Consider the following 56787-nt stretch of genomic DNA (forward strand, 5'->3'; position numbering starts at 1 on the left):
GCGGCTGATCAACACCGACTTCGCAAAGGTCGACGACCCGGAGGGCAAACCGGTGGGCGAACCGATTCTGGCGCTGATCGGCAAGCAGGATGAGGGCGAGTACGAGTACCGCTGGAAAAATCCGGTGACCGGCAAGGTCGAGAACAAGCATGCCTACCTGAAAAAGGTCGGGAACATGCTGGTGGCGGTCGGTTATTACAGTGCTTGATTGCTGAAAGCTCCCACGCGGCGCGTGGAAGCGATCGGCATCAATCAGCGGGCGCCGTGCTCACGGCCCCGCAGCAACCGGTTCGGCATCGCAATCGCCGCCGCCAGCCCGAGCAGCGACACCGCCGCACTGGCCATCAGCAAATGCCGGAACGTCACCAGCAATTCGGCACGCAAGGCGTTCTGCGCATCGCCGGGCGCCGCGTTCAGGCCGTCGAGCAGCACGTTGCCGGAATGCCCTTCGCTCATCAGCGAGCTGCCGGCCAGGTGGGCGAAACTGGAGTCCTGCAACAACGCCAGCAACAGCGCCGACATCAACGCCACGCCCACCGCGCCGCCCAGAGAGCGGAACAGGTTGGTGGTACTGGTGGCGACGCCAATGTCCTTTTGCTCGACCGAGTTCTGCGTACCGACCAGCGAAGTCGGGAACTGCATGCCGCCGGCGATCCCGCTGAGCAGCATGAACAGGCTGCTGAGCAGCGTGGCATCGGGCGGGCTGAAGGCCATGCCAAGGATCGAGATCGGCATCAGCAGCGCGCCGCTCAGAATCTGCGGTTTGTAGCGTCCGGTGATCGAAGTGCGGCGTCCGGCGAAATACGCGCCGATCGGTAATCCCATCGCCAGCGGCAGCAAGTGCAATGCAGCGCTGTCCGCCCCGGCGCCGGTCACGCTCTGGAAGCGCAGCGGCATCAGCACGATCAGGGAAATCGCCTGGAAGCTGCAAAAGAAAATCGTGCACCAGCACAGCAGGGCGCTGCGGTTGGTGAACAGGTGCATCGGCAACAACGGCTCCCGGGCGCGCCGCTCGTGCCAGACGAACACCGCCAGCACCGCTACCGCGCAAGCGAACAGACCGAGCACTTCGCTGCTGCGCCACGCATGGCCTTGGCCGACCTGAGTGATCGCCAGCAACAGAGCGGTCAGGCCGATGATCATCAACAGTGTGCCGAGATAATCGATGACCGGTTTGCGCTGGGGAATCGGCAGGCCGATCAGGTTGCGTCGCGCGACCCAGTACGCGCCAAGGCCCAGCGGCAGGTTGATCAGGAACACCCAGCGCCATGACAGGTACTCGGTCATGTAACCGCCGAGCACCGGGCCGGCCACACTGGCCACCGCGTACATGCTGGAGAAGTAGCCCTGATAGCGCCCGCGTTCGCGGGGCGGGACGATGTCGCCGATGATCGCCTGACTTACCGAAATCATCCCGCCGGCGCCGATGCCCTGGAAAATCCGCGCCAGCACCAGTTGCTCCATGCTCTGGGCCATGCCGCAGAACAGCGAGGCGAGGGTGAACAGGCCCATGCCGAACAGCATCAGTTTGCGCCGCCCGTACAGGTCACCGAGCTTGCCGTAGATCGGCACCGCCACGGTCATCGCCACCATGTAGCCGGAAATCACCCAGGCCAGCAGGCTGACGTCCTTGAATTGGGCGGAGATGGCCGGCATGGAAACGGCGACGATGGTCTGGTCCAGCGCACCGAGAAAGATCGCCATCATCAGCGCGACCAGCACGCTGCGAATGGCCGGTTTGGGCGTTTCGGGATGGTTGAGATTGGTCACGGGCGAACCTGCGGGCAGTGATTGACCCGCAGTTCCAGGGCGAGCGGGTGAGTGCTCGCCAGTGTAAGTCGGTAGCAGGCTATTCGATAGCCTCATAAGGAAGCCCGACGTAATTTTCTGCAATGGTTTTTTGACCGGCCTCCGAGCTGACAAAGTAGTCGAGTTCCGAAGCGCAGATCCGCTGGCTGAAATCATCATGCTCGTCGAAGCGGTGCAGCATCGAAGTCATCCACCAGGAAAACCGTTCGGCTTTCCACACCCGACGCAGGCAGATCTCCGAGTATTTCTCCAGCAACTCGGTGCGACCTTCGCGATAGACCTTCAGCAGAATCCTGAACAAGGTGCTGACGTCGCTGGCCGCCAGATTCAGCCCCTTGGCGCCGGTTGGCGGAACAATGTGCGCCGCGTCCCCGACCAGAAACATCCGCCCGTATTGCATCGGCTCGACCACAAAGCTGCGCAGCGGCGCGATGCTCTTTTCAATCGACGGACCGGTCACCAGTTTCTGCGCCAGATCCTCCGGCAGTCGCTTGCGCAGTTCATCCCAGAAACGCTGATCCGACCAGTCGTCGACGTTTTCCTCGGCCGGCACTTGCAGGTAATAGCGGGTGCGAGTCGCCGAGCGCATGCTGCACAGGGCGAAGCCGCGCTCGTGGCGGGCGTAGACCAGTTCCTCGTGAATCGGTGGCGTGTCGGCGAGAATCCCCAGCCAGCCAAACGGATAAACCCGTTCGAAGACTTTCAGGCAATCCTCGGGAATCGACTGCCGGGCCACGCCGTGGAAACCGTCGCAACCGGCGATGTAGTCACAATCGACGCGCCAGGTTTCGCCGTCCTTTTCGAAGGTCACGTAGGCTTCGTCGCTTTTCATGTCACAGGGAACGACATGGCTGGCTTCGTAAATTGTCTGCCCTCCGGTCTCCCGACGAGCGGCCATCAGGTCGCGGGTGACCTCGGTCTGGCCGTAGACCATCACGGTTTTTCCACCGGTCAGCGCTTGCAGGTCGATGTGGATCCGGCGCCCGTCGAGGGCCAGTTCGAACCCGCCGTGCACCAGCCCTTCGGCGTCCATCCGCTGACCCACGCCAGCCTCGCGCAACAGCTCTACCATGCCTTGTTCAAGCACGCCGGCGCGGATTCGGCCGAGCACGTATTCAGGTGTCTGGCGCTCCAGAATCAGGGTGTCGATGCCGGCGTTGTGCAGCAGTTGGCCGAGCAGTAATCCGGACGGACCGGCGCCGATGATGGCGACTTGGGTTTTCAGCGTTTTCATTGTTTTTATGACTCGCAAGCTTCACGCGGCAACGGCCGGTGAATGAGTTTGAGGATTCGAGTGCTTGCATTTTTCCCTTGCGGGTCTGTCAATTGAAGGTGAAAACTGAGCCGATACCTGTACATTCTGCCAATCGGTGCGATTATCGCCCGCAAACCTCGAGGCCTGGATTGAAGTGATGAACAAGCCTGACCTGCCTTCGATTCCGGTGTTCAAGCTCTACGGTGAAAGCCTGGACTGGCCGACCCCTGACTTGCTGCACTGTGAAACCATTTCCAAACGCAGCCGCGAACACCAATGGGAAATCAAACCCCACCGCCACGCCGATTTGTGCCAGTTGCTCTTCGTATTCAAAGGTCAGGCAGAGCTTGAAATCGAAGGCCAACGCACGCAACTGAACGAAACCGCGATCCAGATCCTGCCGCCGTTATCGGTGCATGGATTCCGTTTTTCCGAGGACGTCGAGGGGTTTGTCGTCACCCTCGCCACTCCGTTGATCAACCATTTGCAGGCGCAACTGGGCAGCGCGGTGCAGGCCCTGGCCCAGGCCGAAAGCTATCCGGCGGGCAAGGACGCGGAGTACCTCAACAGTCTGTTTGCCGCGTTGCAGGCCGAGTACAACGGCCATCAACCGGCGCGGGAAATGCTCATGCATTCGCTGGTCAGCGTAATCATGGTCTGGGTCAGCCGTCAGGCGATCCGCCGTCACAACGCCACGCAACGCCCGCAGCGTCAGCGCGAATACCTCAACGGGTTCATTCAACTGGTGGAAGAAACCTACCGCCAGCACGTCAAGGTCGAAGACCTGGCCCATCGGCTGGGGATTTCCGTCTCGCACCTCAACGGCACCTGCCGTGAACTGGCGGGGCAGCCGGCGTTGCAGATCATGCACGAGCGTCAGTTGCTGGAAGCCAAGCGTCTGCTGACGTACACCAGCATGACCATTTACGAGATGTCCGAGGTGTTGGGGTTTTCCGATCCGACCAACTTCACGCGCTTGTTCCGGCGCCGGGTGGGGATCTCGCCAAAGGCGTTCCGCGACCGCTTGAAGGCCGAGCAGAACGACGACGCCTGAACCTGGGATCAGCGCAGGGCGTTGAGGGTGGCGTTGTGAGGGATGCAGCGCTCGAAGTTGCAGCTCGCGTACTCACGGGGCAGTTGCCGCAACTGCTCCACGCGCCATGCCGCGGTGCCATACAGCGCCAGCGTGGCCGCGCAGGTGATGAAAATCGCGAGGTATCTTCTTGTTCTGGTGTTCATGGCGTTGACCTCTGAACGAATACCCTTGGGTACTACTTTCAGCATAGGTCAGCGCCGTGGAGTTGCCAGCGGCTCTGTGAACGGCTTTACAGTCCGATATCCCACTGCGGGTTTTCGGGAAAACGCTGCACCAGAAAGTCCAGCATGCAGCGCAACGCTGCCGGCATGTGCTTGCGCGAGGCGTACACGGCGTAGATGTTCATCTGCCGGGGCTCGGCGTGGGGCAGCAGGCGAACCAGTTCGCCGCTGTGCACATGCACCCCGGCCTGATAGGTCGGCAGCATCGCCACGCCGGCGCCGGCCAGGGTCGCGCGCAGCAGGGTGCTGGCCTCGTTGGCGCTGATGTTGCCCTGCACCGGCACCGAGACCGGTTCGCCATCCTCCTCGAAATGCCACAGGCTCTTGCCGAAATAGGAATGGGTCAGGCAGTTGTGCCGGCTCAGATCTTCAACCCGCTGCGGCTGCGGATGTTCCCGCAGATAGGCGGGTGCGGCGCAGACCACCGAACGGCAGACCGTCAGGCGCCGGGCGATCAGGTTGGGGTCGAGGTCATTGCTGGTGCGGATCGCCAGGTCGATGCGTTCGTCCACCAGGTTCACGGTGCGATCGAGCATTTGCAGGTCGATGCTCACTCCCGGATACGCTTTGACGAACGCCGCCATGGCATCGGCCAGTTGCGCCTGGCCGAACGAGGTGCTGACACTGATCCGCAACAAACCCCGTGGCGCATCGGCGGGTTCGCTGACGGCGGCCTGCATGTCACCGGACAGCTCCAGCATTTGCCGGCAACGCGGCAGGATTTCGTTGCCGGCGGCGGTCAGGCTCAGTTTGCGCGTGGTGCGGTGCATCAGGCGCGCGCCGACCCAATCTTCCAGTTCTGCCAGATATCGCGACACCACCGGCCGCGACAGATCCAGGTGATCGGCCGCCGCCGACTGGCTGCCCAGATCCACCACCGTGACAAACACCCGCATTGCTTGGAGACGATCCATGATTTGCCCGCTTTCAGAAACAAACTATGTTCAAGCATCGCATTTTTTGTAACGAGTCTGGCAACTAAGCTCTGTCCCCATAGCCAAGCACGGCATTCGAACAGCGGAGCAACCCATGATCGGCTTCACCACCCTCAAGCGCGTTTTACTGGCCACCGCCACCCTCGGCTTTGCTGCCCACGCAGCGGCCGCGAATCTGACCCTCGATGTCTACAACCCGGGCACCCACGCGATCTTTCCGGTGACTTCGGTACTGGTCAGCGGCGAGAAGGACGCGATTCTGGTGGACGCGCAGTTCGGCAAATCCCAGGCCGAGCAAGTGGTGGAAAAGATCCGCGCCAGCGGCAAGCAATTGACCACCATCTACATCAGTCACGGTGACCCGGATTACTACTTCGGTCTCGACACCCTGACCAAAGCCTTCCCGAATGCCAAGGTGCTGGCCTCGCAACCGACCGTTGATCACATCAAAAAAACCGTCGACGGCAAACTCGCCTTCTGGGGCCCGAAAATGGGCGCCGACATGCCGGGCAAAACCATCGTGCCGGGCGTGCTCAAGGGCGACAGTCTGATGCTCGAAGGGCAGAAACTGCAGGTGATCGGCCTTGACGGCAAACAGCCGGATCGCAGCTTCGTGTGGATTCCTTCGTTGAAAGCGGTGGTCGGCGGTGTGGTCGTCGCCGAGAACATCCACGTGTGGATGGCCGACACCCAGACCGCGCAATCCCATGCCGACTGGCTGCAAACCCTGCACTCGATCGAAACCCTGAAACCGAAAACCGTGGTGCCCGGTCACTACCTGGGTGACAGCGCCCGGTCGCTGGCGGCCGTGAAATTCACCGCCGACTACATTAAGGCGTTCGATGCCGAAACTACCAAGGCCAAGGACTCTGCCGCGCTGATCGCCGCGATGAAAAAACGCTACCCGACACTGGGCGAAGAAAGCTCGCTGGAGCTGAGCGCCAAAGTCGCCAAGGGCGAAATGCAGTGGTAATCCGATTCTGAAAAACGCAGCACTCTCAAGCCAACTGGAGAATGTCATGAGCAAGATCGCAATCATTGGTGCCACCGGCCGTGCCGGCAGCCAATTGCTGGAAGAAGCCCTGCGTCGCGGCCACAGCGTCACCGCTATCGCCCGGGATACCTCGAAGATCGGCGCTCGTGCCGGTGTGGTCAGCAAGAATGTCGACGTGCTGGACGCCGCCGCGTTGCAGGACGCCGTCGCCGGTCACGATGTGGTGATCAGCGCCGCGCATTTCGCCACGGTGCCGGCCAGCGCGCTGATCGGTCCGGTGAAACAGGCCGGGGTGAAACGTCTGCTGGTGGTCGGCGGTGCCGGCTCGCTGTTGCTGCCGGACGGCACCCGCGTGATCGACAGCGCCGGATTCCCGGCCGAGTACAAGGCTGAGGCCAGCGCCGGTGCGGCGTTCCTTGATGCACTGCGTCAGGAGAAGGAACTGGACTGGACATTCCTGTCGCCGTCGGCGCTGTTTGTCGAAGGCGAGCGCACCGGTAAGTTCCGCGTGGGCAAGGATGACTTGCTGGTGAGTGCTGAAGGTCAGAGCTCGATCAGCTTTGCCGATTACGCGATTGCGCTGATCGACGAAGTGGAAACGCCGAAGCATTCGCGGCAGCGGTTTACGGTCGGATATTAAGTACTGGATCGTTCCCACGCGGAGCGTGGGAACGATCACCGGTTCGGCGTAAGAAAGATCATCCTCGATTAGCGGGTATGAGCCTGCTCCACCAACCACCCCATCAATTCCTGCAATTTCGCCGACGGCTCCGACGCCGGCGCGACGATGTAATAGCCCAATCCCGTCTTCACCTTCAGATCGAACGGCATCACCAGTCGGCCGGCGTTCAAGTCGTCGCCGATCAGTGACCAGTCGCCGATCGCCACCCCTGTCCCGTGGGACGCCATCGACATCGCCTGATCGAGCGTTTCGAAATGCTGACCGCTGGCGATATTGCTCAGGTGCAGTTCGGCGGCTTCAAGCCAGAGTGTCCAGTCGTCATCGGTGTGAGTCGGGTGCAGCAGCAGATGCTGTTGCAGATCTGCCGGTGTGTGCAGGGCCGGCCCGCCGTTGAGCAGCGTCGGTGAGCAGACTGGCGTCAGTTGTTCATCGAACAGATGCAGGGTCGCAGGAGAGTCGTGGGGCGCGGTGCCGTAGATCACCGCCGCGTCGAACTGCTCGCGATGAAAATCCACCCCGTGCTGCAACGACGCCGTGAGTTTCACCGGCACGTCCGGGCGCTCGCGCTGCCATTGCAGCAGACGCGGCAACAGCCAGCGCATCACGCAGCTCGGCGCTTTGAGTTGCAGGGTTTCGCGCTTGGCGCCGATCTGCTCCACCGAGTCGCCGATCAGGCTGAACACTTGCTGCACCCGTGGCAGCCATTCGCGACCTTCGGCCGTCAGCTCCAGGCCCCGGGCCAGACGAATGAACAGCTCATAACCCAGATGTTCCTCCAGCCCAGCGATCTGCCGGCTCACCGCACCCTGGGTGATGTGCAACTGCTCGGCAGCCCGGGTGAAGTTGCAGCACTGCGCGGTGATCAGAAACGTGTGCAGAGCGGGCAGGGGAGGCAGTCGTTTCATGTGGATCCAAGGTATGACGTGAGGACATGGCTAGTATGAGCTTTTATCGATTGTTGCGGCTACGGGTCGCCCGTTTCAATGAGGCCAATCACCGGTTCCTTAAAGCCCGGTGCCTCAATGAACAAGAAGGGCAAAGACATGGCGACGTGTGGCGAAGTACTGGTCAAGTTACTCGAAGATTATGGGGTCGAGCAGGTGTTCGGCATTCCCGGTGTGCATACCGTGGAGCTGTATCGCGGGCTGGCCCGTTCGAGCATCAACCACGTCACCCCGCGCCACGAGCAGGGCGCCGGCTTCATGGCCGACGGCTACGCCCGCACCAGTGGCAAACCAGGTGTGTGCTTCATCATCACAGGTCCAGGCATGACCAACATCACCACCGCCATGGGCCAGGCTTACGCCGATTCGATCCCGATGCTGGTGATCTCCAGCGTGCAGTCGCGCAGTCAACTGGGCGGCGGACGCGGCAAGCTGCATGAACTGCCGAACCAGAGCGCACTGGTCGGCGGCGTGGCGGCGTTCTCCCACACCCTGATGTCGGCGTCCGAATTGCCGGGCGTGCTGGCCCGTGCTTTCGCGCTGTTCCAGGCCGGGCGTCCGCGTCCGGTGCACATTGAGATTCCACTGGACGTGCTGGTCGAAGAAGCCGACGAACTGCTGACCAGCGTGCCGGTCAACATCGACCGCGCCGGTGCTGCGCCGGCCGCCGTGAGCCGCATGACTGAACTGCTGGCCGGCGCCCAGCGTCCGCTGATCCTCGCCGGTGGCGGCGCCATCGAAGCCGCTGCCGAACTCACCGAACTGGCCGAGTTGCTCGATGCGCCGGTGGCCTTGACCATCAACGCCAAAGGCATGCTGCCGTCCAGCCATCCGCTGCTGATCGGTTCGACCCAGAGCCTGGTGGCGACCCGTGCTTTGGTGGCCGATGCCGACGTGGTCCTGGCGATCGGCACCGAACTGGCGGAAACCGACTACGACGTGACCTTCGCCGGCGGTTTCGAAATCCCCGGCAAGTTGCTGCGCGTCGATATCGATCCGGACCAGACCGTGCGCAATTACCCGCCGCACGTGGCGCTGGTGGCCGACTCGCGCAACGCTGCACAAGCGCTGCTCAGTGCGCTGTCGCACAAACCGCTGGCCGAGCGCCGCAACGATTGGGGCCAGGTACGCGCCGCCCGTCTGCGTGAAGACCTGGCCGCAACCTGGGATGCCCCGATGCTGGCCCAGACCCGTTTCCTCGAAACCGTGCTGCACGAATTGCCGAACGCGGTGTTCGTCGGCGACTCCACGCAACCGGTGTACACCGGCAACCTCACCTTCAACCCGGAGCGCCCGCGCCGCTGGTTCAACTCGTCCACCGGTTACGGCACTCTCGGTTACGCCTTGCCGGCGGCGATTGGCGCATGGCTCGGCGGTAACCTCGAACACGGCGCGCGTCCGCCGGTGGTGTGCCTGATCGGCGATGGCGGTCTGCAATTCACCCTGCCGGAACTGGCCAGCGCCGTGGAAGCGCGCACGCCGGTGATCATCCTGCTGTGGAATAACCAGGGTTACGAAGAGATCAAGAAATACATGGTCAACCGTGCCATCGAGCCGGTGGGCGTGGACATCTACACCCCGGACTTCATCGGTGTGGCCAAGGCCCTGGGCTGCGCGGCGCAAGCGATCAGCTCGGCCGAACACCTGCGCAGTGCACTGCGCGCCGCCACCGATCGTCAGGGCCCGACCCTGATTGAAATCGACCAGACCCAATGGATGAAGGCGGTGGCCCAATGATGAATTTCCCGACCACACTCGACGGCCTGTACATCAACGGCCAATGGTCCGCCGGGCGCGAACACCTGCGCGTGATCAACCCGGCCACCGAAGCACTGCTGACCACGGTCAACGGCGGTGACGAAAGCGCCGTCAATCAAGCGGTAACGGCGGCGACCGAAGCCTTCAAGGGCTGGTCGAAAACCACCGGTGCCGAGCGCGGCGCGATCCTGCGCAACATCGCCAATGGCGTGCGCAACGGCCGCGAACATCTGATGAAGTTGCAGTCGAGCAACAACGGCAAACCGCAGTTCGAAGCGGGCATCGATGTCGATGACGTGATCGCCACCTTCGAGTACTACGCCGAACTCGCCGAAGGCCTCGATGCGAAACAGGACAGCAAAGTGCCGCTGCCCAGCGACGACTTCAGCGCACGTCTGCGCCGCGAGCCGTGCGGTGTCGTCGGGCTGATCGTGCCGTGGAATTTCCCGATGGTCACCACCGCGTGGAAACTCGCCCCGGCCCTGGCCGCCGGTTGCTGCGTGGTGCTCAAACCGTCGGAAGTCACGCCGCTGCCGGAGCTGGAACTGGCGACCATCATCGCCGAATCCGGTCTGCCCAAAGGCGTGTTCAACCTGGTGTGCGGCACCGGTCTGGTGGTTGGTGCGCCGCTGTCGGCGGACCCGCGCATCGCCAAGGTTTCCTTCACCGGCAGTAACGCCGTCGGTGTGCAAGTAATGCAGCGTGCCGCTGAAACCGTGAAGGGCGTGAGTCTGGAACTGGGCGGTAAATCCTCGCTGCTGATTCTCGAAGATGCCGACCTTGATCTGGCGGTGGAGCTGGCTTGCGGTGGTGGTTTCTTCAACGCCGGGCAGATGTGCTCGGCCACCAGCCGGGTGCTGGTCGCCGATGAACTGGCCGACGAATTCCTGATTCGTCTGAAAGCCCGCGCGGAAAAAATCCGTGTCGCCGATCCGTTCGATCCTGAAGTCGAGATGGGCGCACTGGTCAATCAGGCGCAATACCAGCGAGTGCTCGGTCATATTGACCGTGGCCTCAGCGCTGGGGCCAAGCTGATCTGTGGCGGCAATCGTCCCGCCGATCTGCCGCGCGGCTATTTCTTACAGCCGACAATCTTCACCGAAGTGCCCCTCGACAGTGCGCTGTGGTGTGAAGAGATTTTCGGCCCGGTGATCTGCGTGCGCAGTTTCGCTACGGAAGCCGAGGCGATTGCCTTGGCCAACGACAGCCAGTTCGGTCTGGTGGCCAGCGTGGTCACGCGCAATGCCGAGACCGCGGATCGGGTCGCCAACGCCTTGCAGGCGGGGCTGGTGTGGCTCAACGCGCCGCAGGTGATCTTCCCGCAGACCGCGTGGGGCGGCTACAAACAGAGCAGCCTCGGCCGCGAATTGGGGCCGTGGGGCCTGGCGACATTTCAGGAAATCAAGCACGTGATCCGCGCGCTCTGAATGCCCGAAAAAGGTCAGCGCATGCCTCGCAACGAGGCATGCGCCGGCGTCATGGCTCCAATGAGTTTTTATCGATAGTCAGGTGTTTTGCACGACCTCAGGATGAACCCGCAGACCACGCTCAAGCCCTTTGAAACCGGGCGCTTGAGCAATATCGGTCAAGCAGATGCAAGGGTTGCGATCAATCTCATACTTACAAGAATAATGGGAGTCCCAAATGGGCGAGCATGATCTGAACAGGCGTCAATTCATCAAAACCGTCGGCGTGGCTTCGGTGGCTGCGGCGGCCATGAGCATGCCCTTCATCCGGGCCAGTGCCAGCGACACCCGCTTCGCCGGCAAGACCCTGCGGCTGCTGACCTGGTCCGATGACACGGGCCTCGCCGCGCTGCGCAACATCGCTGCAACGTTCGAAGCCAAGACTGGCGCCAAAGTGATTGCCGACCGCACCGGCAGCACCTCGGAAATGGTCGCCAAACTCAAGGCCGGCGGTGACCGTCCGCAGTACGACATCATCACTCTGGCTGGCGTCGGTGCCGAAGGTCTGGCCGCTGCCGGGCTGCTGGAAAAACCCGATCTCAACCGCATTCCCAACCTGGTCGACGTCCCGGAAAAATACCGCACCGGGGCCAACGGTCACGGCATTGGTTACCTGCTGTGGTGCAACAGTCTGGTCTACAGCACTCGTACCCAGAGCACCGCGCCGGACAGCTACGCCGCGCTGTGGGACGCCGATCTGGCGCCGAACATTTTCCTGCCGCCGCCGAACTGGACCGAGGCGATGGACCTGATCATCATCGCCGCGAAACTGGCCGGTGGCGACGAGCACAACATCGAACCGGGCTTCAAGAAACTCGCCGAGCTGAAAGACCGCGTGGTGACCCTGGGCGAAAACCCCAACCAGATTGCCGAGCTGTTCCGCACCGGTTCCCTGGACATGGGCGGCCTCTACGCCCCGGCGTTTTTCCCCAAGCAGATCCGCGACCCGAACTACGGCCTGGGCGCCACGTTCGGCATGAAGGAAGGTTTCTACACCGACCTGATGCTTTCGGTGATGCCGAAGAACCGTCCGGGCGACACCGACCTGGCCTACGCCTTCATCGATCACTCCCTCGACCCGCTGGTGCAGGGCAAGATGGCCGAAGACATCTTCAACGGCCCGGTCAACGCCAAGGCGATCATCTCCGCCGAAGCGCGCAAGAGCCCCTTCATCCTCACGCCGGAGCAGATCGCGGAGAAGGCGATCATGCACGACAACGCCTTCCTGGCGACCGTGCATGACCAGTGGATTCGTCGCTACACGGAAATCTTTTCTTCCTGACGCCGTACTTCCAGACACCACAGAAACCTTGTGGGAGCGGGCTTGCTCGCGAATGCAATCTGTCAGCTACCACAGGTGTTGACTGACCCGCCGCTTTCGCGAGCAAGTCGAAGCGTCGAACCGCCGCTCCCACAGGGGAGAGTGGTGTTTGGGAGATTCGTTCTCCATTGACGAGATCATTGCTATGGAACATCAATCCCTGACCCAACCGGTCGGTACGGGTGACGTGCGCACGGCGCGCGGTGTTTCGCCGACCGCGCGGGCGTGGTTTTTCCTCACGCCGTCGATGCTGTTTCTCGGCGTGCTGATTGCCGCCAGCCTGCTGGTGCTGCGCATGAGCGTCGGCACCAAGGGCGCGGAGTGGTCGGGCTTCAGCCTGGCCAGTTACGCGCAGTTGCTCGAACCCTACTACCTCAAATCGTTGCTGCTGACCTTGCGTCTGGCGCTGATCAGCGCGGTGATCGCGGTGGTGCTGGCGATCCCGGTGGCGTACACCATGTCGCGTCTGACCTCGCCGTTCGTGCGGCGGATCTTTCTGGCGGCGGTGCTGTTGCCGCTGCTGGTCAACCTGTTGCTGCAAAGCTACGGCTGGCTGGTGATCCTCGGTCCCGGCGGCATGCTCAACCAGACCTTGATGGGCCTCGGTCTGATCAAGCGGCCGATCATGTTGCTGTACAACCAGAACGGCGTGTTGATGGGCCTGGTGCAGACCGCGTTTCCGCTGGCCGTGCTGCCGATTGCCAGCGCCATGCGCGGCGTCGCCCGCAGCTACGAAGAGGCTGCCGCGACGCTGGGCGCCAGTCGTTTTCAGGTATTCCGTCAGGTGGTGCTGCCGATGAGTCTGCCGGGGATCATCACCGGCGCGACCCTGGTGTTCGCCTACAACGCCAGCAGCTTTGTGGTGCCGCTGTTGCTCGGCGGTCGGCGCGTGCCAATGCTCGCGGTGATGGTGCATGACCAGATCGCCCCGCTGATGAACTGGCCTGCCGCGTCCGCCGCCGGGGTGGTGCTGATCGTCACCACGCTCGCCATCATGACCTTGTCGGAATACATCACCGGCCGCCGTCGCCGTCTGTTGGAGGCTTCGCAATGAGTGCCCTGTTCAAGAAGCGTCAGTCGCTGTTGCCGGGCGACACCGGCAAGTTTGCCGGCATCCTCTCCGGGATCATTCTGCTGCTGGCCGTGTTGCCGATCCTGACCATGATCGTGATGTCGTTCAGCGGTGCGTCGAACCTCGACTTCCCGCCGAGCAGCTACAGCCTGCAGTGGTACAAGGCGGCGTGGCACACCTTCGTCTCGCCCGATGCCAGCGATGTTTCGAGCCTCGGCCAGGCCATGGGCACCAGTTTGCTGGTGGCGTGCCTGACGATGATTTTCGCCACGCTGATCGCGGTGCCGGCGGCCTACGCGCTGACCCGTTGCGAGTTCCGTGGCAAGGGCGTGGCGCTGCAACTGATGTCGCTGCCGCTGGTGTTCCCGATGGTGGTGCTGGGGTTGGCCTTGCTGCTGGTATTCGACAGCCTGCCGTTCCACATGACCACCTCGCGGCTGGTGATTGCCCACGTGATTCTGGCGCTGCCGTTCGTGGTGAAGAACTGCACGGCGGCCATGCTTTCCATCGGCAGCGAAGTTGAAGAAGCCGCGCAGATGCTCGGTGCCTCGCCACTGCGCGCCATCGTCGATGTGGTGGTGCCGTTGATGAAGTCGGGGATTCTGGCGGGGATGCTGCTGGCGTTCATCGTCTCGTTCAACGAATTCACCGTGACCTATTTCCTCTACACCATCGACGTCATGACCGTGCCGATCTGGATGTACAGCCGCACCGTGTCATCGCTCGACCCTACCGTGTTCTCGTTTGCCGTGCTGATCGTGCTGATCGACTTCGTCCTGATCTGGGCGCTGGAGAAGCTGGTCGGTGAGGGCGGCGTTTCCTTTTGATTTCTTGAGGTGATTTTATGTCTGGTCTGATTCTGGAAAACGTCGAGAAACACTACGGCTCAGCCTGCGCGGTAAAAGACGTCAACCTGCATTTGCCCGAGGGCAAACTGGTGTGCTTCCTCGGCCCGTCGGGTTGCGGCAAGACCACGTTGCTGCGGATGATCGCCGGGCTGGAAACCCTCACCGGCGGCGAGATCCGCCTGGACGGCGAGGATATCGGCCACACCCCGGCGCACCTGCGCAACTTCGGCATGGTGTTTCAGTCGCTGGCGCTGTTCCCGCACATGACCGTGGGCGAAAACATCGCCTATCCGCTGAAACTGCGCGGCGTCAGCAAGGCCGATCAACAGGCGCGAGTGGTGGAGTTGCTGGAGTTGATCCAGCTGCAACCGATGATCGATCGCCCGGTGGCCAAGCTCTCCGGTGGCCAGCGTCAGCGGGTGGCGATTGCCCGGGCGATTGCCTCGCACCCGAAAATCCTGTTGCTCGACGAACCGCTGTCGGCGCTCGACGCCAAGTTGCGCGAGTCGATGCAGGTGGAAATCCGTCAGCTGCAACAACGCCTGAACATCACCACCATCATGGTCACTCACGATCAGCGCGAGGCCATGACCATGGCCGATATCGTGGTGGTGTTGGGTGAGCATCGGGTGCAGCAGGTGGGTACGCCGATTGAAATCTACCGGCATCCGGCCAACGAATTCGTCGCGGACTTTATCGGCTCGGGGAATATTTTCCCGGCCACCGCGCTGGGCGATGGCAAGGTCGTGCTGCCGGGCGGCGATGCCCTGCAAGTGCCGATCTGCAGCAGCATCGTGATCGGGCAGAAAGTGAAAATGCTGATCCGCCCTGAAGACCTGCAACTGTCGGCGCCCCAAGCCACTGCGGGCAATCGCTTGCTGGGCAAGGTGACGTTTGTGCGGGATATCGGCGCGACCATCGAGACTACGGTGGAATGTTCCGGGGTGACCTTCACGGCGCTGAGTACGCCGTGTCAGGGGATTGGGTTGGGGATCGGGCATCCGGTGTCGGTGACGTTGCCGAGTGAGGCGTGTCGGGTGCTCGGCGCCTGATCCAGAATTGATGCTGGCTCTGCCGACCTCTTCGCGGGCAAGCCCGCTCCCACAGTGGCTGGTGTCGACTGCAAAACCTGTGTACGACACAGAACATGTGGGAGCGGGCTTGGTCCGGACGGCGATCCGACGAAGAGGCCAGTAGCCGCGACGCAATAATCCAGATCAGACCGTCAGCCGCAACCGCGCCAGATCCCTTAGCGGCGGCGCCCCAAACAGCCGGCTGTACTCGCGACTGAACTGCGAAGGGCTTTCATACCCCACCCGATACCCGGCCGCCGACGCCTCCAGCCCCTCAGCCAGCATCAGGCGCCGCGCCTCTTGCAGGCGCAGCTGCTTCTGATACTGCAACGGGCTCATCGCCGTCATCGCCTTGAAGCGATGATGCAGGGTCGAGACGCTGAGGTTCACTTCCTTCGCCAGGTCATCAATGCGCAGCGGCTGTTCGAAGTTGCCGTTGAGCCATTTGATCGCCTGGCTGATGCGGTGGCTCTGGCTGTTGGCAATGGCGATTTCGTACAGCCGATGCCCCTGCGGGCTGCGCAGCAGGCGATAGAGAATTTCCCGGCGGATCAGCGGCGCGAGCATTGCGATGTCTTTCGGTGCGTCAAGCAGACGCGCCAGACGCAGCACCGCATCAAGCATCGCGCTGTCGATTTTCTCCACATACAGACCACGCCCGGTCGGCCGGGTCGGTACGCCCATCGGGCCGGCGTCGGCGATCAGCGCGGTGATTTCCGCAGGATCAATGTCCAGGCGCACGGCGAGGATCGGCTCCTCCGGCGAGACATTCACCACCCGTCCACTCAACGGCATCGAGACCGACACCACCAGATAATTGAGCGGGTCGTAATTGAAGAACTCATCCGCCAGCCGTACCTCTTTGCGCCCCTGGGCCATGATGCACAGCGCCGGTTGCGCAAGCACCGGGGCGAAGTCATGGGACTGGGTGTGGCGCGACATGAACAGCGAACCGACGGCAGTGGCATAACTGCCATCTTCGGACGTGTTGCGGCGGATGATCGCCGCCAGTTCCGCGCGCTGCTTTTCCATGTCGGCATCGGGCGGCGCTTGAAAACGATCGAATGACGTCACGTGCGGCATCCTCGGCAAAGTCGGTGGGAATGGAGCAGAGCATAAGTTTGTGCAAGCCAGGGCGGTAGACACATCCTGCGAAATGCTTGCCTGATCCTGCATTGGGTTGTTGGCCCATCCAGCCATAGCAGGACGCAGGTGGTCAGAGTTGCCCGAAACCGGTGTGACAGGACGGTGACAGGAATTTACGACTTGTTACAGGTCTGCAAGACAGTCTCGCAGGATTGTGCAACGCGACGGCAGGAATCGACTAACGGCGAACGGGGGGCGGCCCTTAACCTTGAATCCTGTCGCAGCCCGTCCCCGGCTGCCACGCGACTCCCTGGGAGGGTTGAACATGTCCAAGCAGATTCCCGTCAGTCATATGGCCTTCGTTCGAGCGCGTGCCGGACGCTCGGCGGAACTCGGCATGCGCCTGAGCGCCCTGATCGAACCGTCCCGCGCCGCCCCCGGCTGCCTGAGCTTTGCCTTGCAGCATTCGCAGTGTGATCCCGAGTTGTGGCTGGTCTCCGGTTTCTGGAGCAACCAGCAGTCGATGACCGCGTACTTCAGCAGCCCGTCGATGGAAGTCTTTGCCGAGCTGGTGCAGGACCTGGTGGTCAACAGCCTGGATTTCCACACGTTCAAGGAAGTCTCGGCCGCACAGGCCGTAGGGCAATGCACTGCGCCGGTACACAAACTTGCCGGTTGAATGTTTAATGTCCGGCTTATCCGACTGAGCCAGGACCTGCGATATGGCACGTAAAGAGTTCGAACACTTCGAAGCGGTTTCCGCTGTAGTCCCCGTCGAGTTGGGCGGCAACAAGGGTTATCACGCGGCGATCGCCGTCAAGGCCCTGGTCGACGGCGGCGCGCCGCGCTTTCACAAACTGCTGAACGATCAGGTTTTCCCCGGCGCCATCGCGGCCGATGAAGCCGCGATCAATGAACTGGACAAGCTCAAGGGCGTCACCGACGACGCCGAGCTGATCTGGTAAACGCTTACTTCGTCGCCCCCGGGCGCCACATCTTGAACAATGCCTCCGGCCCCAGCTGGAAGTAGTCCGCCGGCCCGCCGCCCCGCAGTATCGGTTCGGCGGCGGCGGTGTCGTAGATCCCGTCCTTCAACAGCCACTTGGCAATGTGCACGGCGACCACTTCGCCGAGCACCAGCCAGCTCGGCACGGTCTCGCCGTCGGCGCGCTGCAGCTGAATGATCTGGGTGACCTTGCATTCGAAGGACACCGGGCTTTCGCCTACGCGTGGCACGGCAATCACCTTCGACGCCACCGGTGTCAGCCCCGCCAGTTCGAACTCATTGACCTGCGGCCCGACCATCGCGCAGCTCTGGTTCATCTGCTCGGCCAGCGGGCGGGTGGCGAGGTTCCAGACGAATTCGCCGGTCTGCTCGATGTTGTTCAGGCTGTCTTTGCGCCCGACGCTGGAGAACCCGATGATCGGCGGAATGTAGTTGAACGCGTTGAAAAAACTGTAGGGCGCCAGGTTCAGCCGGCCTTCGGCATCCTGCGAAGAAATCCAGCCGATGGGCCGCGGGCCGACGATGGCGTTGAACGGATCGTGGGGCAGGCCGTGGCCGTTGGCCGGTTCGTAGAAATGGATGTCATCGGGCATGGCGGGTGGTCCTGGAAACGGCTGTCAGAGAGCGGCCATAGTGCAAGGACGGGCGGCTGATTTCCAGCCCTCCAGACATGACTAAGCCCGGCCGAAGCCGGGCTGTGGTGTGTGTATTTGATGATCAGCTGATGGCTGCGGCAGTGCCGGTTTTTTCGAAACCGTCTGCGGCGATAGCGTTGGCAGTGCCGGTCTTGTCGAAACCATCCGCAGCAACGGCTTTGCCGACGTTGGTCTTGTCGAAGCCGTCAGCAGCGTAGGTGCCGGTGTGGCTGGTTTCGATGGCGGCGCTGGCGCCGGAAATGAAGTCGGCGGATTTGGTTTTGTCCGAGCCATCGGCGGCGAAGGTGTTGGCGGCCAGTACGGACAGGGTCAGGGCGAGGATCAGTTTGGTTTTCATGGTCGTTGTCTCCGGGTTCGTTGGCGATGTGTTTCGCATGGGGTTCATGCTATGCCAACTAAATTGATTAAAAAGCGCAAAATAATGCTAAAAATAATCGATTAAATTGATATTAAGGGCGACGCATTCAATTCGCTTCCGTCGTCGGAGCGAGCGTCGCGCAGTTAATCGATCAGGTAGGTGCAGGATGCGGCGGGGGCATTAACCGGTGATTAATCGCCGCTTTTCGTTTGCGTGACAGATTTTTCATGGATTCCCGACCGGTTTTTCACCCGCGCAACGCCAGTCTGCCCACGGCCATAAAGCCAAAAACCGGCCGTCACACACTGGAGCGTTGCCTGCGATGAACAAACTGCCTCAAATCACCCTGGCCTTCTGGGTCATGAAAATCTGCGCGACGACCCTGGGGGAAACTGCGGGAGATTTGCTGTCGATGACCCTCAATGTCGGTTACGCCATCAGCTCGCTGATCCTGATCAGCGTGTTTGTCCTGACGCTGATCGCGCAACTGATGTCCAAGACCTACAAACCGCTGCTGTACTGGATCGTGATCCTGTCGACCAGCACCGCCGGCACCACTATGTCGGACTTCATGGACCGTACGCTGGAACTGGGTTACGCCACAGGTTCCATGATCCTGATCGCGATCCTGCTGGCGATTTTCGCGGTGTGGCGCCTGAGTGGCGACTCGCTCAACGTCACCAAGGTGCAGAGCTTTCGCGGCGAGATGTTCTACTGGATGGCGATTCTGTTCTCCAACACCCTGGGCACCGCGCTCGGCGATTACCTGGCGGACGACTCGGGTCTGGGCTTTGCCGGTGGCGCGCTGTTGATCGGCTCGGCGATTGGCGTAGTCGTGCTGCTCAAGTACTTCACGAAGATTTCGACGGTGGCGCTGTTCTGGGTGGCGTTCGTGCTGACCCGGCCCTTCGGCGCGACCTTGGGCGACTTGATGACCAAGTCCCATGAGAAGGGTGGGCTGGACTTTGGCACCATCGGTTCGTCGGCGGTGCTGGCGGGGATTCTGCTGGTGATGATTGTCGGCGCGTCTTTTGCGCAGAAACGTTATGGAAAACCGGCGATTGCCGAGTCAGCATGAGACCGAGGTGACTCCAATCGCGAGCAGGCCAGAACAGCCACCATTGCAGTGGCTGCATAAACCCGATCAGTCAGTGACGATGCGCGAGTGTTTCTGGGTGTCTTTCATGGTGATGTACACCAGCAGGGACACCGCGATGCACGCGGTCACGTACCAGTAGTAACCGGTTTCCATGCCGATGCTCTTGAACCACAGCGCGATGTATTCGGCGGTGCCGCCGAAGATCGACACGGTCAGCGCGTACGGCAGGCCGACGCCCAGGGCGCGGATTTCGGTCGGGAACAGCTCGGCTTTCACCACGGCGTTGATCGAGGTGTAGCCGCTGACGATGATCAGCGCCGCCATGATCAGGAAGAACGCGCCCCACCAGGTCTGGATGGTGTGCAGGGTCATCAGGATCGGCACGGTGAAGATCGTCCCGAGCACGCCGAAGGCGATCAGGATCGGGCGACGACCGATTTTATCGGACAGGCCGCCGATGATCGGTTGCAGGCACATGAACAGGAACAGCGTGGCCGCCGAAATGGTGGTGGAGTCGGAGATGCTCATGCCGACGGTATTCACCAGGTATTTCTGCATGTAGGTGGTGTAGGTGTAGAACGCCAGCGTACCGCCCATGGTCAGGCCGACCACGGTGAGCAGTTCCTTCGGATGACGCAGCAAGGTGCGCATGGCGCTTTCCTTGGACTTCTCCTTCTTGGTGAACGACTCGGTTTCTTCCATGCCGCGACGCAGGTACAGCGCGACGATTGCACACAGCGCGCCGATGGCGAACGGAATACGCCAGCCCCAGGCGTACAGCTCTTCGGTGGTCAGGAACTGTTGCAGCACGATCAGCACGCCCAGCGCGATGAGCTGGCCGGAAATCAAAGTCACGTACTGGAAGCTGGAGAAGAAGCCGCGACGATCCCTGGTCGCCATCTCCGACAGGTAGGTCGCCGAGGTGCCGTATTCGCCACCGACCGACAGGCCTTGCAGCAGGCGGGCGAACACCAGCAGGATCGGCGCGCCGACACCGATGGTTTCATAGCCCGGGCTCAGGGCGATGATCAGCGAGCCGAAGCACATCAGGTAAACCGAGGCCATCAGGGCTTTTTTGCGTCCGACCTTGTCGGCGTACAGGCCCATCAGCCAGCCACCGATCGGGCGCATCAGGAAGCCCACGGCGAAGATCGCGGCGGTGTTGAGCAGTTGGGCGGTGGTGTCGCCTTTGGGGAAGAAGGCTTTGGCGAAGTACAGCGAGAAGGCGGCATAGACGTACCAGTCGTACCACTCGACCATGTTGCCGACGGAACCGCTGAAGATCGACTTGATGCGACTGGCGGTGGTTCGTTCTTTGGCCGGCACGGCAGCCGACCCAAGGGGCAGGGCGTTGGAGTTATCCATTGAAGGATCCTTCATTTAATTGTTGTTGTGGAGCGCGTTGGAACGCGGCCTGCGAGGGCTATAGCAGGAGCTGTGCCAACGGGGGGAGGGCCGGTTTAGAAGGGTTGGGGAAATGGGTTGAGCGGGATTTTGCCGATGATCCGGAATGAATGAGCGGATTTCCGCTCATTCAGCGTGATCGTTCCCACGCTCTGCGTGGGAATGCAGCCGGGGACGCTCTGCGTCCCAAAGCGGACGCAGAGCGTCCATTGAGGTATTCCCACGCGGAGCGTGGGAACGATCAATCATCAAACGATCAGTCGGGTACGAACATTTCCCGGGTCAAACCATGCCGTTGCATCTTTTCATTAAACGTGCGACGCGGCAGTTGCAGCTCTTCAAGTACGCCTTTCACATCGCCCTTGTGCCGTGTCAGCGCCGCCCGCAAACACTGCGCCTCAAACGCCTCCTGCTGCGCCGCCAGCGACTGGCCGGGATCGATACCCTGCACCGGTTCATCCAGCCCCAACACCTGCCGTTCGGCCACGTTCGCCAACTCGCGAACATTACCCGGCCAGTCATGGCTGAGCAGGTGGCTCAACTGCGCGCCACTGAGCGGCGGAAAAGTCCGGCCCAAACGCTGGGCGGCGCTCTGGGCGAAGGATTCGAACAACAGCGGGATGTCTTCACGACGATCACGCAATGGCGGCAGGCGCAATTCGGCGACGTTCAGGCGATACGCCAGATCCTCGCGAAAACGCCCGGCCCGCGCTTCGTCGAGCAAATCGGGTTTGGTCGCGGCGACGATCCGCAAGTCCACGCGAATGCTCTGGTTTGACCCCAGCCGTTCCAGTTTCTGTTCCTGCAACACCCGCAGCAGTTTCACCTGCTGGGCCAGCGGCATGCTTTCGATTTCATCGAGAAACAGCGTGCCGCCATCGGCGTATTCCAGCTTGCCGATACGCTTGCCGGAGGCGCCGGTGAACGCGCCGCTCTCATGCCCGAACAACTCGGCTTCGAACAGTTGCTCGGGGATCGCCGCGCAGTTCAGCGCCACAAACGGCTTGTCGGCACGCGGGCCGAAGTCGTGCAGGCAACGGGCAACCAGTTCCTTGCCGCTGCCGGTCTCGCCACGGATCAGCACGTTGACCGGCAGCGTCGCCAGGTCCAGCACCTGTCGGCGCAAGGTCTGCAAACCACGGGACACGCCCAATAGCGTTGCATCGAGTTTGGCGCGGTTGTCGGCCTGCTCGTGCAGGGCGCGGTTTTCCAGCACCAGCCGACGCTTGTCCAGCGCCCGGCGCAGGCTGCCGAGCAGGGTCTCGGGGCTGAAGGGTTTTTCCAGGAAATCGTAAGCGCCGTCGCGCATGGCTTCGACCGCCATCGGCACATCGCCGTGGCCGGTCAGCAGAATCACCGGCAGATCGGGATCCCGGCGCTGCACTTCGGCCAGCAGCTCAAGACCGCTGAGGCCCGGCATGCGCACATCGCTGAGGATCACCCCGGCAAAGTGCCTGGGCAGCGCCGCCAGACATTCCTCGGCACGGCTGAACAGCTGCACCTCGAACCCGGACAGGCTCAGCCATTGTTCGACGGCATTGCGAATGCTGCTTTCGTCATCGACCACCATCACCGCGTTGAGCATCAGATGTGCGCCTCCAGATCGATTGGCAAAGTCAGGCTGAACACCGCGCCGTTGTCGCCATTCTCGGCGCACAGGCGCCCGCCGGATTCATGGACGATGGCGAACGATACTGCCAGCCCCAAACCCAGCCCGTCACCCACAGGTTTAGTGGTGAAGAACGGATCGAACACCTGACCCAGATGTTCTTCGGCGATGCCGCCGCCGTTGTCGATGACGCTCAGGCGCCACAGTTGCTCGTCGGTTTCCAGGCGGATTTCCAGACGCTTGCAGGGCTTGCCCTGCATGGCATCGAGAGCATTGCGCAACAGGTTGATCAGCACCTGCTCCAGACGGATCGCATCGCCGCGCACCCAGGCCGGACGGGTCAGGTGCAGCACCAGACTGACCTGTTCATCGCGCAGGCGCGCATCGAGCAATTGCAGGGCCTGATCGACCACCGTCGCCAGATCCAACCGTTCGCGCAAGCCGCTGGGGCTCTTGCGGGCGAAGGTTTTCAGGTGGCCGGTGAGGGCGGCCATGCGCGTGAGCATTTCATCCACCGGTTTGAGCGCCTTGTAGGCGTCATCGACCCGACCGTGATCGAGCAGCAGTCTCAGAGTTGCAAGCTGCATGCGCTGGGCGGTCAGCGGCTGATTGATTTCGTGGGCCAGCGCGGCGGACATCTGCCCCAGTGCGGCGAGTTTTGCCGACTGCACCAGACCGTCCTGGGCGGTGCGCAAGTCGCGGGTGCGTTCCTCGACCAGTTGCTCAAGCTCCTCGCGGCTGCGCTGGCGCATCTTCGCCAGACGCCAGCGCTGGTTGAGGAACAGCAGCAGGAACACCAGCGCCAGCCACACTCCGGCAGCGGCGAGCCCGGCATTGCGCTGGTCTTCAAAGGACAATTGCGGGCGGCGCAGCAGATGCAGGGTCCAGCCTTCGGCGGTCAGCGGCAGTGATTCCCACAGGTAATCCGCCGTGCCCTGCGGTCCTTCGACGCGGCGCAGGTCACTGTTGTCGTCGAAACTGCGCAGCGCCAGGTGAGTCAGTGGCACCAGCGACTGTTTGTCGTATTGGCGGGTGGCCTTGATCTCGCGGTAATCGGCCGGGCTCAGCGGGTGCAGCAGGCGATAGCGCCAGCCGGGCTGGTTGGCGATGAAGATGATCCCGCGCGCATCGCTGACCAGCAGGGTGTCACTGCCCTGGCTCCATTCGCGTTCGAGTTCGGGGAATTCGAGCTTGACCACCATCGCCCCGAGGAACTCGTCGTTATCGCCGAGCACCGCGCTGGACAGGAAGTAACCGGGAATCCCGCTGGTCACGCCGACCGCGTAGAAACGCCCGGTGCCCTGGGTGCGGGTCTGGCTGAAATAGGGGCGAAAGCCATAGTTGTGACCGACGTAACTGCTGGGCAGGCGCCAGTTGCTGGCGGCCACCGCGAGGCCGGTGCGGTCGAGCAGTTCAAGGGTCGAGGACTGTGCGGCGCCGTTGATCTTTTCCAGCTTCAGATTGAGTGCCGTTTGCTGTTCGGCGCTCACGGGACCGGCCAGCGCCGCACGCAGCTGCGGGTCCAGTGCAAGCACGGCGGGCAGGGCGCGATAGCGGTCGATCAGGGTATGCAACGAGTTGGCGTACAGCGCCAGTTGCTGATTGGCCCGAGCCGCGTCTTCTTCCAGCGCCTGGCGCTCGGCGTGGCGGATCGCAAGCGTCGCGGCGAAGGCGGCGCCAGCGATGATCAGCAGGGTATACAACGACAGACGCAGGGTACGGGAAGTCGGCAGCATGCTGGGTCAAAGGGGTGGCAGGACGGGCGGGCACGATAGCATGTGCCCGCCCGGTACGGCGTATTGTCGAAGCGACTCAGACGTACGTTTCGCTCATCCTGCGTTGCACTTGCGGCTGCATTTTTGTCCTGGGTTTGGGGATCGGCTTTTTCAGTGGCTGATGACTGACTTGCTGTGCCGATTGGGCAAGTTCGGCCAGGCGTGCCGTTACCCCGTCTGCTTCGCTCGGGGAGTCGACAAGCTGGTGCGCGGTACTCAATACCTGATCAATGGCGTCAAACGGATCGAGCCCGGTTTTGAGCAGTTTCATGACTTCGCGTTGTTGATCGCCCATCAGGTCATCCAGCTGACGATAGAACATTTCCTGAAGCCGTTGCGGATAAGAACCGAGATTGTCAGCTGCAGCCTTGATCCTCTGCTGGAGTTCACCTGCACCGTTGATCAGGTTCTTCGTCCCTTCCACAACATTGGCTGCGGTATCGGCGACAGCTGTCACTCCCGCGGCGATTTCCCGTGTGCGCAGGGTTTCCACGGCCTTCAGGCTTTTTTTGAAAAAGTGGTAACGCAACAGCGGAAAAGCGATGGCCCCGACGAGCATGCCCACGGCTGTGCCGATCAGGTTGCCAATACCCGGTGCAGCGGTGCCCAGAAGCCCGCCGACACCTGCACCTTTTATCGCGCCGTAGAGGGCAGATTTGATCCCGTGCCGGGACTTCATGAATGTGCCAAAAGTGATGCTTTCGCGCAGTTCATTGATGTCGGCGTCTTCGGGAACAAGGCCGTCGAATTCTCTCGCAAGGTTGTCCAACTGACTTGCTGCGGTTGCCGCTTTGTCGAGCACGCCGATAAAGCCTTTCGCCACGTCAAACAACGCCTTCGCATTGCCCGTTTTGTCGACATGGATAATCGGATTGTTCCCCACGAACGCATAGAGATTCAGTCCGTCGACAGTGCCCGCCGGATCGGCACTGACCCAGCGCCCCAGCCAGTCGGCGTAGTAGCGGGAGCCGTAGTAATACAGCCGGGTGACATCCATTTCCTTGCCCGAGTAACGGACGGTCTTGTAATCGACCTCCACGGCGGATTGCCGGATATAAACAGCGGTGCCGCCGAAGGGCAGGTAGCGCTCGTCGGTAATCAGTCGCGCCTGTGCATCGAGTTCCCTGACAGCCGAACCCAGGTGGTCCGGTAGCGTGAATCGCAGCTGGTCGGCGCCGATGTTTGCCGGATCTTTCTTCCAGTGCAGGCAGCGCGCTCCGCCAGGTCCGATGTCGAGCGTGATGACGTGCAACTCCTCGCCGTTGTGCTTGGTGCGGATCTCCAGCCCCGGCAAATAGCGCACTTCATGAAAGTGACTGACTTTCGTTGTGTGGGTGTCGTGGCGTTTGTAGACCCGCTGGCCCTGGCTGTAGCGGTAATACTCTTCGTCGTTTGCGCTGCCGCCATTGCGATCGACGAGCGTCACCTTGTCCAGTTCGCCGCGGGCGTTCCAGTGCATCGGCACGCCGGATTGCAGGGCCTGCAGATTGCCGGCACGGTCGAACAGTTGGCTGAAATCCGGCGGCGGATCGCCGGGTTTCCAACGCACGCCGCGGTTGCTGACGGGGTCGATGAACATCTCGAAGGTGTGGCTGGTGCCGTCGCGCACGTGGGTGGTTTTGACGAGATTGTCGCCGTGGTCGTATTTGTAGTGCTCGACGTAATTGCGCCGGTCGGCGGGGTCGGTCGGTTGTGGCGGTCCGATGTTGTCCGAGGGCGGGGCGTCGCTGTAGCCGGTGGCGCGAATCAGTCGGTACAGCGTGTCGTAGTCGAATTCCTGATGACCATCGACCCGTTGATTGCTGAAGTAGGTCGGCGTGTAGGCGTGATCGAGAATGCGGACGATATTGCCCATCGGATCGTATTCATACTCGAAATCCAGAAACACCGGTCCCGAGCCCTTCTGCGCGCAGTGGCGATGCAGGCGCCCGTCGGCGGCGTGGTAATGCCAGTGGCTGGTCACACCGTTGCCGGCCTGTTGTTCGATGATCTGCCCGGAGGCGCTGTACTGCGCATCCTGCAATACGGTTTGCCAGGTGGTCTGTCCGTTGATTTGCAACTGCACCCGATTGAGTTGGCCGGTCACGTCGTATGTCGACAGTCGCTGATGTTCGCCGGCATCGGTCTGCATCAATTCCGCGCCCAGCGGGCTGTAACTGTGACGGCTGACAAACGCTTTGCCATCGTGAAAGGTGCGGGTTTCTCGCAGTGCCGGGCCGGTCAGTGCGAAGCTGTGAAACTTCACCGAGCCCGATGAGTCCTCCAGCTCGATCATCTGTCCGCGCAGGTTGTGACCGGGATCCTGCGTGGCATCGGCGTAAGTCATCTTTTCTACGCCGGCCATCGCGTTTACATCGAGCCTCACCGCCCGCAATTGATCATCGAAGGTTGTGCACCAGAGATTGCCCCGCGCATCCCAGCGTTGCAGTTCTTCCCTGGCCAGCCCTGGCAGGGTCAGGCTCGGGCCGGCATCGACGCTGTCGACCTTGAGAGGCTGCTCACTCAAGCCGAATACATTCACGAGGTTGGGTACCGACAATCGCGGGTCCTGCTGTTCGATCAGGCGCCCGGCGTTGTCGTGGCGCAGGCGGGTGATGAGCGTTTCCACGGGGACGTCGGCGACCGTGCGCAGATAGGCGACCTGGCGCACGGGCAGGCCTCGTCCGTCATTCACGGTGAGCGAAGGGGTGTTTCGGTGGATTGAGCTATCTGCCGCCATTGTTCCACCAGTGGACTACTTTGTTGCTTGGAGCGCGATGGGATAAATTTATACTCGCATACTGGCGGTACCGTTTGACGGTAGTACGGGTTTCGTGAAGGCTGTTCAGTGCCTTTTCCCGATATTTTTTTATATCGGATCGACTGACCGCTCTGCTATCGGTTGCCCCCACTTTGCCGAGACCGATATCAATCAAGTAATCCAGACCGTTCGCATAAAATTGCCCGACGCCCATTTCGTTAAATATGGCCTCGGCGATGTCTGCCGCTTGAACAATCGATTTTTCGAGGTTGTCGAGTAACGAGTCATAGGCATCCAACTCTATCGCGGTCAATTGCTGTTCGGCCTTGGTTGCGTCCTTGGCTACGCGCATGAGTTCGAAAATTTCTGATACCCCAGGCAATATCGCACCGCCTCCGGAGTCTCGAACGATGCTGAACAAAGTCCTGATATTCTCCGACCGTTCTTCCCACGTTTCCGGATTGACTGTGAATCCATCAAGTGGTCCGGGAGACGTTCCGCTGCTTTGATCCCGGATAGAGCCAGGTTCCAGATTCGCATGCCTTGGCAAAATCGGTGCGTTCATCTTGAGTGGGGCCATTATTTTTTCGTAAGCCCCGACGGCGCTGTCAGCCGTGAAGTTTCCCAATGACAGCCCTTGCAGTTCGCCAGGAGTTGTACTTTCTTTGAACGCATGACCGGTTACTGCCCAGCCAGAGAAGAAACCAACGGTAGCCCGGCCAGCGAGATAAATGAAGTTTTTGAGTACCTTCAATCGAAACTTTGCCGGCGAAGTCAGATCGCCAAACTGTTGGTTTACCTCGTCCAGGCTCTGTTGCGCAGTGGATAAATAAGCTACTTGGTCATTGATCATCTGACGTTGCTCTGAGGGTTTTCTTTGGGTGCCACCGTTATCGAAATAAGTGATCGGATTGTTCCCGACAAACGCATACCGGTTCAGCCCGTCGTTATCTCCCGCAGGATCGCTGCTGATCCAGCGACACAGCCACGGCGCGTAATACCGGGCGCCATAGTAATAAAGGCCGGTGACATCCATTTCCTTGCCCGAGTAGCGGATGAACTTGTAATCCGCTTCCACGCGTTTTTCTGCGACCATCCATGCGGTTGCGCCGTAGGCGAAATAACCTTCCTGGCTGATCAGCCGTGCCAGTTGATCGAGCTCGGTCACGCTTGAACCCAGAAGATCCGTCAGGCAATAACGCATCTGATCGTCGTCGATGCCGGGCGGTTTGCCAGCGACCCAATGCAGGCATGTCACTTCGCCGACGCCGATGGCTACGGTGATCCGGTGCAGCTCTTCACCCGAGCTTTTACTGCGGATTTGCAGATTGCCCACGTAGTGCACTTGCTCGACATGGCTGACCTTGCGGGTGTGGGTTTCGAGGCGTTTGTAGACTCTGACCTTCTGGCTGTATTGGTACAGCTCCTGGTCAGGTGGACCGCTGGCATGTTCCACCAGGGTCAGTGACTCCAATTGATTGCGGCTGTTCCACTGCATGGGTTGACCCCGCTGCAGGGCTAGCTGATTGCCGGCGCGGTCGAACCATTCGGGAAAGACGGGAGCCGGGTCGCCCGTTTTCCAGCGCACACCGCGGTTGTTGTCCGGGTCGATGAACATTTCGGCGGTATGGGAACTGCCGTCGCGGACATGGGTGAGTCTGGTCAGGTTTTTGCCTTTGTCGTATTCGAAAGTCTCGACATGGTTGCGCCGGTCCCGTGGGTCGGTTGGCTGAGGCCGGCCCGGGTTGTCTCTGGGCGGGGCGTCGCTGTATCCGGTGGCGCGGATCAGCTCATAAGTCGAGTCATAGCCAAACGTGCGCTGGCCGTCGACCCGCTGGTTGCGGAAAAACGTCGGTGTGTAGGTGTGGTCAACAATGCGCGTAACGTTGCCGACCAAATCGTATTCATACCCGAAATTCTGAATCGCCGGCTCTGAAGCTTTTTGCGCGTACTGTCGAAGCAGGCGTCCGTCGGCCTCTCTGTAGTGCCAGTGGTTGGTCACGTCGTTGCCGAGCTGTTGTTCGATGATCTGGCCGGCGGCGTTGTAATCCGTACCTTTCAAAACCGGCTGGAAGGTTTGTCCGTTGAGTTGCAGTTGCACCTGGACGAGTTGCCCGGCGATGTCATAGGTCGACTGTTGCAGGTGCCCGCCAGCGTCAGTGGTGTGCAACAGTGCACCGACGGCACTGAAGACATGACGGCTGGTAAAGGTTTTGCCGTCCTTGAAGGTGCGGGTTTCTTCCAGCGTCTGTCCGTGCATGCCGAAGCTGTTGAGGGCGAGGGTGCCCGATGGATCGCTCAGTGCCGTCATTTGCCCGCGCAGATTGAGCGTCGGGTCGGCCGATGCGTCGAGGTAGCGAAAGGTTTCAAAGTTCGCTGCACCGTTTTCTGTGACGGCCAGCAGACGCAGTAGTGGGTCGTAGGTCATTTCCCGGTGATTGTCGTTGGCATCCCAATGGTGCAGAAGTTGACCGCCGGGACCTGACAGCACAGTGTCGTTGCCAGCGTCGACGTTATGAGTTTTGACCGCCATGCCGTCCAGCCTGTGAACCATGGTGCTATTGGGCGTGGGCAGACGCGGATCGCGCAGCGCAACCAGTCGGCCGGCAACGTCATATTGCTGTCGGGCAATGAGCGCCTGCACATCCTCGCCGGCCACCCTGCGCAGGTAGTCGACCTGTCTGACGGCCTCGCCGCGCGGGCCGATGACGGCCAGCGATGGCGTGTGCCAATGCACACTGGCGTTCATGGCTTGACCTTCTTCGCCGGTGTGTCGTCGGTGTCGTTGAAGTCATAGCTGAGCTTGAACCATGGGTGCAGGATATCGAACGCCAGATGGCCGAGGGCATTGATGGTCTTGATCGGCCGCCCCAGGGCGTCGTAGAACATCCGGTCGTGGTAGCCGTGCTCACGCATCGCGCTGTCATTGATGTAGCGATGGGTGTTGAGGAAATAGGGGCGGTAAACGCGGATGGTTTCGCCTTTGTGGTTGTATTCCACACGACCTTGTACGCGCCAGCGTTGAACGGCCGGCATTTCGAGCGGCCTGCCATCGGCGCCCGTCTCGAGGTTGTCCTCATGCGTGGCCACGAAGGCATCGCCCGGCGGGACGAGTTGTTTGCTTTGCAATTCGCGGCCGAAGCCGTCGATGTAAGCGATGACCATCTGAATCAATTGCAGCGGGTCGGTGTGGTAGCGGTCGGCAACCAGATTGAGACTGTGCACCGGTTGCCGCTTGGCCGTGCGGATGATCTCGAACAGTGTCTGTTCGCTGGCTGTGCACTTTTCCCGCTGGTTCAGCCAGCGCAGGGCCGAGGCGCGAATATGGCCGTCGGGCAGGATCAGCCCTTTGGCGATCCATTCGTTTCTTTTGAGCGGCAGCGTTCCGGGCGGTAGCAATGGCATCCAGCTGTGCAGTTCTGTACGCACCACACTGGCGGCGGATGCCAGCACTTCTTTTGGATGGGCGAGGGCGTACTCGACGCTCAGATCTGTCTGCTCGGGGTACTCCGCCAATGGTTGGAAGCCGGCCGGTTTGCCCTCTTCAGTGCCATGAAAGCTGTGCGCCATGGGCTGGCCGCCTGGCTCGTAAAGCACTTCATGGATGTTGTCGTTGGCGTCCGTGATGCTCAGGGGCTGGAGCGTGTGAAGGTCATGACTGATTGTCGTCGTGCAGCCATCCGGCAGGGTAATGGCAATGGTCAGCAGGTGGTTTTCGTCCCGGGTGATGTGCGTCACGGCATGGCTGGCGGTCTGTTGCACATCGGTGACGTGGTAAAAACCGTTGGCGCCGGTGTAGGTGAAAAATCCGCGGTCGGCTGACCACAGGTTTTTCCGGCCGTCCTCCACCGGGTCATCGGGAAAAAACACATTCATGGGCCTGTATCCGATCGTCTGCAATTCTGTGCGAATGGCAAATGGCGGCGGGATGTTGTCGTATGCCGACAATGCCTTCTTGTCGAATACGGCCTGTTCCGTCGGCCCGGCCAGCGGCGGGAAATGGAACTTGCCGCCGGCCTCCAGATACGTTTGCTGCGAGAGCGAAGTCAGTTCACGGGCGGCTGTCCACTGGGCGCTGTCCATATGTCGCGTGAAGCTTTCAAAACTGATGTCCTCCGGGCGCAGTCCGCCCGGCAGCGTACCCTTGGGCAGCTTCAGCGCGTTGCTGCGCTGGCGCCAGGGCAAGCCGAGCAGGCGATGGCCGTCTTCAGTCAAATGCTTGAACCCGGCACGGGTTTCCGTCAGATAGAAACACCGCTGTTGCTCATCGTGGCTATCCATCCAGGCTTGCCGTTGATCCTCCTGGTCGAAGGGCGGTTCGTCGGTTTCGGTGCGGCGACGCGCGCAGGCGACAGTAAAACCGTGAGTCAACTGGCCGTACTCGTCCCACTCCATATTGACCACATGCTGGCAGAGCGGGTCGTCCATGACGCGCTCGTATTGATGGCTGCGGGTTTCCTGTTCCAGCACCAGCAGGCTGGAAGGTTTGTCCAGGACTTGCCGGACCCGATAGCGATGTTCGGTCAGGGAAAACAACCGCGTGGGCTCGGGGTCGTCAGCCTGGGACACTTCGCTGCGCAGTAGTCGGCCGCTGAGGGCATAGGCAACTTCATTTTCGTCGACCGGGTAGGGCTTGCGGGTCACCTCAGTGCCTTCGACGGCGTCGAAACGCGAATACACGGTGGCACCCAAGGGAGTGGCTTGCGGATCCAGCTCACAGATGTTCCTGAGGGGCAGATCGATGTATTGGCCGGTATGAAACCACTGCGTTACGCGCATCGGCGCCGTATGGCCGCTTTCGGCCGTGCCCGGTTCCAGCTCGCTGTCGATCTGACAGACCCGGCCGAAGCCGCGAAATTCACGTTCCCTACCGTCGTAGTTACCCTCGAAATACTCGAATTGCTGACTCAGCTGATTGCCGGTGATTTCGTCCAGTTGTTGCAAGCAGCGGAGCACCGTCTGCGGAAACGGCAACCGGCACACCGGACGTCTGAGCGCCATCAACTCCAGGCGTTTCTCGTCCAGCCAGAATTGCGCACTGCTGCGATGTTGCAGCGTAGCGCTGTAGCCCATGTTGTTGTTGCAACCGGTGAGCAGGTATGGCCTTGCATTGACGAAGTGATACACCCAGTGCTGCGGTTTCATGTGCGGCTTGGTAAACAGCAGGCTGGCGCAGCCAATGCCTTGCAGATCGGCGAAGGTCACCTGGCAGAGGTTGTCGTAGCGCACGCCCCTGGGCCACTGGACGACTTCCGGGACTTGCGCAAAGGCGTTGCCACCGTAATTCCAGTAGATCTCGAAGTGATCGGAACAGAGCTTGATCAACGCAGGCGCGCCGGAACCGTCGAGATCGGCGAAACGAATGTGATCGGCATTGAAGTGCTTGTATTCGAAAGGCAGAGCGCTGATCTCGACACCCTTGCCGAATCTGCCATGACCCAGATTGGCCCACGCTTCGATCTTGTCGTGGCGAACCCTGCACAGTCCCGAGCGGTCGCTGGCGTGCAGGTTGGCGAACATCACCAGTTCGGTGAGGGCTGGGCCGAACAGCGGCAAGCAATCCGGGGTCGGGGTATGCGGTACATCCTTGCCGGGCGCGAATCCTTTTTCCCGCACATTGGCGTACACCCGTACGCTGTTCGGGCCGATCAGCGCAATGTCGTCCAGACCGGCGCCGCTCAAGTCGCCCATCTGGGCCAGTTGATGGAAATATTCCACGGGGAACTGGCTGAACGGTTTGAACAATGACCAGCTGCCATCCGGGTCGAGCGTGTAATACCCACTGCCACCGGGCTGGGCAACGATCCAGTCCAGACGGCCGTCACCGGTGAGATCGGTAAGAATCTGCACCACCTGTTTGCTGCTGTCGGCATTCGGGATCAGCGGCAGCAGGGTCCAGGGGCCGTAGACGATTTCGTCTGTGCCGGGCATGCCGCGCAAGGGTTCGCGGTAGTACCAGCCACCGTCGTACCGGCAGAGAAAACCGGGCAGGCCTTCGCCGTAAAGATCGACGCAATGGTAAGGCTGACCGTCATTGAGGCCTGGCATCGTGTCGAGTGCCAGAAAGGCCTGGGGAAATGGATTGGGCTTGAACAGTTCATAGAAGTACTCCAGCGGGGGAAAGTGTTTGATATGCCCCTGCGCGTCGTAATTCATGTAGTGCGCGGCGCTCAGATGGTTATAGAGCAGCGCCGTGGCCTGGTGCTCCAGCAACAGGCGATTGACCAGCACCTTCTCCGGGCCCGTGTTGTTGAACAACAGGAACTGCCTGCACAACCGTCGGCTACCGACCTCGAAGCCATAGCGATGCATGCGATAAGGGTCTGAGCGCAGTGGCCAGGCGTTTTCGTCCGGTGCCTTGAACGGCGGAACCGCATCGAGCCCGGTGTCACGTTCTCCGTAGTCCACGATCAGCCGGAACAGCCACTCCAGATCCTGCGGTTGCGCGTGGTCCAGGCACAGCAGGTCGGCACTGGCGGTCTTGTTGCAGTAGCAGACCTGCCGCAGGTAGCGCTGGGCCCGATAATCAAAGCGTGGGTCAACTTCGTTGTCGTCGCGCTTGTACTCGAAAAAGATGTTTTCTCCCACCGCATTGCGGATTTCCACCAGCAGCCACGCGGCGATGTGGCCCGGGATTTCAGGATCGTAGATGCACGAATCCGGCGTGATGCCATAGCACTGTTGCGAGCCGTCGGCACGCGCGATTATCCAGAAGGGGTTGCCATCGTCAGGTGTACAGAAGTGGTAGAGGTCGAACGTACTTTGCAGGCGAGGAATGTAGCGAACCACCGAAAACTCTCTGGCCCGCCTCCCAATACCGAGGGTGCGTCGGGTCGACAGGATCTTGTCGTCAGCCGTCAGTTCGGGTCGCAGATCCGTGCCGTCGGCCTGCATGATGTCGGCGTCTTCATATTTCGGTACGCCTTTGCTGGTCTTGCGCGAGATGGCCGCCAGCGGCAGATCCCAGCCGAGGCCGCACGTCCCGTTGCCCGCATTGCCGTCGTAGACCAGTTGCAACTCGGGATTGAGGCTGCGCGCGTCCAGGGTCGGCAACGGCAGCGTGTAAGACCGTTGCCCGGTGACACCGATCTCCCCCCAACTGCGTCCGTTGGTGGCAATGGACGCAGTCCTGGCGATGGAGGGAGGAGTGACGAGCGCATCTGCATCAGGGACCATGGCAGCGCAACCTGTAAACGTCGAGGTTCCACGCTAACAGAGGGCATCGGGCGTGACACCTGTCAGATCTGACAGGTGCCGACTGACGGCAGGCAAAAAAAAGGGCGGTCATTGCTGACCGCCCGTTTTTTCCGAAGCCGATGAAGCGCTTACTGCACTTCTACCGCCAGGCTTTCGCTGATCTTCTGTTGCCAGATCGCAGGACCGGTGATGTGTACCGACTCACCTTTGCTGTCCACCGCAACGGTGACCGGCATGTCCTTGACCTCGAACTCGTAGATCGCTTCCATGCCCAGCTCGGCGAACGCCAGGACCCTGGACTTCTTGATCGCTTGCGCCACCAGGTAAGCGGCGCCGCCGACGGCCATCAGGTACACAGCCTTGTTGTCCTTGATCGCGTCGATCGCGGTCGGGCCGCGCTCGGACTTGCCGATCATGCCCAACAGGCCGGTCTGCTCGAGGATCTGACGGGTGAACTTGTCCATCCGCGTGGCGGTGGTCGGGCCAGCCGGGCCAACCACTTCGTCACCGACCGGATCAACCGGGCCGACGTAGTAGATGAAGCGACCTTTCAGATCAACCGGCAGGGTTTCGCCCTTGTTCAGCATCTCGACCATGCGCTTGTGCGCGGCGTCGCGACCGGTGAGCATCTTGCCGTTGAGCAGGACGGTTTCGCCCGGCTTCCAGCTCTGCACGTCTTCCGGGGTCAGAGTGTCGAGGTTGACGCGACGGGCCGACGGACCGGCTTCCCAGACGATTTCCGGGTAGGCGTCCAGCGGTGGCGCCTCCAGCGAAGCAGGGCCGGAACCGTCGAGCACGAAGTGCGCGTGACGGGTGGCGGCGCAGTTCGGGATCATGCACACCGGCAAGGAAGCGGCGTGAGTCGGGTAGTCCATGATCTTCACGTCGAGCACGGTGGTCAGGCCACCGAGGCCCTGGGCGCCGATGCCCAGCTGGTTGACCTTCTCGAACAGCTCCAGACGCATTTCTTCGATGCGGTTCTGTGGGCCACGGGCCTTGAGCTCGTGAATGTCGATGGATTCCATCAACACTTCTTTTGCCATGACGGCGGCTTTCTCGGCGGTACCGCCGATGCCGATGCCCAGCATGCCCGGTGGGCACCAGCCGGCGCCCATGGTCGGAACGGTCTTGAGTACCCAGTCGACGATCGAGTCGGACGGGTTGAGCATGGCCATTTTCGACTTGTTCTCGGAACCGCCACCCTTGGCCGCCACGTCCACTTCCACGGTGTTACCCGGAACGATGGAGTAGTGGATGACTGCCGGGGTGTTGTCCTTGGTGTTTTTACGCGCACCGGCCGGGTCGGCCAGGATCGAGGCACGCAGGACGTTTTCCGGCAGGTTGTAGGCGCGGCGCACGCCTTCGTTGATCATGTCGTCCAGGCTCATGGTCGCGCCATCCCAACGCACGTCCATGCCCACCCGCACGAACACGGTCACGATGCCGGTGTCCTGGCAGATCGGCCGGTGGCCGGTGGCGCACATGCGCGAGTTGATCAGGATCTGCGCCATCGAGTCACGGGCCGCTGGCGATTCTTCGCGCAGGTAGGCTTCGTGCATCGCCTGGATGAAGTCCACGGGGTGGTAATAGGAAATGAACTGCAGGGCGTCGGCAACGCTCTGAATCAGGTCGTCTTGCTTGATCACGGTCATGAGTCGCGCTCCTCTAAAAGACGGGAACATTCAATAAGGTGCCTGCGGCTTGGGTGCATCGGTCGGTCGCAGACACCTTTCAAGGCACGCCGGGGCTGCTGGCGCGACGCTAAAAAGGCGCGGCAGTATACCGCGCCTCGGGGGCGGGCACATCTGCCGGGAGTCATTCGTTGGTCGCATGGCTGCAGGTTTTTGACGCCAAATACCCGGCCCGAAAATCAATGGTCATTTATCGCCTGCGCCACTAAAGTGGCAGCCGGTCTGTAGGGTAGGACACTCGGTCAGCCTCTTATCGCACGGTGAGTCAACGATTGACCCATAACGCCATTCAACGTCTTTTGCTCAAACGCTTCGCCCTCGCTGCAGCCACCTACGGATTGGCTTTGCTGCTGCTGTGGCTGGCGTATTTCACCGGTCACTACAACGATTCACTGGCCGGCGTCGCCGTCGGCAGTGCGCTGGTGGTGATCAGCCAGGCGGTCCTGTTCGCCCTGTTCTTTACCGGCTGCAATTTGCGCTTTTCCGACCCTAGCCTGACCGAAGCCCAAGTGCTGCTGGGCCTTGGCTGGCAGACGTGGCTGATTGCTCATCTGGAGGAGGCTCGGGGCGAGTTTCTGGTTTTCTATGTGCTGGTCCTGCTGTTCGGCCTGTTCCATCTGTCACAGCGGGCGTTCGTACGCTGCGCGATGCTGGTGTTCTTCAGCTTCTGCGCCATCACGCTGTGGGACGGTTACCACTTCCGTCTGCACGATCCGGCGCTTTCCGCGTTGCAGGCCTGCATCCTGCTGATCGTGCTGGCCTGGCTGGTGATCTATGCGCGTTTCGTCCAGACCTCGCGCCAACGCATGCGTCAGCGCCGGTTCGCCCTGCAGGCGCATCAGGACACCCTGCGCGGGATGATGCGCCAACTCGAAGACCTTGTTGCCACCGACGAGCTGACCGGGCTGTTCAACCGCCGGCATTTCCTGCGCCTGGCCACCCGCGAGTTGAATGCGATGGAGCCCGACGTGGTGCACGGTCTGGCACTGATCGACCTCGACCACTTCAAGCGCATCAACGATATCCATGGCCACGCTGCCGGCGACCAGGTGTTGCAGGCGTTCGCCGGGGTAGCCGGGGCCTGCCTGCGCGACGGCGATGTGCTGGCGCGTTATGGTGGTGAAGAATTCGTGGTGCTGCTGCCCGATTGCAACGCTGAAAGCCTGACCGCCTGTTGCGAACGCCTGCGCATCGCCTTCACCGACGTTGAACTGGTGGGCCTGAATGTGAAAAACCTTAGCCTGTCCGCCGGCATGACCTTGCTGGAACTGGGCGACGATCTGGACGACGCCTTGCAGCGTGCCGATCAGGCGCTGTACCGGGCCAAGCGTGACGGGCGTAACCGTTGCGCGGCGGCATGGGAGAACGTCGATGCCTGAACTGCGAGTGGGTGAACGACAGTGGTCGGTGGCGTCGGGCAGCAACCTGCTCGATGCCCTCAATCAAAACGGCGTGGCCGTGCCTTACAGCTGCCGCGCCGGCAGTTGCCATGCGTGTCTGGTGCAATGCGTGCAGGGCTTGCCTACTGACAGTCGCCCGGATGCCCTGAGCGCCGAGCAACGTGATCAGGGTTGGCGGCTGGCCTGTCAGTGTCAGGTGATCGAAGACTTGCAGGTGCATACTTTCGATCCCGTCACCGATGGTCGCCCGGCCACGGTCGAGGCGCTGGACTGGCTCGGCGACAGCGTGTTGCGTTTGCGCCTGATAACCCAGCGACCGTTGCGCTACAGCGCCGGTCAGCATCTGGTGCTGTGGGCGGGCCACATTGCGCGGCCGTATTCGCTGGCGAGCCTGCCGGAAGAAGACCGTTTTCTTGAATTCCATCTCGATTGCCGCCAGCCCGGTGAATTCAGCGATGCCGCGCGACGCTTGCAGATCGGCGATCCGATCCGCCTCGGCGAACTGCGCGGCGGCGCGCTGCATTACGACCCGGACTGGCACGACCGGCCGCTGTGGCTGCTGGCCGCCGGCACCGGGCTCGGCCCGTTGTTCGGCGTGTTGCGTGAGGCCTTGCGCCAGGATCACCGGGGCGCCATCCGCGTCATTCACCTGGCCCATGATGCCGCCGGGCATTACCTGGCCAAACCCCTTGAGGCACTGGCCGCGCAGCGGGAAAACCTCAGCGTCGAACTGTGGACGGCGGCCGAGTTGCCGGGCGCTTTGGCGCAACTGCGCCTTGTTTCCCGGCAAACCCTGGCCTTAGTCTGCGGCTCGACGGCCAGCGTCGACGCGTTTGCCAAGCGTCTGTTCCTGGCCGGACTGCCGCGCAATCAACTGCTGGCCGATGTCTTCCTGAGCCGTGGTTGAGCGCTGATTCTTCAGACGCGAGACACACCATGACCGACGCCATCCTGCTGCACCGCGAACGCGGTTTGCTGACCCTGCGCCTCAACCGCCCGGACAAGAAAAACGCCCTGACCCGGGCCATGTACAGCCAGTTGGCCGAAGCGCTCAAGCAAGCCAATCACGATCCCGAAATCAACGCCGTGCTGATCACCGGCAGCGCCGAGTGCTTCACCGCCGGCAACGACATCGCCGACTTCATCCAGCAACCACCGAGCGACCTCGATAGCCCGGTGTTTCACTTCATGCTCAACTTGCTTGAATGCCGTAAACCGGTGATCGCCGCCGTGGCCGGGGCGGCGGTGGGGATCGGCACGACGCTGCTGTTGCATTGCGATCTGGTGTACGTGGCGCGGGATGCACGGTTACGCATGCCGTTCGTCAATCTAGGGTTGTGCCCCGAGTTTGGCTCCAGCCTGATCCTGCCGCGCTTGCTCGGGCAGGCCAAAGCCTCGGAGTTGCTGCTGCTCGGTGAAGGCTTTACGGGTGAGCAAGCCGCGCAATGGGGGATCGCCACCGAGGCGCTGGGCAGTGGCGAGGCCGCGTTGGCCAAGGCGCGGGAGATGGCGTTGCGGTTTGACGAGCTGCCGGCCGAGGCGGTGCGCATCAGCAAGCAATTGATGCGCGCGCCGGATCGCGAGTTGATTCGCAAAGTGATCGAGGAGGAGGGCGCACTGTTCACCCAGCGGCTGCGCTCGCCGGAGGCGCTGGCGGCGTTGACGGGGTTCATCAAACGGCATTGAGATATCCGCCGACCGCTCCGCGCATCGATCGCCCCCGCACTCCGCGCATCGACCGCGGCCACACTGCGCGCACGGACCGCCGCCGCACTCCGCTCACTGATCGTTCCCACGCTCCGCGTGGGAATGCAGCCCGGGACGCTCCGCGTCCCATGCCGAAGCGGACGCGGAGCGCCCATTGAGGCATTCCCACGCAGAGCGTGGGAACGATCAACGTAGTAACGATCAACACTCCTGAAATGAAAAAGCCCCGCCATTCAAATGGCAGGGCTTTTCGTTTTCAGCAGCCGGTCACTCAGACCTGCGGATCGCCCACATGCAGGATCTTCATGCCGTTGGTGCCGCCGGTGGTGTGGTAGCTGTCGCCCTTGGTCAGGATGACCCAGTCGCCTTTCTCCACTACGCCGCGCTTGACCAGTTCGTCGATGGCTTTCTGGCTGACTTCGTTCGGTGCCAGCGAAGCCGGGTCGAACGGTACGGTGTACACGCCACGGAACATTGCCGCGCGAGCCTGGGCTTCGCGGTGCGGGGTGAAGCAGTAGATCGGCACCGAGGAGCGGATACGCGACATGATCAGCGGGGTGTAGCCGCTTTCGGTCAGTGCGATGATCGCCTTGACGCCCGGGAAGTGGTTGGCGGTGTACATGGTCGCCAGCGCGATGCTTTCGTCGCAGCGCTCGAATTCCTTGCCGATACGGTGGCTGGAGGTCTTGCTGGTCGGGTGCTTTTCAGCGCCGACACAGATGCGCGCCATCGCCTGCACGGCTTCCAGCGGGTAAGCGCCGGCAGCGGACTCGGCAGACAGCATCACGGCGTCGGTGTAGTCGAGCACGGCGTTGGCCACGTCGGACACTTCGGCGCGGGTCGGCATCGGGTTCTGGATCATCGACTCCATCATCTGGGTCGCCACGATCACCGCCTTGTTGTGGCGGCGTGCGTGCAGAATGATTTTCTTCTGGATGCCCACCAGCTCGGCGTCGCCGATTTCCACACCGAGGTCACCACGGGCAACCATCACCGCGTCGGAAGCCTTGATCAGACCGTCGAGGGTTTCGTCGTCGGCCACGGCTTCGGCGCGTTCGATCTTCGCCACCAGCCAGGCGGTGCCGCCGGCTTCGTCGCGCAGTTGACGGGCGTAGTTCATGTCGGCGGCGTCACGCGGGAAGGACACGGCGAGGTAGTCGACTTCCATTTCAGCGGCGAGCTTGATGTCGGCCTTGTCTTTTTCAGTCAGGGCCGGCGCGGTCAGGCCGCCACCGCGACGGTTGATGCCTTTGTGGTCGGACAGCGGACCGCCGATGGTCACGACGCAGTTCAGCTCGGTGGCGGTGGCGGTTTCAACGCGCATGACCACGCGGCCGTCATCGAGCAGCAGCTCGTCGCCCACGCCGCAGTCCTTGACCAGGTCCGGGTAGTCGATGCCGACCACTTGCTGGTTGCCTTCGGTCAGCGGATGGCTGGTGGAGAAGGTGAACTTGTCACCGATCTTCAGCTCGATGCGCTTGTTGGCGAATTTGGCGATACGGATTTTCGGGCCTTGCAGGTCACCCAGCAGGGCGACGAAGCGACCGTGCTTGGCCGCGAGGTCACGCACCAGCTTCGCGCGAGCCTTGTGCTCGTCGGGGGTGCCGTGGGAGAAGTTCAGACGGGCGACGTCCAGGCCAGCCAGAATCAGCTGTTCGAGAACTTCCGGCGAGTTACTGGCCGGGCCAAGGGTAGCGACGATTTTGGTACGACGGACGGACATGCAAAGACTCCTCAGGTTCAAGCGCCAGCGAAGGCTACTATGCTCGAAGGGTGTAGTCATTGTTCGTTTGCACTACTTAATACTTTCTTTATTGAACACGGCAACTTTGGGACAAACGCGCCTGAAGATTTCCGACCAGGGGTCGATACAGAGCACAAGACAGGAGAACCCCCATGCGATTCGTGCCCATTGCCGCCCTTGCCCTCAGCGTCCTCGCCGCTTCGGGCTGCACCCGTTGGTCGATGAACCATCATTTGAACAACGCCTACAGCGCCTATGACCGGGGCAATTGCGAGCAGGTGATGCTTGAACTGTCCAAGGTCGAACGCGCCAGCCGCGCCCGCCCTTATGTGTGGCCGGAAGTGTCGATGATGCGCGGCCAGTGCCTCGAACGGCAGAAAATGTTCGTCGATGCGGCGCAGACCTATCAGTTCATCATCGCCTCGTACCCCAACAGCGAATACGCCTACCGCGCCCGCGCGCGTCTGGAAACCCTGCAGAGCTTGGGTCACTACCCGACGCGCAGCGCTGCCGCCGTGGTACGTCCAACCCGGTTCTGATGGCGGTTGCCATACAAAAGCTGGCTGCTTGTATAGGGTGAGCTATAGTCGAATGACACCGGTGCAGATCGATATCTGTACCGGCGCAACACCTGCGACTGGCATGAGATGCGCGTAGCGAGCGCCACACCGGGTGCGGGGAGAGCGAACCTGACGCACAGGTCCGTTCCGAAGCGAGAGTGCGGCTCTGTAATGGAGCCTTGCATGGCGAATTGCTTATGTTTACCGACCGTCGAATCGAACGGCATCAGCTGCCGTATTTTCTGCGAGTATTCAACAGCGTCACCGACAAACCCATCGGCTTTCTGGGCAACGTGTCCGAAGACGGTTTGATGCTCATCAGCCAGTTGCCGATGATGATCGGTGCCGAGTTCAACCTGCGCCTGAAAATTCCCTTGGGCGAGGGCTGTCAGCAGGTCATCGACCTCACCGCGTGCTGCCTGTGGTGCCACGAAGACGCGACCCCCCGACACTACGACGCCGGCTTCAGCCTGTACCGGACGCCGCCCGAGTATGGGCAACTGGTCGAGGCGTTGAAGCAGTACTTCAGCTTTCAGCCGTTGCCGGCCTCGGCTTGAAAACCAAAAGGGCCACAACCTGCCGAAGGTTGTGGCCCTTTTTCTTACTCGTTTATCGCAATCGCCCGTTCGTTATCCAGTGTCTTCTCCACCAGCAACAACCCCAATTCACTCAACTGATAGATCGCCATCGCCAGATGCCGCGGCTTGTCGTCCAGGCTGTCGGCCAGATCCAGCAACAGAATGCTGACCGAGGAAAAGGTTTCGTAGGTCTGGATGGCGATGGCTTCCGGGTTGATGTCCGGATCGACTTTGAACATCTGCATGCCACGATCCACGGAGTTGCGTGATTTTTCAGCTTTGGGGTTGAGGTAAAAGTCGAGGGCCCGATGGGCCGCGTCGTGGAGTTTTTTTGAATCGACGGAGGCGTAGGGGGAGACCGGATCGGTTTGATCAGTCTTGTCAGTTGGATCGATATCCGAAGGCGGATTTGGTGTAGCTTTGAACATACCTAACTTCCTAATAAGTTGGGCTGTTACCGCTTCGCGACTAAACGAGGGGGTGGCAGCTGTAAGCAGGTTAGTCGACCGGGGAAGTAGGCTTTTCCGGCGTGCCCGGGGGCACCCTGCTCACAGCCACCATCGAGTGCAGGGATAGGGAATACCCGACTGGACGATGCGTTTGCAAACCTATCTTACCTCGGGCGACTAAACCCGGCCGCTGATTGGCAGCGACGGGGATCAAGTTACGGGGCAACGCCAAGGTGCACAAGCCGGCGGATTCGCGCTTACATGTAGGCAAAAGCGTCACGTGTTGTAGCCTCAATTACACCGTTTTTTTGTTGTCCACAAAAAGTGAGAGAACAACAGTTTTGCATCTCTTTTGAAGGTTTTTACACGTGGGGCAGAGCTAGTGTAGTCGTAGGCAAAGGGAGTTTTCTTGAGAACCGAGCTGTAAGAAAACCCCCAGTTAATTATTGGTTCTAGAGGACACGAACCGTAGAAGAAATACATCGAAAGATCTTGGAGACATAGGCGAAAGTCCGAAAGCTTTAGCTGGGACGTTTTCCTTTCAGCTTGGCCAAACCTTGATTGATGAAGCCAGCGTTTTCTCCGATTGTAAAAAGTGCTTCTCGGACGTTGTTTCCGGTATCCACCATTCCCTGTGCTTCGACCAGGAGTACTAATTCCATTAGAGCGGCTTCCAAGCCGAGTTGATTCTGATACATCCTTTCCAACACGTCTGATAGAGAGTATTGAACGGCCATTCTTAGGCTCCTTTTTGCAAAAAAACAAGCATAGCAGTGGCATCTGCGAGTGTTAGTTGGCTAGCGATTTCTACTCGACTGGTGAGATGCATCAGCTTGTGATGCTCCTCGGGTGAACTGAGCCAGCTTATTGTTTAGAGCTTTTGATTTTTCGTAGTTTTAATCTGGCCTTCCCGTGTGAATTTCACAATGTGTTAGCAGAGTGCTCCAGATTTTTTCCAGCTCAGATACCGCGAAATTACGTCTGTACTCAATTCACTTGGGGGGGCATCTATCACTTGCACTCCTTGGGCACTCAATTTTTCATGGAGCACCGATCGGGCGTTCAGGTAATCCACTGTTGCGCAGTATTCAAGCGCTTGCTCAATCGTTTGCACCTGCGAATGCCGTCTATCTTCAAGCGTGCTTTCACGCAGGCTGGCCACGAGTACTTGATGCTGTTGGCTTAATTGTCTGACGGCGTTCAGCAATTCCTCATCATCCTTATCCCGCACATTCGTCACCAACACCACCAGCGCCCGACGCTTCTGCCTCGCCAGCAACTGATTTACCGCCGCCGGATAATCCGCCGAACGCCGCGTGCTATCCAGGTCATAAACACCGTTGAGCAACACCTTGAGCTGCCCCGCACCTTTGACCGGTGCAATGAACCGCGGCTGATCGCTGGCGAAGGTGGACAAGCCCACCGCATCCCCCTGTCGCAAGGCCACATAACTCAACAGCAGACACGCATTCAGTGCATGGTCGAAGTGCGACAGCTCCCCATCCTGACTGCGCATCTGTCGCCCGCAATCGAGCATGAAAATGATCTGTTGATCGCGCTCGTCTTCGTACTCCCGGGCAATCGGTGTGCGGTGGCGGGCGGTGGCTTTCCAGTCGATCTGACGCAGGCTGTCGCCTTCGCGAAATTCCCTGAGCTGATGGAATTCCATTCCCAGGCCACGACGCTGGCGCTGACGCACGCCGAGCTGGCTGAGCCAGTTGTCGACCGCCAGCAACTGGCCGCCGTAGAGGCGGGCGAAGTCGGGGTAGACGCGGGTGTGGTCGGTGATGGTCAGCAGGCGTTTGCCGGACCACAGGCCGAAGGGGCTCGGCAGGTTGAGTTCGCAGGTTTCGAAGGTGTAGTGGCCGCGTTTGAGCGGGCGCAGGCGATAGCCGATCAGGCTGCGCTGGCCGGGTTGCAGCTCGGTGGAGAGCGGCAGGTTTTCGTAGCCGAGGCTGTCGGGTACGTGGTCGAAGATTTGAATGGCCAGTGGCTGGTCGAGCTCGTGTTCGACTTCCAGCCGGATATCGCTCCAGCGACCGAGGGCCAGGCTGCCGGGCACCTGTCGTTGCACGCGGGGCGAGGGCAGACGCTTGAGACGCAGCGCGTCCAGCAGGCTCAGCGCAAACAGCGCCAGCAACAAACCCCAGTTGATCGACAACAGGCTCGATGGCACTTCCACATCCAGCGCCTGCAACGCGCCCAGCACAATGCCGATGGCCAGCAGGATCGCCAGCCAGATCAACAGCAGGCGCGAGGGTTTCACAGGCGCGGCGCCGGGATCTGGTCAAGCAGTTGCTGAAGGACTTGATCGACTTGCAGGCCTTCGATGTCCAGCTCTGGCGCGAGGCGTACCCGGTGACGCAACACCGCCAGTGCGCAACTCTTGATGTCGTCGGGAATCACGAATTCACCACCGCGCAGCAAGGCCCGGGCGCGGGCGCAACGGACCAGTGCAATGGAGGCGCGTGGCCCGGCGCCTAGGCTCAGCCCCGGCCAGGTGCGGGTGCTGCGCGCCAGACGCACGGCGTAATCGAGCACCTGATCGTCCAGCGGCAAATCGCTGGCGATGCGTTGCAGGGCTTGCACGTCCTTGGCCTGCAACACCGTGCGCAGCGGTTGCACGTCGAGCATGTCGGCACGGGTCGAGCGGCTGACCTGCCGCACCATGTCCAGCTCCTGATCGGCGTCGGGGTAATCCATGCGCACCTTGAGCATGAAGCGATCGAGCTCGGCTTCGGGCAGCGGATAGGTGCCTTCCTGTTCGATCGGGTTCTGCGTGGCGAGCACCATGAATGGCTGGGCAATCGGCAAGGCCCGGCCTTCGAGGGTGACCTGACGCTCCTGCATCGCTTCGAGCAGGGCGGCTTGCGTCTTGGCCGGGGCGCGGTTGATCTCGTCGGCCAGCAGCAGGTTGGTGAACAGCGGGCCCTTGCGCAGTTTGAACTGCTCGGTTTGCAGGTCGTAGACCGCGTGGCCGGTGACGTCGCTGGGCATCAGGTCCGGGGTGAACTGAATGCGCGCGAACTCGCCGCCGAAGCATTTTGCCAGGGCGCGTACCAACAGGGTCTTGCCGAGGCCGGGAACGCCTTCGAGCAGCACGTGGCCGCCGGCGATCAGCGCGGTCAGCACATCTTCGATCACCGGGTTCTGGCCGATCAGCGCTTTTTGCAATTCGCCGCGCACGGCCTGGGCCAACTGGCTGGCGCGCTGGCGTTGCTGGGCCACGTGGCTGGGCGAACCGGGTTCGATGTGTTCGGTCATAGCGTGTTCCTCAAGGCTTGCAGGTGGGCGACCTGACGGCAGAATTCGGCGCTGGACATGCGCCGCTGCGGTGCCGGGCTCAGGGCCTGGCTGATGGCACGGGTCGGTTGGCGGGTCAGGCGCGACAGCACCAGCCATTGTTCGGCGACATTCAGTTGGTCGAAACCGGGATGTCGATGACGGGCGCGGCGCAGAACGTCCTGCTGCAACGCTTGCAGCAAGGTCTGTTGGCCGTTGTGACGCAGGATGAAATCGGCACTGGCGCGCAGGTGTTCCATCAACTGTCGACGACCACTCGGAGACGGCGCCTGCACCGGGCCGTGACGCACGCCGACATGCCACAGCCACAGACCGATCAAGGCAATCAGGGCCACGATGGCTTGCGGAAAATACCGCCAGAGCAGGGCCGGCAGACTGTCGTGCTCGGTGTTGAACAGCAGGGTCACAGCGGTATCGGCGCTCAAATACCAGAGCAGCCAGGCATTGTCGTGTTGCGCCATGGCCGGGGTTTTCCACAGATCGGCATCGGTGACCACGGTGATCGTGCCGAGGCCGAAAGCCAGTTGCATCATGTGCGTGGCTTTCGCGCTATTGGCCCAGGCCTGGGCGAGGTTTTTCGGGTCCTCGAGATGGAAGGCGGTGTCGAATCCGGCGTAGGCGGGTGCGTCCTCGTCTTCCAGATAGAGTTTGGTCAGATTCGGGAAGGGGTCTTCGGCGTTATCCGGCGGCGGATCCTTGAGATCCTTGCTGAAGAGTTGATGCAGTTGCACGCGGTCGAGCAGCAGGTCGTTGCTCTGGCCGGTCTTTTCATCCCAGATCGATTCGGCGACGAACACCAGCCGTCCGCCGGCCCGGGCCCAGTTCAAAACCTGATCGACCTGACGCGGGGTCATTTTCGAGCGGTCGTTGAACATCAGCAGCGTGTGCTGGCGCGGATCAATGTCGGGCAACACGGCGAGGCTTTCGGCATGACTGACGTCGATCCCGCGCTCGCGCAGAAACATCTCCGCTGCCAGATAAGGATTGGCTTGCGCAGCGGGGGACGGGCCGTGATCGACTTCGGCCTGGTACGGCGTGGCCTTGAGGTACAGATAAATGCCCAGCGCACCGAGCAGGGCGACGATCAACGCGCCGCCCAAAAGCCAGAGTGCGCGCCGGTTCAACGGGCAACTCCGTGGCCGAACAGGGACCGCCAGCCATCACACAATTCCTGTTGCAGATGCGCCGCCGGCACGCGGTTCCCGTAGGCCATGTTCTGCCAGTGACCGGTGAGGTGACGGCTATAAGTGAGCAGATCCGGGCGCTGCAACTGTTCGATCCGGGCCAGCACTTCGTTTTCGGTGTCGGCGGGTTTCAAGGTCAGGTTGAAGTCGTGCAATAGATGACTGAGCAATGCCCGGTACAGCAGACCCAGTGCCACGCGCGGCTCGGTTTGCCAGAGCTGTTCCGCGTGGCTGGCGATGTCATCTGGCAGGCTTTCCTTTTGCAGGTCCAGACCGAAGGCCTGTTGCGGCAAGGGTCTTTTGTTCGGTTCGGGCAAGCGCGGACGACGGCCGACGAACGTTTGCAGAAGATCTCGATAACGCCAGACCAGCCAGCCGAGCCCGGCGATCACCGCGCCCCACAGCACGACTTCGATCGCCTTGGCCAGGCCGTCGAGGTGTCGGCCGTCCAGCCAGCCAAGCAGGGTTTTCAACCATTGCGGTGCCTCGCCTTCCCTGGTTTTTTCGGCAGCAGCGGGATCTTCGCCGAAGCGATAACGGGTGACGGTTTCCTTGTTCTTGAACGGCGGTTGTTCGAGCAAAGCCTTGATGCTGTCGCGTGATGCCTCGCTGGTCAGTGGCTGGTTCAACAGACGCGGTGCATCCGGAGCTGTGGCAGGCTCGGCAGCCCAGGCTGAGGGCAACCCCGGCAACAGCAGACACACCGCCAGCAGCAAGCCGATTGCGCTGCTGTTCAAACGCTGGCGCAAGCGGCGGAACACCAGTTCGATGTCCCACGCTTCGAGGACGGTGCGGCGGTTCAGATACAGGCTGAACCCGCAGGCGACATACACCGGTCCCCAGATCACCAGGATCAACGCATAGAACGCATTGGTCAGATGCTCCAGCCAGCGCCATTCGTAGTCGGCCGCGAAGATCAGGCTTTGCCAGTCCCAATCGGTTTCGACCTGTTGCGGCAGCAGCAGATAGAACAACACCATCAGGCCGATCCACAGCGCCGTTTCCAGATGCACGCCGATGATCGTCAGCCATTGCGCGGCGCCGGCATTGCGTTGCAGCAGCACCTGTAAACGCTGTTGGCGAGCGGTGCCGTCGAGGCCTTCGAGTTGCAGCACGGGCAGCAGGAAGCTGCGGCTCAGGCTGAAGCGACGCCAGGTCAGGCTGGCGAGCAGTTGCGGCTTGAGCAGGCGCGGCCATTGGCGCAAGGCCTGTTTCAAGGTGGGTGTTTCGCCGAACAGTGCCTTGGACAGGATGTACAGCGGCAAACGCTCGTACGCCGGTTTCAGCCACCAGAAGATGAACACGGCAAGTGACGGTGAATCCCACAGCAACAGGCTGAGCACCGCGAACAGCGGCAGGGTGACGATCGCCCAACTGGTCATCAGCAGACGCCGGTGCTGCTGACTCATGAGCACGCCCAGGTCCATCGCCTCCCAGGTGGTACGCGGACGGATCGCCACGGTTGCGTCACTCAGGCGCATGGCGGGACCTTCCGGCGAACAGCAGATAGAGCGCCACGCACAGCCAGAGCCCGGCGCCGACCAGGTATTTGGTCTGCGGCGAAACCCCGGTGCGCGATGACCAATAGGCTTCGATAAACGCCGCGATCAACAGAAACAGCATCACGCCGCAGATCAGCAGGATGCTCTGGCGCGCCGCAATCTGCAGGGCTTCGATTCGTGTCAGGCGTCCCGGCGCGATCAACGCCCAACCCAGTTTCAGTCCTGCCGCACCGGCCAGGGCGATGGCGCTGAGTTCGAACGCACCGTGTCCGATCACGAATGACCAGAAGGTCTGGCCGAAGCCAATCTCGCTCAAGTGTCCGGCCACCGCGCCGATGATCAACCCGTTGTAGAACAGGAAAAACGCACTGCCCACTCCCAGCAGCAAACCGCTGGCGAAGGTCTGAAAGGCGATGCCGATGTTGTGCATGATGTAGTAGCCGAACATCACCCAGTCTTCGCTCGCCGCGCGTTCGGCCGAACGCCCGAGATGGCCAGCGGCGGGGTCGTACATGCTCTGCATCTCGCGCACCTGATCGGCGGGAATCAGGTTGTAGATCAATTCGGGACTCAGATACACCAGCATCCCGAAACCGATCAGGCTGCCGAAGAACAGCAGGGCGGCGGCCAGCACGAAGCGCCATTCTGCGCGGACTAATCGTGGAAAACCGGCCAGGATGAAACCCAGCACGTTAGCGCCGAGCTGGCTGCGATGACGGTAGAGCTGTTGATGGCCGCGCAGTACTTGCTGTTGCAGGGAGTCGACGAGAAAACTGCTGTAGCCACGGTCCTGCGCCAGGGCCAGATGCTGGCAGAGTCGGCGATAAGCCTTGGGAAATTCCGCGACCTGCGAGGTGTCCTTGCCCCGTTCCAGACGTTCGAGGGCGAGGCTGAAACGCTCCCATTCGGCCTTGTGGCGGGATTCGAAAAGGCTTTGCTTCATGTCGGCCCCAACAGGCCGCGAGCAATGCCGTTGAGTTCGCCAACGGCTTTCGGCGCGCTGATGTGCAACGGCTGAGCGAGCAATGCAGCCAGTTCATTGACCCGCGCCGTCGACAGTTCACCCTGGCGTTCGGCGAAGGCGAGCAAGGCGCGTTGTTCAGTCAGGGTCAGCGGGATCGGCGAACGACGGGGTTCGGCATCGGGCAAGTGCGGACGCTTGAGAGGGCGTTCGCTGTAGATCACCAGCGTGCCGGCCGCGATGTCGCCGAGGCGTTTGAAGGTCGGGTGTTGCAGGCAACTGATCGCACCGAGGAAATAGCCGAACGGCATCAGGTCGACAAAACGCAGCAGGTTGCGCAGCAGGGAAGCCGACCAGCCGACCGGCGTGCCATCGTCGTGCACCACTCGCAAGCCCATCCATTGCTTGCCCGGCGAACGGCCCTGACGCAGTACTTCGAACAACACCATGTACCACCAGCTCACCACGAACAGCAGCAGTGAGCCCAGGCCGATACCGAGTTTGCCAAGCAGCGCCAGCAGCATGAGCAGCAGGCCGAGGATCAGCCCGCGCAACCCCAGATCGATGGTAAACGCCACGGCACGCACCATCAGGCCGGCGGGGCGCAGCGGCAAGTCGATGCCTTCCGGCGTTTCGACCTGGTGCCGCGTGTCCAGTGGCGGGGCCAGCGGTGCTTTCCTTGGCGGTGCTGTGGTCTCGAGCATGGGCTACCTGATGTTGCCGGATCGGGATGCAAGTGCGTCCGATGCTAGCAGCCTCTCGGGGGGAAACGACATAACTATGTCATACACATCCTTCAACCAAAGGTGACTGAATGATGCGGTGCTGGCCGCGACGGCGGTCGAACGCCTAGACTTTGCCGATCTTCAGTTCAGGAACCGCCCGTGACTTCCATTTTCTGGTACGACTACGAAACCACCGGCATCAATCCCCGATGCGACCGCCCGTTGCAGGTGGCCGGGATCCGCACCGACCATGAACTCAACGAAATCGATGCGCCGGTCAATCTCTACTGCCAGCCCAGCGAAGACATCCTGCCGCACCCGGCGGCGTGCGCGATCACCGGCATCACGCCGAGTCGTCTCGCCGAGCAAGGCTTGAGCGAAGCCGACTTCATGACCCGGGTCCACGCCCAGCTCGCGGCTCCCGGCACCTGCGGCGCCGGGTACAACACCCTGCGTTTCGACGACGAGATGACCCGCTACAGCCTGTACCGCAACTTTTTCGATCCCTACGCCCGTGAATGGCAGGGCGGTAACAGTCGCTGGGACTTGATCGATGTGGTGCGCGCCGCCTACGCATTGCGCCCCGATGGTCTGGTCTGGCCGACCGATGATGAAGGCCGGGTGACGCTCAAGCTCGAACGCCTGACCGCCGCCAATGGCATCGATCACGGCAATGCTCACGAAGCATTGTCGGATGTTCGCGCCACGATTGCCCTGGCCCGGTTGATCCGCCAGAAGCAGCCGAGGCTGTATGACTGGCTGTTCCAGTTGCGCAGCAAACAGAAGGTCATGGACCAGATTCGCCTGTTGCAGCCGATGGTGCACATTTCCGGCCGCTTCTCGGCCGCGCGCAGTTATATCGGCGTGGTGCTGCCGCTGGCCTGGCACCCACGCAACAAGAACGCGTTGATCGTTTGTGATCTGCACCTGGATCCGCAGGGGCTGCTCGACCTGGATGCCGAAACTTTGCGTCAGCGCCTGTATACCCGGCGTGACGAGCTGGCCGAAGACGAGTTGCCGGTGCCGCTCAAACTCATTCACATCAACAAGTGCCCGGTGGTGGCGCCGTTGGCGGTGCTGCGTGCTGAAGATCAACAGCGTCTGGGTCTGGACATGGCGTTGTATCAGGCACGTGCCTTGCGACTAAGTGACGCACAACAAGTTTGGAAAGATAAAGTCTCGGCGATTTATGCCAGCGAAGATTTCACCTCGAGTGAAGATCCCGAACAACAGTTGTACGACGGATTTATCGGTGATCGCGATCGTCGTTTATGTGAGCAAGTGAGGGCGACCGATCCTGCTCAATTGGCGCGAGAGCAATGGCCGTTCGATGACGAACGTTTGCCTGAATTGTTGTTTCGATATCGAGCACGTAACTTTCCCGATACGTTGAATTTCGAAGAGCAAGAGCGCTGGAAAATCTTTTGTCGGCAACGCCTGTCCGAGCCGGAGTGGGGGGCGCCTAATACCTTGCAATCTTTTGCCGAGGCCATGGAGCAATGGCGGGTTAGTGCTGCGCCGATGCAGGCCGAGGTGCTGGTTGAATGGCAGAACTATGTCCAGGCATTGCGCAAACGTTTGAATCTTTGAAATCGAACATGTCCGGCGCTTGAATGTCGGGCATAAAAAAACGCCAGCGTTCGCTGGCGTTTTTTGTATCACAGAAGCGCTCTGCGACAAGGGTTGCGGCTTAGCCCAGCAGGGTAGCCCAGCCTTCAACCACGTCACCGCCCCACTTGGCTTTCCACTCTTTCAGAGTTTTGTGGTTGCCACCTTTGGTTTCGATGACTTCGCCGTTGTGCGGGTTCTTGTATTGCTTAACTTTGCGAGCACGCTTGGTGCCGGTAGTTTTGGCTGCGCCGCCACGTGGAGCCTTGGTTTTGGACTCTGGATCCAGCAGCGCGATGATGTCGCGCAGGGATTTGGAATATTCGCCCATCAGTGTGCGCAGTTTGCCTTCGAATTCCAGCTCGGCTTGCAGTTTGTCGTCTTGCGACAGGTTCTTCAAACGGGCTTGCAGCTCTTTGATAGCTTCTTCGGTGGCACGATATTCGTTGATCAAGGACATGATTACTACCTTATGTGGGAGTGCGCGATGGCAGGGGACAGTGCGGCAATAATAGTCAGGCTGTTTCATCAAGTAAACATTTAACCGGGGTTTTTATTTGAATTAGTTACGTTGAAAAGCCCTGAATTGAATGTTCAGTTAAATATTGTGATGGAGTCTTCACAGATATTCACACAGCTCTGTTCAAGCATGGCTATTGCAACGCCATCATTCTGGCGTTTACGCGCGTCAAAAAAGCTGCGACGGGCTGCGGTGAGGCTCCGTGGGTCATCAATACTGCAGTTTTCCCGCGCAGTCGCTAGAATGGCCGCCTTTGCGAAGTTCTGGAGTTTCCCCCTCATGCGCACTTTTCGGTTGGTGATTTCTTGCCCGGACCGCGTTGGCATCGTTGCCAAAGTCAGTAACTTTCTGGCGGCCCACAATGGCTGGATCACTGAAGCGAGCCACCACTCGGATAACCAGGTCGGCTGGTTCTTCATGCGTCACGAAATCCGTGCCGATTCCCTGCCTTTCGGTATCGAGGTGTTGCGCGAGAAGTTTGCACCGATCGCCGAAGAGTTCTCGATGGACTGGCGCATCACCGACACCGAGCAGAAAAAACGCGTGGTGCTGATGGCCAGCCGCGAATCCCACTGCCTGGCTGATCTGCTGCACCGCTGGCACAGCGACGAGCTGGATTGCGAGATATCCTGCGTGATTTCCAACCACGACGACCTGCGCAGCATGGTCGAGTGGCACGGCATTCCTTATTACCACGTGCCGGTCAATCCGCAGGACAAGCAACCGGCCTTCGACGAAGTGTCGCGTCTGGTCAAGCAGCACGACGCCGAAGTGGTGGTGCTGGCGCGCTACATGCAGATCCTGCCGCCGGACATGTGCCGCGAATACGCGCACAAGGTCATCAACATTCACCACAGCTTCCTGCCGTCGTTCGTCGGTGCCAAGCCGTACCATCAGGCTTCGATGCGCGGCGTGAAGCTGATCGGTGCGACCTGCCACTACGTGACCGAAGAGCTGGATGCCGGCCCGATCATCGAGCAGGACGTGGTGCGTGTCAGCCACAGCGACAGTATTGAAGACATGGTGCGTTTCGGCCGTGACGTCGAGAAGATGGTGCTGGCCCGTGGCCTGCGCTATCACCTGGAAGACCGCGTGCTGGTGCACGGCAACAAGACCGTGGTGTTCTGATTCAGGTTCGCTCCCACGCAGAGCGTGGGAGCGATCCATGGACCGTGAGGAATGACCGATGAGCGATCCACTGGACAAAGCCACTTCCAAGGCACCCGCCACCTTGGGCGAGGGCTGCCTGAGCCGCTATGACCCGGATGACCTGAGCCCGGAGGACGGCACGGAGTTTCCCGGTGCTGCCGAACTGTGGGAACAGCTCAAGGACGAAGAGGATGACCTCAAGAAGCCTGTCTGACGCTCAGCAGCTTTTTCAGCAATGGCCGGCCCAGCATCAATAGAAACACCGGGCCACCCACCAGCAGATAGAAGTAATACGTCACCACCCGCCAGATCAGGATCGCCGCCGCCGCGGTGGACTTGCCGACCATCGGCGCCAGAAGCGCCGCCGAGGTCAATTCCGCTGCACCGGCACCGCCCGGCAACAGGCTGAATTGCCCCGCTCCCAGCGAAAGCATCTGGATCAGAAAGGTCCAGGCCCACTGCACATCCGTCCCCAGCCCGCGCAACGCCAGATACAGCACGCTGTATCGCAGCGACCAATGCACGCAGGTCAGGACGAACACCTTGATCAATGTCGCCCAGGGCAACTTCAGCGCATCGGTGAAAGCTGCCAGAAAGTGCAGTAACTGCCGCGCCCAGCGCCGTCGAGTTCGCGGTTCGATGTTCATCCCGGCCAGCAGTCGTCCGCTCAAGCGGATCAAACGGCGGTGATAGCGCGCGACCAATATGCAGCTCAGCAAGCCCCCGGACAATGACACGGCGCTGACAATCAGCAGCCATTCCATACGATCGCTCAGATGCTGGAACAGCGCGTAGATCAGAATTCCGCTCAGGGCGCAGAGAAAAAACAGCAGATCGCTCAACTGATCCATCGCAAACACGGCGCTGCCCCGGGCCGGGCGCACGCCGCTGCGCGCCAGCAGCGCCATGATCGTCAACGGCCCTCCGCTACCGCCGGGCGTGGCGCACCAGGCGAATTCGGCCGCCATCACCACCCCGAGGCTTTTCACGGGCGTGACCCGGTCTCGCTGATCGCCGAGCAGCAGCCGCAGGCGCAGGGTGTTGATGCCCCAGCACAGCAGCACCATGGCGAACATGATCAACAGCCAATTCAGCGGGAAAGCCTGCAGGCGCTCCCAGGTCTCGCCGCCGCCGAGCAGGACAGGAACCGCCACGGCCACCAGCAGGCCGATCAGCAGCAGAATGCCGCGACTCAAGCGGCACGCTCGGCTTGAGTGCGCTGGCGTGTCAGCCAGTCGATTTTGGTCATGGGCACGCGTCCGTCCGCCAGCAGTCGTTCAAGGGTGCGCCACCAGTAATCCCGGGAAAAGCGGTGACGCATGTCCACCGGGTGCAAGCCTAGACGAATCACCGGCGCCTGACGCCAGCGCTGCTCTCGCTGTTCGTTGACGATCTTTGACACACCGCGACGCCAGGCGCTGCGCGCGCTCCACACCAGTCCGGGGGCCTCGACCGCCGCGAAATCCGGCAAGTGATAAAGATGCTGTGGATCGCTGGTGTAGCGCAGCGGCAATTCGCGCAGTGCCTGACGGGTGCCGGCGCTCATCAACCAGGCCGGGGCCACGAAACCGTGCAGCGGCCAGCCGTGGCGTCGAAACAGATCGATGCCCGGGCGCAGGCGGGCGAGGGCGGCTTCACGGGACAACTGATAGAACTCGCCTTCATGGGTGTAGACCCGGCGCATGAACCAGTCGCGAGCAGTACGCGGGCCGGGCTCGGTGTCCTCATGAAAGTGGCCGTGCAGGGCCAGTTCATCGCCGCGTGCGACGCGCTGGTCGAGCATTCGACAGAACTCGGGGTGGGCCTCAAGGGCATCGTGGCGATGGAAGTCCGGGACCACCAGCCACGTCATCGGGACATTGCCCAACCGGTCAACGGCTTCGACGAAGGCTCGATAATCGGCCCATGTGGAGGGTGCTACGTCATGCAGCACCAGCATTACCGCCGGACGTTCGTGAAATTCAGCCATTGGCCACCCGAGGAACCGAATCGCCGAGTACCGCGTGGTAATGGCTCAGCAGGCTGTCGACCACCGTGTCCCAGGCGTAATACCGTTCGACATGTTGGCGTGCCTGTCGACCGAGTACGTCAGTCCCGCGACTGAACAGTTCGCGCACGGCATTGGCCATGGCTTGCGCATTGTTCGGCGCGCAGAGCAGGCCGCAGGATTCGCTGACGATTTCCTCGAACGCTCCTGCCGCCACCGCCACCACCGGAATGCCACAAGCCATGGCCTCCAAGATCACCAAACCGAAGGTTTCCTGATCGCCGGCATGGATCAGCGCGTCGGCGCTGGCCATCAACCGCGCGACCTGGGCGGCCGGGCAGAACCGATCGATCACGCTGACATTGTCCGGGACGGACGCCGGCATCGACGAGCCGACCAGCAGCAGGTGATAACGCGGCCCCAGGCGTTTCATGCAATCGAGCAGCACCGGCAGGTTTTTCTCTTTGGAACCGCGACCGGCAAAGATCAGCAGGCGCGTGTCCTCGGCGATCCCCAGCTCGGCGCGTAATCCAGCGTCGCGGGCATCCGGGTGGAAGGTCTGAAGGTCAACGCCCAGTGGCTGCACATATACGTTGCGTACCCCCAGCCTGCTGAGCTTGTCGGCCATGACCTGGCTGGGCGCCAGCACCCGGTCGAAGTTGCCGTACAACTTGCGCACATACGCATCGACATTTGGCGTGACCCAATGGCCCATGCGGTTTCCCACCAGCAGCGGCAGGTCCGAGTGGTAGAAACCGATCACCGGCACATCCAGTTGTCGCCGTGCATCGAGCGCGGCCCAGGCGGTGAGGTACGGGTCGCCGACTTCGATCAGATCGGGTTGCAGATCCTGCAGGACGTTTCGCCAAGGGGCCAGGCGCAGGGGAAAGCGATAGCCCTTGCCGAAGGGCAGGGCAGGGGCGGGAACCGTATAAACGCCATCAGACTCACCAAAATCCGCCCCGGGGATCAGCAGGCTGTGGCGGATGCCGGGCTTGACCCCCAGCCGACGGTGCTTGGCATCCAGATAGGTGCGCACGCCGCCGCTGGCCGGGGCGTAGAACATGGTGATGTCAGCGATATGCACGGTGAACGTCCCTCCGCAGTGATCTCCCTTGGTTGACCTTTATCAAGAATAGATGTTCGGTCGGGGTTTCGCGGTGGGGCGCAAGGTCGGTTTCGGAGGGATTGCCGGTCGTCTTCGTCGGATGGCAATGAACCGACGAAGACGACCGGCAGAACGGCTTTAAATGCGGAAGCTGCCAACCAGTTGCTTCAAGCGCGAAGCCTGCTGCTCCAGATCCGAGCAGGCACG

The 56787-nt window shown here is 61.2% G+C and carries 50 protein-coding genes (2 of these 50 running past the window's edge); 21 read left to right on the plus strand and 29 right to left on the minus strand.

Annotated elements, in window-relative coordinates:
* Positions 1-208 carry the end of a cache domain-containing protein gene (locus ACTJK9_RS10915; RefSeq protein ID WP_085610846.1) on the plus strand. Its footprint begins 641 nt before the window's first position, so 208 of the gene's 849 nt are visible here — the last part of the coding sequence; the start codon falls outside the window, past its left edge; the stop codon is at positions 206-208.
* Between the two features lie 44 nt (positions 209-252).
* On the opposite strand, the gene ACTJK9_RS10920 is transcribed toward ACTJK9_RS10915, so the two are convergent.
* Together ACTJK9_RS10920 and pobA are read right to left on the minus strand one after the other, a co-directional pair.
* Positions 253-1770 (minus strand): MDR family MFS transporter, encoded by a 1518-nt coding sequence (locus ACTJK9_RS10920; protein ID WP_440813777.1) that lies wholly within the window; start codon positions 1768-1770, stop codon positions 253-255.
* Positions 1771-1849: 79 nt separating this feature from the next.
* Positions 1850-3034 carry a 4-hydroxybenzoate 3-monooxygenase gene (gene pobA / locus ACTJK9_RS10925; protein WP_440813862.1) on the minus strand — a complete coding sequence of 395 codons (1185 nt, stop codon included), beginning with the start codon at positions 3032-3034 and terminating at the stop codon, positions 1850-1852.
* A 187-nt stretch (positions 3035-3221) separates the two neighbouring features.
* On the opposite strand from pobA, the gene ACTJK9_RS10930 reads away from it, so the two are divergent.
* Positions 3222-4118, plus strand: a complete 897-nt coding sequence (locus ACTJK9_RS10930) for a helix-turn-helix domain-containing protein (protein WP_197868550.1) — start codon at positions 3222-3224, stop codon at positions 4116-4118.
* Positions 4119-4126: 8 nt separating this feature from the next.
* On the opposite strand, the gene ACTJK9_RS10935 is transcribed toward ACTJK9_RS10930, so the two are convergent.
* Together ACTJK9_RS10935 and ACTJK9_RS10940 are read right to left on the minus strand one after the other, a co-directional pair.
* On the minus strand, positions 4127-4303 hold the full coding sequence (locus ACTJK9_RS10935; protein WP_007953274.1) for a hypothetical protein: 177 nt from the start codon (positions 4301-4303) through the stop codon (positions 4127-4129).
* 86 nt (positions 4304-4389) lie between these two features.
* Complete coding sequence (locus ACTJK9_RS10940) at positions 4390-5295, minus strand: LysR family transcriptional regulator (protein WP_218188768.1); 906 nt, start codon at positions 5293-5295, stop codon at positions 4390-4392.
* A gap of 115 nt (positions 5296-5410) precedes the next feature.
* Here ACTJK9_RS10940 and ACTJK9_RS10945 point away from each other — a divergent pair, with 115 nt between their 5' ends.
* Complete coding sequence (locus tag ACTJK9_RS10945; protein ID WP_440813781.1) at positions 5411-6289, plus strand: MBL fold metallo-hydrolase; 879 nt, start codon at positions 5411-5413, stop codon at positions 6287-6289.
* Positions 6290-6335: 46 nt separating this feature from the next.
* A complete protein-coding gene (locus ACTJK9_RS10950) occupies positions 6336-6950 on the plus strand; it encodes an NAD(P)-dependent oxidoreductase (RefSeq protein WP_085610840.1) in 615 nt (204 codons plus the stop codon).
* A gap of 68 nt (positions 6951-7018) precedes the next feature.
* Here ACTJK9_RS10950 and ACTJK9_RS10955 read toward each other — a convergent pair whose 3' ends face one another.
* Complete coding sequence (locus ACTJK9_RS10955) at positions 7019-7897, minus strand: LysR substrate-binding domain-containing protein (protein ID WP_074688417.1); 879 nt, start codon at positions 7895-7897, stop codon at positions 7019-7021.
* Between the two features lie 138 nt (positions 7898-8035).
* Here ACTJK9_RS10955 and ACTJK9_RS10960 point away from each other — a divergent pair, with 138 nt between their 5' ends.
* The 6 genes from ACTJK9_RS10960 to ACTJK9_RS10985 all read left to right on the plus strand — a co-directional run bounded on the left by ACTJK9_RS10960 (position 8036) and on the right by ACTJK9_RS10985 (position 15453).
* Entirely contained in the window at positions 8036-9673 is a 1638-nt protein-coding gene (locus tag ACTJK9_RS10960; RefSeq protein ID WP_440813865.1) for a 5-guanidino-2-oxopentanoate decarboxylase, read from the plus strand.
* Positions 9673-11121 (plus strand): aldehyde dehydrogenase family protein, encoded by a 1449-nt coding sequence (locus ACTJK9_RS10965; RefSeq protein WP_440813785.1) that lies wholly within the window; start codon positions 9673-9675, stop codon positions 11119-11121. Before ACTJK9_RS10960 ends, ACTJK9_RS10965 begins: the two co-directional genes overlap by 1 nt.
* Positions 11122-11338: 217 nt before the next feature.
* Positions 11339-12442 (plus strand): extracellular solute-binding protein, encoded by a 1104-nt coding sequence (locus ACTJK9_RS10970; protein ID WP_064383797.1) that lies wholly within the window; start codon positions 11339-11341, stop codon positions 12440-12442.
* A gap of 184 nt (positions 12443-12626) precedes the next feature.
* On the plus strand, positions 12627-13535 hold the full coding sequence (locus ACTJK9_RS10975) for an ABC transporter permease (RefSeq protein WP_440813787.1): 909 nt from the start codon (positions 12627-12629) through the stop codon (positions 13533-13535).
* A complete protein-coding gene (locus tag ACTJK9_RS10980) occupies positions 13532-14380 on the plus strand; it encodes an ABC transporter permease (protein ID WP_440813789.1) in 849 nt (282 codons plus the stop codon). Before ACTJK9_RS10975 ends, ACTJK9_RS10980 begins: the two co-directional genes overlap by 4 nt.
* Before the next feature lie 17 nt (positions 14381-14397).
* On the plus strand, positions 14398-15453 hold the full coding sequence (locus tag ACTJK9_RS10985) for an ABC transporter ATP-binding protein (protein WP_440813791.1): 1056 nt from the start codon (positions 14398-14400) through the stop codon (positions 15451-15453).
* A gap of 165 nt (positions 15454-15618) precedes the next feature.
* Here ACTJK9_RS10985 and ACTJK9_RS10990 read toward each other — a convergent pair whose 3' ends face one another.
* Positions 15619-16548: an AraC family transcriptional regulator gene (locus ACTJK9_RS10990; protein ID WP_064383794.1), complete on the minus strand. Its 930-nt coding sequence runs from the start codon at positions 16546-16548 to the stop codon at positions 15619-15621.
* A gap of 337 nt (positions 16549-16885) precedes the next feature.
* Here ACTJK9_RS10990 and ACTJK9_RS10995 point away from each other — a divergent pair, with 337 nt between their 5' ends.
* Positions 16886-17239, plus strand: a complete 354-nt coding sequence (locus tag ACTJK9_RS10995; RefSeq protein WP_064599069.1) for a putative quinol monooxygenase — start codon at positions 16886-16888, stop codon at positions 17237-17239.
* A 43-nt stretch (positions 17240-17282) separates the two neighbouring features.
* On the plus strand, positions 17283-17525 hold the full coding sequence (locus tag ACTJK9_RS11000; protein WP_007960172.1) for a hypothetical protein: 243 nt from the start codon (positions 17283-17285) through the stop codon (positions 17523-17525).
* A gap of 4 nt (positions 17526-17529) precedes the next feature.
* On the opposite strand, the gene ACTJK9_RS11005 is transcribed toward ACTJK9_RS11000, so the two are convergent.
* Both ACTJK9_RS11005 and ACTJK9_RS11010 read right to left on the minus strand, forming a co-directional pair.
* Positions 17530-18159 (minus strand): flavin reductase family protein, encoded by a 630-nt coding sequence (locus ACTJK9_RS11005; protein WP_039765924.1) that lies wholly within the window; start codon positions 18157-18159, stop codon positions 17530-17532.
* Between the two features lie 124 nt (positions 18160-18283).
* On the minus strand, positions 18284-18559 hold the full coding sequence (locus ACTJK9_RS11010) for a hypothetical protein (RefSeq protein ID WP_440813797.1): 276 nt from the start codon (positions 18557-18559) through the stop codon (positions 18284-18286).
* Between the two features lie 343 nt (positions 18560-18902).
* Here ACTJK9_RS11010 and ACTJK9_RS11015 point away from each other — a divergent pair, with 343 nt between their 5' ends.
* Positions 18903-19658 carry a COG4705 family protein gene (locus tag ACTJK9_RS11015; protein WP_064599065.1) on the plus strand — a complete coding sequence of 252 codons (756 nt, stop codon included), beginning with the start codon at positions 18903-18905 and terminating at the stop codon, positions 19656-19658.
* 66 nt (positions 19659-19724) lie between these two features.
* Here the strand turns inward: ACTJK9_RS11015 and ACTJK9_RS11020 are convergent, their stop codons facing one another.
* From ACTJK9_RS11020 to ACTJK9_RS11050, 7 genes are all read right to left on the minus strand, one after another.
* Entirely contained in the window at positions 19725-21044 is a 1320-nt protein-coding gene (locus ACTJK9_RS11020; protein ID WP_085610836.1) for an MFS transporter, read from the minus strand.
* A gap of 295 nt (positions 21045-21339) precedes the next feature.
* Positions 21340-22668 (minus strand): sigma-54-dependent transcriptional regulator, encoded by a 1329-nt coding sequence (locus ACTJK9_RS11025; protein ID WP_440813799.1) that lies wholly within the window; start codon positions 22666-22668, stop codon positions 21340-21342.
* On the minus strand, positions 22668-24428 hold the full coding sequence (locus ACTJK9_RS11030; RefSeq protein WP_440813802.1) for an ATP-binding protein: 1761 nt from the start codon (positions 24426-24428) through the stop codon (positions 22668-22670). The genes ACTJK9_RS11025 and ACTJK9_RS11030 overlap by 1 nt, the downstream gene beginning before the upstream one ends.
* Positions 24429-24504: 76 nt before the next feature.
* Positions 24505-27117, minus strand: a complete 2613-nt coding sequence (locus tag ACTJK9_RS11035) for an RHS repeat-associated core domain-containing protein (RefSeq protein WP_440813805.1) — start codon at positions 27115-27117, stop codon at positions 24505-24507.
* Positions 27118-27172: 55 nt separating this feature from the next.
* On the minus strand, positions 27173-29956 hold the full coding sequence (locus tag ACTJK9_RS11040; RefSeq protein ID WP_440813808.1) for an RHS repeat-associated core domain-containing protein: 2784 nt from the start codon (positions 29954-29956) through the stop codon (positions 27173-27175).
* Positions 29953-34383, minus strand: coding sequence for a SpvB/TcaC N-terminal domain-containing protein (locus tag ACTJK9_RS11045; RefSeq protein ID WP_440813810.1), 4431 nt, complete (start codon positions 34381-34383; stop codon positions 29953-29955). Before ACTJK9_RS11045 ends, ACTJK9_RS11040 begins: the two co-directional genes overlap by 4 nt.
* Positions 34384-34532: 149 nt before the next feature.
* Entirely contained in the window at positions 34533-36056 is a 1524-nt protein-coding gene (locus ACTJK9_RS11050) for a fumarate hydratase (RefSeq protein WP_064599048.1), read from the minus strand.
* Between the two features lie 311 nt (positions 36057-36367).
* Here ACTJK9_RS11050 and ACTJK9_RS11055 point away from each other — a divergent pair, with 311 nt between their 5' ends.
* Genes ACTJK9_RS11055 through ACTJK9_RS11065 form a run of 3 tightly spaced genes read left to right on the plus strand, consistent with a single transcriptional unit; the run spans position 36368 to position 39181 of the window.
* A complete protein-coding gene (locus ACTJK9_RS11055) occupies positions 36368-37474 on the plus strand; it encodes a diguanylate cyclase domain-containing protein (RefSeq protein WP_440813814.1) in 1107 nt (368 codons plus the stop codon).
* A complete protein-coding gene (locus ACTJK9_RS11060) occupies positions 37467-38402 on the plus strand; it encodes an iron-sulfur-binding ferredoxin reductase (protein WP_440813817.1) in 936 nt (311 codons plus the stop codon). The genes ACTJK9_RS11055 and ACTJK9_RS11060 overlap by 8 nt, the downstream gene beginning before the upstream one ends.
* A 29-nt stretch (positions 38403-38431) precedes the next feature.
* A complete protein-coding gene (locus ACTJK9_RS11065) occupies positions 38432-39181 on the plus strand; it encodes an enoyl-CoA hydratase-related protein (RefSeq protein WP_440813819.1) in 750 nt (249 codons plus the stop codon).
* Between the two features lie 292 nt (positions 39182-39473).
* Here the strand turns inward: ACTJK9_RS11065 and pyk are convergent, their stop codons facing one another.
* Positions 39474-40925: a pyruvate kinase gene (gene pyk / locus ACTJK9_RS11070; protein ID WP_085697206.1), complete on the minus strand. Its 1452-nt coding sequence runs from the start codon at positions 40923-40925 to the stop codon at positions 39474-39476.
* A 173-nt stretch (positions 40926-41098) separates the two neighbouring features.
* Between pyk and ACTJK9_RS11075 the strand changes: the two genes are divergently transcribed.
* Positions 41099-41485: a tetratricopeptide repeat protein gene (locus ACTJK9_RS11075; protein WP_011335675.1), complete on the plus strand. Its 387-nt coding sequence runs from the start codon at positions 41099-41101 to the stop codon at positions 41483-41485.
* A 218-nt stretch (positions 41486-41703) separates the two neighbouring features.
* Complete coding sequence (locus ACTJK9_RS11080) at positions 41704-42063, plus strand: PilZ domain-containing protein (protein WP_007951248.1); 360 nt, start codon at positions 41704-41706, stop codon at positions 42061-42063.
* A gap of 44 nt (positions 42064-42107) precedes the next feature.
* Here the strand turns inward: ACTJK9_RS11080 and ACTJK9_RS11085 are convergent, their stop codons facing one another.
* From ACTJK9_RS11085 to ACTJK9_RS11120, 8 genes are all read right to left on the minus strand, one after another.
* Positions 42108-42512, minus strand: a complete 405-nt coding sequence (locus ACTJK9_RS11085; RefSeq protein WP_011335674.1) for a DUF6124 family protein — start codon at positions 42510-42512, stop codon at positions 42108-42110.
* Between the two features lie 542 nt (positions 42513-43054).
* Positions 43055-43270 (minus strand): hypothetical protein, encoded by a 216-nt coding sequence (locus ACTJK9_RS11090; protein ID WP_041475416.1) that lies wholly within the window; start codon positions 43268-43270, stop codon positions 43055-43057.
* A 194-nt stretch (positions 43271-43464) separates the two neighbouring features.
* Positions 43465-44799 carry a DUF58 domain-containing protein gene (locus ACTJK9_RS11095; RefSeq protein ID WP_064599036.1) on the minus strand — a complete coding sequence of 445 codons (1335 nt, stop codon included), beginning with the start codon at positions 44797-44799 and terminating at the stop codon, positions 43465-43467.
* Positions 44796-45797, minus strand: a complete 1002-nt coding sequence (locus ACTJK9_RS11100) for an AAA family ATPase (RefSeq protein ID WP_440813824.1) — start codon at positions 45795-45797, stop codon at positions 44796-44798. Before ACTJK9_RS11100 ends, ACTJK9_RS11095 begins: the two co-directional genes overlap by 4 nt.
* Positions 45794-46960 (minus strand): DUF4350 domain-containing protein, encoded by a 1167-nt coding sequence (locus tag ACTJK9_RS11105; protein WP_440813827.1) that lies wholly within the window; start codon positions 46958-46960, stop codon positions 45794-45796. Before ACTJK9_RS11105 ends, ACTJK9_RS11100 begins: the two co-directional genes overlap by 4 nt.
* Positions 46957-48501: a DUF4129 domain-containing protein gene (locus ACTJK9_RS11110; RefSeq protein WP_440813829.1), complete on the minus strand. Its 1545-nt coding sequence runs from the start codon at positions 48499-48501 to the stop codon at positions 46957-46959. The genes ACTJK9_RS11105 and ACTJK9_RS11110 overlap by 4 nt, the downstream gene beginning before the upstream one ends.
* Positions 48488-49465: a stage II sporulation protein M gene (locus ACTJK9_RS11115; protein WP_085610977.1), complete on the minus strand. Its 978-nt coding sequence runs from the start codon at positions 49463-49465 to the stop codon at positions 48488-48490. The genes ACTJK9_RS11110 and ACTJK9_RS11115 overlap by 14 nt, the downstream gene beginning before the upstream one ends.
* Positions 49462-50187: an RDD family protein gene (locus tag ACTJK9_RS11120; protein ID WP_064599028.1), complete on the minus strand. Its 726-nt coding sequence runs from the start codon at positions 50185-50187 to the stop codon at positions 49462-49464. Before ACTJK9_RS11120 ends, ACTJK9_RS11115 begins: the two co-directional genes overlap by 4 nt.
* Before the next feature lie 180 nt (positions 50188-50367).
* Between ACTJK9_RS11120 and sbcB the strand changes: the two genes are divergently transcribed.
* The gene (sbcB, locus tag ACTJK9_RS11125; protein WP_221398001.1) at positions 50368-51798 is read left to right on the plus strand and encodes an exodeoxyribonuclease I; all 1431 of its coding nucleotides are present in this window, start codon (positions 50368-50370) and stop codon (positions 51796-51798) included.
* A gap of 100 nt (positions 51799-51898) precedes the next feature.
* On the opposite strand, the gene mvaT is transcribed toward sbcB, so the two are convergent.
* On the minus strand, positions 51899-52276 hold the full coding sequence (gene mvaT, locus ACTJK9_RS11130) for a histone-like nucleoid-structuring protein MvaT (protein WP_007951234.1): 378 nt from the start codon (positions 52274-52276) through the stop codon (positions 51899-51901).
* Between the two features lie 339 nt (positions 52277-52615).
* On the opposite strand from mvaT, the gene purU reads away from it, so the two are divergent.
* Together purU and ACTJK9_RS11140 are read left to right on the plus strand one after the other, a co-directional pair.
* Positions 52616-53464 carry a formyltetrahydrofolate deformylase gene (gene purU, locus ACTJK9_RS11135; RefSeq protein WP_011335666.1) on the plus strand — a complete coding sequence of 283 codons (849 nt, stop codon included), beginning with the start codon at positions 52616-52618 and terminating at the stop codon, positions 53462-53464.
* A gap of 58 nt (positions 53465-53522) precedes the next feature.
* On the plus strand, positions 53523-53699 hold the full coding sequence (locus ACTJK9_RS11140) for a hypothetical protein (protein WP_007951232.1): 177 nt from the start codon (positions 53523-53525) through the stop codon (positions 53697-53699).
* Here ACTJK9_RS11140 and ACTJK9_RS11145 read toward each other — a convergent pair.
* The 4 genes from ACTJK9_RS11145 to ACTJK9_RS11160 form a co-directional block, all read right to left on the minus strand.
* Positions 53683-54681 (minus strand): lysylphosphatidylglycerol synthase transmembrane domain-containing protein, encoded by a 999-nt coding sequence (locus ACTJK9_RS11145; protein WP_236190296.1) that lies wholly within the window; start codon positions 54679-54681, stop codon positions 53683-53685. The two genes, ACTJK9_RS11140 and ACTJK9_RS11145, sit on opposite strands and share 17 nt — an antisense overlap.
* Complete coding sequence (locus tag ACTJK9_RS11150; RefSeq protein WP_440813834.1) at positions 54678-55454, minus strand: DUF2334 domain-containing protein; 777 nt, start codon at positions 55452-55454, stop codon at positions 54678-54680. Before ACTJK9_RS11150 ends, ACTJK9_RS11145 begins: the two co-directional genes overlap by 4 nt.
* Complete coding sequence (locus ACTJK9_RS11155; RefSeq protein WP_085610818.1) at positions 55447-56559, minus strand: glycosyltransferase family 4 protein; 1113 nt, start codon at positions 56557-56559, stop codon at positions 55447-55449. The genes ACTJK9_RS11150 and ACTJK9_RS11155 overlap by 8 nt, the downstream gene beginning before the upstream one ends.
* Before the next feature lie 159 nt (positions 56560-56718).
* Positions 56719-56787, minus strand: partial view of a methyl-accepting chemotaxis protein gene (locus ACTJK9_RS11160; RefSeq protein ID WP_371855245.1) — the final stretch only. The gene runs 696 nt beyond the window's last position; only the last 69 of its 765 coding nucleotides appear in the window; its start codon lies off the right edge, out of view; the stop codon is at positions 56719-56721.

Origin of the sequence: Pseudomonas sp. 22082 (genome assembly GCF_052046055.1) — a bacterium.
In the GTDB taxonomy this organism is placed as follows: domain Bacteria; phylum Pseudomonadota; class Gammaproteobacteria; order Pseudomonadales; family Pseudomonadaceae; genus Aquipseudomonas; species Aquipseudomonas pharyngis.

Excerpts from the sequence above, each read along its gene's own strand:
- ACTJK9_RS11140 (WP_007951232.1), top strand. The coding sequence starts at position 53,523 with ATGAGCGATCCACTGGACAAAGCCACTTCCAAGGCACCCGCCACCTTG.
- ACTJK9_RS11065 (WP_440813819.1), top strand. The coding sequence starts at position 38,432 with ATGACCGACGCCATCCTGCTGCACCGCGAACGCGGTTTGCTGACCCTG.
- ACTJK9_RS11040 (WP_440813808.1), bottom strand. The coding sequence starts at position 29,956 with ATGAACGCCAGTGTGCATTGGCACACGCCATCGCTGGCCGTCATCGGC.
- ACTJK9_RS10955 (WP_074688417.1), bottom strand. The coding sequence starts at position 7,897 with ATGAAACGACTGCCTCCCCTGCCCGCTCTGCACACGTTTCTGATCACC.
- ACTJK9_RS11090 (WP_041475416.1), bottom strand. The coding sequence starts at position 43,270 with ATGGCCGTTCAATACTCTCTATCAGACGTGTTGGAAAGGATGTATCAG.
- ACTJK9_RS10945 (WP_440813781.1), top strand. The coding sequence starts at position 5,411 with ATGATCGGCTTCACCACCCTCAAGCGCGTTTTACTGGCCACCGCCACC.
- ACTJK9_RS11000 (WP_007960172.1), top strand. The coding sequence starts at position 17,283 with ATGGCACGTAAAGAGTTCGAACACTTCGAAGCGGTTTCCGCTGTAGTC.
- ACTJK9_RS10985 (WP_440813791.1), top strand. The coding sequence starts at position 14,398 with ATGTCTGGTCTGATTCTGGAAAACGTCGAGAAACACTACGGCTCAGCC.
- ACTJK9_RS11115 (WP_085610977.1), bottom strand. The coding sequence starts at position 49,465 with ATGAAGCAAAGCCTTTTCGAATCCCGCCACAAGGCCGAATGGGAGCGT.
- ACTJK9_RS11080 (WP_007951248.1), top strand. The coding sequence starts at position 41,704 with ATGTTTACCGACCGTCGAATCGAACGGCATCAGCTGCCGTATTTTCTG.
- ACTJK9_RS10975 (WP_440813787.1), top strand. The coding sequence starts at position 12,627 with ATGGAACATCAATCCCTGACCCAACCGGTCGGTACGGGTGACGTGCGC.
- ACTJK9_RS10995 (WP_064599069.1), top strand. The coding sequence starts at position 16,886 with ATGTCCAAGCAGATTCCCGTCAGTCATATGGCCTTCGTTCGAGCGCGT.
- purU (WP_011335666.1), top strand. The coding sequence starts at position 52,616 with ATGCGCACTTTTCGGTTGGTGATTTCTTGCCCGGACCGCGTTGGCATC.
- ACTJK9_RS11060 (WP_440813817.1), top strand. The coding sequence starts at position 37,467 with ATGCCTGAACTGCGAGTGGGTGAACGACAGTGGTCGGTGGCGTCGGGC.
- ACTJK9_RS11075 (WP_011335675.1), top strand. The coding sequence starts at position 41,099 with ATGCGATTCGTGCCCATTGCCGCCCTTGCCCTCAGCGTCCTCGCCGCT.
- ACTJK9_RS10965 (WP_440813785.1), top strand. The coding sequence starts at position 9,673 with ATGAATTTCCCGACCACACTCGACGGCCTGTACATCAACGGCCAATGG.
- ACTJK9_RS11045 (WP_440813810.1), bottom strand. The coding sequence starts at position 34,383 with ATGGTCCCTGATGCAGATGCGCTCGTCACTCCTCCCTCCATCGCCAGG.
- mvaT (WP_007951234.1), bottom strand. The coding sequence starts at position 52,276 with ATGTCCTTGATCAACGAATATCGTGCCACCGAAGAAGCTATCAAAGAG.
- ACTJK9_RS11030 (WP_440813802.1), bottom strand. The coding sequence starts at position 24,428 with ATGCTGCCGACTTCCCGTACCCTGCGTCTGTCGTTGTATACCCTGCTG.
- ACTJK9_RS10940 (WP_218188768.1), bottom strand. The coding sequence starts at position 5,295 with ATGGATCGTCTCCAAGCAATGCGGGTGTTTGTCACGGTGGTGGATCTG.
- ACTJK9_RS11100 (WP_440813824.1), bottom strand. The coding sequence starts at position 45,797 with ATGACCGAACACATCGAACCCGGTTCGCCCAGCCACGTGGCCCAGCAA.
- ACTJK9_RS11050 (WP_064599048.1), bottom strand. The coding sequence starts at position 36,056 with ATGACCGTGATCAAGCAAGACGACCTGATTCAGAGCGTTGCCGACGCC.
- ACTJK9_RS10980 (WP_440813789.1), top strand. The coding sequence starts at position 13,532 with ATGAGTGCCCTGTTCAAGAAGCGTCAGTCGCTGTTGCCGGGCGACACC.
- ACTJK9_RS10970 (WP_064383797.1), top strand. The coding sequence starts at position 11,339 with ATGGGCGAGCATGATCTGAACAGGCGTCAATTCATCAAAACCGTCGGC.
- ACTJK9_RS11150 (WP_440813834.1), bottom strand. The coding sequence starts at position 55,454 with ATGGCTGAATTTCACGAACGTCCGGCGGTAATGCTGGTGCTGCATGAC.
- ACTJK9_RS10950 (WP_085610840.1), top strand. The coding sequence starts at position 6,336 with ATGAGCAAGATCGCAATCATTGGTGCCACCGGCCGTGCCGGCAGCCAA.
- ACTJK9_RS10935 (WP_007953274.1), bottom strand. The coding sequence starts at position 4,303 with ATGAACACCAGAACAAGAAGATACCTCGCGATTTTCATCACCTGCGCG.
- ACTJK9_RS11120 (WP_064599028.1), bottom strand. The coding sequence starts at position 50,187 with ATGCTCGAGACCACAGCACCGCCAAGGAAAGCACCGCTGGCCCCGCCA.
- ACTJK9_RS11010 (WP_440813797.1), bottom strand. The coding sequence starts at position 18,559 with ATGAAAACCAAACTGATCCTCGCCCTGACCCTGTCCGTACTGGCCGCC.
- ACTJK9_RS11005 (WP_039765924.1), bottom strand. The coding sequence starts at position 18,159 with ATGCCCGATGACATCCATTTCTACGAACCGGCCAACGGCCACGGCCTG.
- ACTJK9_RS11025 (WP_440813799.1), bottom strand. The coding sequence starts at position 22,668 with ATGCTCAACGCGGTGATGGTGGTCGATGACGAAAGCAGCATTCGCAAT.
- ACTJK9_RS11015 (WP_064599065.1), top strand. The coding sequence starts at position 18,903 with ATGAACAAACTGCCTCAAATCACCCTGGCCTTCTGGGTCATGAAAATC.
- ACTJK9_RS11020 (WP_085610836.1), bottom strand. The coding sequence starts at position 21,044 with ATGGATAACTCCAACGCCCTGCCCCTTGGGTCGGCTGCCGTGCCGGCC.
- ACTJK9_RS10960 (WP_440813865.1), top strand. The coding sequence starts at position 8,036 with ATGGCGACGTGTGGCGAAGTACTGGTCAAGTTACTCGAAGATTATGGG.
- ACTJK9_RS11085 (WP_011335674.1), bottom strand. The coding sequence starts at position 42,512 with ATGTTCAAAGCTACACCAAATCCGCCTTCGGATATCGATCCAACTGAC.
- ACTJK9_RS10930 (WP_197868550.1), top strand. The coding sequence starts at position 3,222 with ATGAACAAGCCTGACCTGCCTTCGATTCCGGTGTTCAAGCTCTACGGT.
- ACTJK9_RS11110 (WP_440813829.1), bottom strand. The coding sequence starts at position 48,501 with ATGCGCCTGAGTGACGCAACCGTGGCGATCCGTCCGCGTACCACCTGG.
- pyk (WP_085697206.1), bottom strand. The coding sequence starts at position 40,925 with ATGTCCGTCCGTCGTACCAAAATCGTCGCTACCCTTGGCCCGGCCAGT.